This window comes from Rahnella sp. CJA17(1/100) (assembly GCF_963881615.1).
GTDB lineage: Bacteria > Pseudomonadota > Gammaproteobacteria > Enterobacterales > Enterobacteriaceae > Rahnella > Rahnella aceris.
The window spans coordinates 57,672-115,342 of sequence record NZ_CAWOJA010000006.1 but is presented as its reverse complement, the minus strand read 5'-3'; the positions used below and the strand labels follow the sequence as shown (position 1 = coordinate 115,342).

Below are 57,671 nucleotides of genomic sequence, written 5' to 3'. Positions count from 1 at the left end.
TTACAAAACAACCCGCCGCAAGAAGCAAAGAATAAAAATGTCACCAGGCGTAAGGGTGCGTGCAAAACCGTGCTTGTGCACCAGCGCGGTGCGATGTGATCCCGTCGTTGTTTCTGTCAGTTGCCCGTAACGCTCTCCCGTCGCTATCTATACTCACATAACCCGTCACATTCTCAGAGGTTGAGTAACAATGGCAGATATTTTGCTTATGTTTTTTTACCTTTGATGTTTTCACCCCCGGAGATAAGCGGGAAACCCTCAGTCTTAAGGCTTAAGCGTTAAATTTCAGATTTTCTGATTACGACTTCGTGTTGGTGTTTTTGCTACATGCGTTTTCCATAACCCGTTTTGCATAAACTCTGTCCTAAGGATCATGATGATGTCGATGAAATTTATTAAAAGTCCTCTTTCTTTGTTGCTGGCAGGCTGTCTGGTCACTGCGTTTACCGCGCGTGCGGATATCGTGATTGGCGTTGCTGGCCCGTTCACTGGCCCGAATGCCACCTATGGCGATCAGTACTGGCATGGTGCCACACAGGCCGCTGAAGACATTAATGCCGCTGGCGGAATCAACGGCGAGAAAATCAAACTGGTGCAGGGCGATGATGCCTGCGAACCGAAACAGGCCGTTGCGGTCGCTAACCGTCTTGTTGATCAGGATAAAGTGCAGGCGGTGGTCGGGCATTTTTGTTCATCTTCTACCATGCCCGCATCTGAGGTTTACAACGATGCCGGCATTATCGCCATCACGCCGGGATCCACTAACCCGCAAATCACCGAACGCGGCATGAGTGATATGTTCCGCATGTGCGGACGTGATGACCAGCAGGGGCAGGTTGCCAGTGATTACATCATCGACAAGCTGAAAGCCAAAAAAGTGGTCATTATCCACGACAAAGACACTTACGGGCAGGGGCTGGCGGATGCCACCAAAGCGGCGCTTAACAAGCGTGGCGTGAAAGAAGTGATGTATGAAGGGTTATCGCGCGGCGAAAAAGACTTCAACGCGCTGGTCACCAAAATCAGTGCGCAGAAACCGGACGTGGTGTTCTTCGGCGGTTGCCATCCTGAAGCCGGTCCGCTGGTACGCCAGATGCGTGAGCAGGGCGTGCAGGCCACGTTCTTCTCCGGCGACTGTATCGTCAACGAAGAAATGGTCACCGCCGCAGGCGGCCCGCAATATACCAACGGGATTCTGATGACCTTCGGCAAAGACCCGCGTCTGATCCCGGAAGGCAAAGTCGTTATCGATAAATTCCGCGCCAGCAAGTTCGAGCCGGAAGGCTACACCCTTTACTCCTATGCCTCCGTGCAGGCTATTGCCGCGGCATTCAAAGCCACCGGCGGCAGTGATTCCGCCAAAGCCAGCGCCTGGCTTAAAGCCAACAGCGTCGATACTGTCATGGGCAAAAAAGCCTGGGACAGTAAAGGCGACCTGAAAGTCTCTGATTACGTGGTTTATAAATGGGACGACAAAGGCAAATATCAGGAAGTTAAGGAATAAAGCACTCTTATTTGCCATTTTGAACCCGGGCAGTGCTCACTCTTTATGAAAGAACTGGCTCACGTACTTAATGTACGCTCCGGCTCTTGTGCGCTGGCCGGGTCCAAACTGGCTGCAACGATAACGCTTTATTAGCTTTAATGAATGCGCCCTTAGCCAGGCGCGGTCACAAAAAGAGACTGCGTATTTATGGATTCATTCTTCCTGCAACAACTGTTTAATGGCATTACGCTCGGTGCTGTCTACGGTCTCATTGCCATCGGCTACACCATGGTTTACGGCATTATCGGCATGATCAACTTTGCGCACGGCGAAGTGTATATGATTTCGGCTTACCTCTGTGCCATCGCGCTGGCGCTGCTTTCCTTCTTCGGGCTTCACTCTTTTCCGCTACTGATCCTGGGCACGCTGGTGTTCACCATCGTGGTCACCGGCGTGTACGGCTGGGCGATTGAACGCATTGCCTATAAGCCGCTGCGTAATTCGACCCGTCTTGCACCGCTGATTTCTGCTATCGGCATGTCACTCATCTTACAAAATTATGCGCAAATCAGTCAGGGGCCGCGACAGCAGGGCATTCCGACCATGCTGGATGGCGCATTCCGTTTTCATATCGGCGAAAGTTTTGTCCAGATGACCTACACCAAAATTTTCATTCTGGTGGCGTCGCTGGCTGGCATGCTGGTTTTATCGTGGATTATCAGTAATACCAAACTTGGTCGTATGTGTCGTGCGGTGCAGCAGGACAGAAAAATGGCCTCCATTTTGGGTATTAATACTGACCGCATTATCTCGCTGGTCTTCATGATTGGCGCAGCGATGGCCGGACTGGCCGGGGTTCTGGTGACCATGAACTACGGCACGTTTGATTTCTACGCCGGTTTCATCATCGGCATCAAAGCTTTTACTGCGGCGGTGCTCGGCGGCATTGGTTCATTACCCGGCGCGATGCTGGGCGGGCTGATCCTGGGGATTGCCGAAGCGCAGTTCTCAGGCATGGTGAATTCCGATTACAAAGATGTGTTCTCCTTTGGATTGCTGGTGGTGATCCTCATTTTCCGCCCTCAGGGCCTGCTGGGCCGTCCGGTCGTGACGAAAGTGTGAGGGAAATAAAATGATGTCACAAACTGCTGTGAACAGCGGATTTTCATTTAAACGCTGTCTGCTGGATGCCATTTTTGCCGGGCTGGTGGCGCTGATTATTTTCGGGCCGGTGGTCGGCGTGGTGCTCGATGGTTACAGCTTTAACTTTCATAGCCAGAGGCTGGTCTGGATCATTGCTGCGGTGATGACGGGCCGCTTCCTGCTCAGTGCATTTTTAGAAACCACGGCCGGGCAGAAAATGCGTGCGCGTTTCGAATCCGACAGCGCGGGCGTCTATGTCCGGTCGCCGGATTATAAAAGTCATCTGCGCTGGGTTATTCCGCTGCTGATTGTGCTGGCCATTTTCTTCCCGTTCGTCGCCACCAAATACATTCTGACGGTCGCCATTCTGGGACTGATTTATGTGTTGCTCGGCCTCGGGCTGAATATCGTGGTCGGACTGGCCGGTTTGCTCGATCTGGGGTATGTGGCGTTTTACGCCATCGGGGCTTACGGGCTGGCGCTGGGGTATCAGTATCTCGGCCTCGGTTTCTGGTCGATGCTGCCGCTGGCGGCGGTGATGGCCGCGCTGGCGGGTGCGTTGCTGGGTTTCCCGGTGCTGCGTATGCACGGCGACTATCTGGCGATCGTGACGTTAGGTTTCGGTGAAATCATCCGGCTGGTGCTGACCAACTGGTTGTCGTTTACCGGCGGCCCGAACGGTGTTTCCGCGCCTCCGCCCACCTTTTTCGGGCTGGAATTTGGCCGGCGGGCGAAAGAGGGCGGCGTGCCGTTCCACGAGTTTTTCCATCTGACCTATAACCCGAATATGAAATTTATCTTCATCTATGCCGTGCTGGTTCTGGTGGTGTTGCTGGTGCTGTTTATCAAACACCGGCTGACCCGCATGCCGATTGGCCGCGCGTGGGAAGCGCTGCGTGAGGATGAGATTGCCTGCCGCGCGATGGGGCTGAATCATGTGCTGGTCAAGCTGTCTGCCTTTACCCTCGGGGCTTCCACGGCCGGAATTGCTGGCGTGTTTTTCGCCACGTATCAGGGCTTCGTTAATCCGACGTCTTTCACCTTTTTCGAATCTGCACTGATTCTCGCTATTGTGGTTTTGGGCGGTATGGGCTCAACCATCGGCGTGGTGCTGGCGGCATTTGTGCTGACCGTCGCGCCGGAACTGTTGCGCAGCTTTGCCGAATATCGCGTATTGCTGTTCGGCGTTTTAATGGTGGTGATGATGATCTGGCGGCCACGCGGGTTGATCCGCATCAGCCGCAGCGGGTTTGCCGTGCGTAAAGGAGTCGCGCCATGAGCGAAGCGTTAGCGGATAACAACATCCTGAGTGTCGAGCATTTGCGCATGCATTTCGGCGGCATTAAGGCGCTGAACGATGTGAATCTTGCGGTGAAACGCGGATCGATTACCGCGCTGATCGGCCCGAACGGCGCAGGAAAAACCACGGTATTTAATTGCCTGACAGGTTTTTATAAAGCGTCCGGCGGCAATATTTTGCTCAATACGCGCCGCCGGACGACCAATGTAATCCAGGTGCTCGGGCAGAAATTTCAGCCTGATGACTGGATAAAACCGGCGCAACTGGGCAAACGCATTTTCTACAAAATGTTCGGCGGTACACACCTGGTTAACCGCGCCGGGCTGGCGCGTACCTTTCAGAATATCCGGCTGTTTCGTGAAATGTCGGTGGTTGAAAATCTGCTGGTCGCTCAGCACATGCAAACCAACCGCAACCTGATTGCCGGTGTGCTCAATACGCCGGGTTATCGCCGTGCGGAAAATCAGGCGCTGGACCGCGCATTTTACTGGCTGGAAGTGGTGGAACTGGTGGATTGTGCCAACCGGCTGGCAGGGGAAATGTCTTACGGTCAGCAGCGCCGGCTGGAAATCGCCCGTGCGATGTGTACCGCGCCGGAAATGATTTGCCTGGACGAACCGGCAGCCGGTCTGAATCCGGTTGAAACACGTACGCTGAGCAAAATTATCCGCTTCCTGCGCGATCATCACGACATCACCGTGCTGCTGATCGAACATGATATGGGCATGGTGATGGACATTTCCGACCACATTATCGTGCTCGACCACGGCGACGTGATTGCCGAAGGAATACCGCAGGCTATTCAGAACGATGAGAAAGTCATTGCCGCGTATCTGGGTGCTGATGAAGACGACGAGGTCAGCTTATGAGCGACGCGATGCTGGAATTTCGTGATGTGAATGTGTATTACGGGGCGATTCAGGCATTACAGCAGGTCTCTTTGCAGGTGCATGAGGGGGAAACGGTGGCGTTGATTGGTGCCAACGGTGCCGGGAAATCAACGCTGCTGATGTCGATATTCGGCCAGCCACGTATACAGAGCGGGCAGATCCTGTTTCGCGGGGAAGATATCAGCCGCAAATCGACACACTTTGTGGCTTCGGCTGGCATAGCGCAATCGCCGGAAGGGCGACGTGTTTTTCCGGATATGACCGTGGAAGAAAACCTGCTGATGGGCACCATTCCCGTCGGGAATAAACACGCGGCAGAAGATCTGCACACCATGTTTGAGTTATTCCCGCGCCTGAAGGAACGCCGTAAACAACGGGCGATGACCATGTCCGGTGGTGAACAGCAAATGCTGGCCATTGCTCGTGCGCTGATGAGTCGCCCGAAGCTGTTACTGCTCGATGAACCGAGTCTTGGGCTGGCGCCTATTATCGTTAAACAGATTTTCCAGACCTTACGCGAACTGGCAAAAAACGGCATGACTATCTTTCTGGTGGAGCAAAATGCGCATCATGCGCTCAGGCTTTCTGACCGGGGTTATGTGATGGTCAACGGACAAATTCGTCTTAGCGGTTCAGGCGAGGAACTTTTACATAATCAGGAGGTGCGGAAAGCTTATCTCGGAGGAATCTGATTTTTCATCTTCAATGCCCGCGATACCCCGTATTGCGGGCGTTCCCGCCAACTTTTTTCCGCATTTTCAACCTGCCTCCACATTTCGCCCACAGTATTCCGCTATCATGCAATTCTTACAGAAAGGTGACCGGAAAGTTAATTTTCTGAGGTATCATGCGGAATTAGCTGTCATGAATTTGTAAAACGTCAGTTTTTTTGGGCACATCAGTGGCCTGAAGCCGTGTTAAGGCGTTGACCCACCAGGATCAACAGGCTATATAGCGCTATCCGTTTTTGGCATGAATTTTCCTGTCTCAGGGATGAAGTAAGTGAATGACAAACGGGTCATTCGCTCGATGAGTTGAACCGTCGGCGCTGCTCGCAAAACAGCAGAAATGGGTCGTAGAGTTTATTGTTTAAATCAGACAGGGTGCTGAAATGGCTTCTGAGATAATTTCCTTCGTATTATTTCTTTCTTCTATTTTTCTCTACGTCACGCGGGCGTCGGCCAGCCGTGTCTGGTTTTCACTGGTGCTGTTTTTCCTCGGGCTTTACGTCATTCTTAACGTCATCCTGATCGGCAGCAATTATTTCACCGGTGAAGGCATCACGGACGCGGTGTTATATACCGTCACCAGTAGCCTGAAAGGGGCGGGGCTCAATAAATATATCCTGCCGTTTATCGGTTTACTGGCAGGGCTTGTCAGCGTATTTGCTTTGCTGGCGTGGGGGCTGAAGCAGCGTCGTGCCAAAAACAGCAGCGCGGTCTACAGTGCGCTGGCCGTGGTGCTGGCGGTCTTTTCTGTCGGTTCCACACAGGCATTCCAGAACATCTCCCGTCTGGTCAAAACGCAAATCTCAGGCAGTGGTGCAGATTTTAGTACCTATTACAAAGTGCCCGAAAAAGCCATTAAAGGCGCGAAAAAGCCTAACCTGGTTTATATCTACGGCGAGAGCCTGGAACGCACGTATTTTGATGACAAAGTCTTCCCCGGCCTGACCACCGAATTAAATCGCCATAAAGCGCAGAGTACCGATTTCACAAACACCAAACAGTTGCCGGGCACTGGCTATACCATTGCAGGTATGGTGGCTTCTCAGTGTGGGATCCCGCTGTTTGCGCCGTTTGATGGTAATGCCTCCAGCGCACTGGCGACTTTCTACCCTGAAAACGTCTGTCTTGGCGATGTGCTCAAAGGTGCAGGTTATACCAACTATTTCTATCAGGGCGCTGAACTGGCTTTCGCAGGCAAAGGGACCTTCCTGAAATCCCATGGTTTCGACCATCTTTATGGTTACAACGAATTGCGTCCGACTGTGGCGGACCCGTCTTATAAAAATGACTGGGGCTGGTATGACGACACCTTGCTGGATGAGGTGTACAAAAAATTCGTGACGCTGAGTCAGGAAGGTAAGCCGTTCTCACTGTTCACGCTGACCGTTGATACGCATCATCCGGACGGCTTTATTTCCCGCGGCTGTACCCGCAAGGAATATAAAGTGAACGGTAAAGCCAACCAGTCACTGAGCGCCGTGTCCTGTAGTCAGGAACTGATTGCCGCATTTATCGATAAGATTAAAAAGTCCGGTTATTTCGATAACACCATCATTGTGGTGTCTTCCGATCATCTGGCGATGAACAACACGGCTTACAACATTCTGACCAAACAGAACCGTAAAGACCTGTTCTTCGTACTCGACGGCCGTCATCCGGCAGGGGAGCTGAACGGTGCGAAACGCAGCACCCTGGATAATGGCGCGACCGTACTGGATATGATGGGCGGCGACAACTACATCGGTCTTGGACGCAGCGGTGTTTCTGCGACATCGATGACTGCGCAGTTCCTCAATATTGATGACAAAGTGAATGCCTGGAAACCGGCGGTCATCAAACAGTGGGGCTTCCCGAACAGCATCAAAGACTATGCGGTGAATACCAAAGACAGCACTTTCACCTTCTCCGGCATGACCATCAAAACGCCGTTTATTCTGAAGGTCACGGCAGACAAAATTGAGCCGATGTTTGATGTCTATCTGTCCACGCCGCTGAAAAAACAACTGGCCGGACTGGCGACCAGCGATAACTTTGTCTGGGTTGATAAATGCTACGAAATGGGACGCGTCTGGGCACCAGAGTTGTCGCTCAATACCGGCCTGTGCGTTGCATCGGGGAACCTCGGGGCGAAGCCGACGATCGTGCAGGTCACCGGCGATACCTTCAAAGGTAAAGTGGACTTCGTGAAAGACACCTCGGGCAGCAATGCGATTTATCAGCAAACCCTGAAGACGCTGAATATTGATGATTCCGCCACCACTTATCAGTCGAAAGCCATCGCTTTTATGGTGCCGGGATTGCCGGAGCAGGTAAAAGCGATTACCGGTGTTTCAGCCGTTGAAAACTGGGGACGCTGGTCAGATGCCAATCTGGCACCGTCGGTGAAAATTGATTACGTTAAACCGCTGCCCGCCACCTTTGATGTGGTGATCCGCGCACGGGCTTACGGCAATAACATCGATAAGCCGGTTTCCGTCCGTGTCGGGGATCAGGAGCAGTTTGTCACCTTCGGCGATAAAGACGGTATCGTGAAAGTACAGTTCACCAATCCGGGAGCGGAGCAAAGTATCGTCATCACGCCGCCGGAACCGACCGAACCTACTGAAGGCACCAGCGGCGGCTTCCAGCCTCGTAAACTGGGCATCGGCATGGTCTCTCTTGAAGTTCAGCCGGTGGATCCGCAGTCTTAATCCGCTGTTTACCCTAAACGCTAAAACCCGCTCCGGCGGGTTTTTTATTGGAAGCAAATTGGGGAAATGGCAATTGAAAAAACACTTAGCATTTTTATCGCTTTACTATCCTATTTCGGTTATTCATTTCAAGAATAACTATCATTAAAACAATATTATAAAGAAATAAGCCGATCGGTATACTCGCCAAATTCCTGCACGGAAACACAGCCCGGAGCAGGCATCTCATCACACTTTTGGGGATAGCGTATGCGCAAGACATTCAACAAAACAAAGACCCGTATTCACCGTGCTGTTTTACTGGCCGCGGCCTCGGCAGTGATCATTTCCGGCAGCGTGCTGGCAACGCTGAGTGCGGCACAGGCCGCCGATAAAACCACGGTTAAGGTCGGAATTATCAGCGGGGAAGACGAAGATGTCTGGCGTGAAGTGGTCAGACAGGCCGCAGCAAAAGGTCTGACGGTAAAACCGGTGATTTTCAACGATTACAACCAGCCAAATGAAGCCCTGCAAAACGGCGAAGTGGATGCCAATGCCTTCCAGCATCAGCCTTTCCTCGATAACCAGATCAAAGTGAATCACTACAACATCGTGCGCGTGGGTGATACCGCTGTGTGGCCAATCGGGTTGTACTCTAAAAAAGTAAAATCTGCCGACCAGCTGAAAGAAGGGGCGGTGATTGGCGTGCCGAATGACCCGGCGAACGAAGCGCGCGGGCTGATCCTGCTTCAGCAATCTGGCGTGATCAAACTCAAACCGGGCGCCGGTATTTCCGCCACTACGGCGGATATCACTGAGAACCCGCGCCACGTCACCATTAAAGAGCTGGATTCCGGCATTATCGGCCGCTCCGTGCCGGATCTGGATGCTGCGATTGTGAACACCGACTGGGCGCTGAAAAGTGGCCTGACGCCTGCGGATCGTATCGCGCAGGAACCGGTAAAGAATAATCCTTACAACAACTTCATCGCGGTGAAAACTGAAAATGTGAATGCGCCGTGGGTGAAAACGCTGGTCAGTTCTTACCAGAACGAGGCTGTCAAACAGGTGTTTGATAAGGTCTATAAAGGCACCGGCGTGACGGCCTGGTAAGGATGTAAAGCATGACGATCATCTCTGAAACCGGTGCGCAGTTCACGGCGACGCCTTCAGAAAAAGCCCCTCCACGCCCGGCTAACGCCGGGCAGTTTGCCGGTGGCACTCTGAAAACGCATCAGGATGAGGTGCATGACGTCGTGCGCCTTGACCATGTAAGCCGTCAGTTCGGCACAATTCAGGCGCTGAAAGATGTCTCGCTGACGGTCCGGCGGGGCGAAATCCTGGGCATTATTGGCCGCAGCGGTGCGGGGAAATCCACCCTGATCCGCTGCCTGAACGGACTGGAACAGCCGGACAGCGGCGTGATTGAAATCGAAGGCCATGCCATCACCGGCCTGAGCGAGAAAGCCTTGCAGTCAGTGCGCAGCCGCGTGGGGATGGTGTTCCAGCATTTCAATTTGCTGTCGGCCAAAACGGTTGAGCAGAATGTCGCGCTGCCATTGAAAATCGCCGGATACAACAAGGCACGGCGTCAGGCGCGTGTCGCCGAACTGCTGGCGCTGGTCGGGCTGGAAGATAAGGCAAAGAACTATCCGGCGGCGTTGTCCGGCGGTCAGAAACAGCGCGTCGGTATTGCCCGTGCGCTGGCAGCCAGTCCGGCACTTTTACTTTGCGATGAAGCGACATCGGCGCTCGATCCTGAAACCACGCGTTCGATTCTGGCACTGCTGCAATCCCTCAATCAGAAACTCGGCATCACCATTTTGCTGATCACCCATGAGATGGAGGTGATTAAAAAAATCGCGCATCGCGTGGCGGTGATTAATGGCGGTGAAATTATCGAAGAGGGGCCGGTGTGGCAGGTGTTTGCGCATCCGCAGTCCGCGCTGACCCGTACGCTGTTACAGGGATTATTGCCGCAACTGCCGGAAGCGCTGGCTGAACGGTTGTCGCCGGTACGTCAGGGCGAGGCCATTTACAGCGTCCAGTATGCGGAGCAGGGGCGGCAGGGCGAAATACTCACTCAAATGGCGACGGCATTACCGGGCAAATTCCGGCTGATCCAGGGCGGCGTGGATCATATTCAGCATTATGCCGTTGTGCGTTTCTTCTTCTCAGTGCCGGTAAACGATACGGCATCTGAGCAGGTTGTTTTAGACTGGCTGCGACAGCACCAGGCCACCGTGGAGCTGACAGGTTATGTCTCCGGTAATGATTGATTTACTGATTAACGCCGTCGAAGAAACGTTGCTGATGACGGCAATTTCCGGCCTGTTCTCGCTGATCGCGGGTTTGCCGCTGGGCCTGATTCTGGTGATGAGCAGTCCTGGCGGCATTGCCGAAAATCGCTGGGTTAACCGCTCGCTCGGACTGGTCATCAACGGTTTCCGTTCTCTGCCATTTATCATTTTGCTGGTGGCGCTGATCCCGGTAACCCGTTTTCTGGTGGGCACATCGCTCGGCACCTGGGCGGCGATTGTTCCGCTGTCGATTACCGCCACGCCGTATTTCGCCCGCGTGGCAGAAGTCTCGCTGCGCGACGTGGATCGCGGACTGACTGACGCCGTTCGCGCGATGGGTGCCAGTAAACTGCGTATTGTCTGGGACGTGCTGATCCCGGAAGCGCTGCCCGGTATTTTGTCCGGATTTGTGGTCACGCTGGTGGCGCTGATTGGCGCATCGGCGATGGCGGGCGCTATCGGCGCAGGCGGACTGGGTGATCTGGCAATCCGTTACGGTTATCAGCGTTTCGAAACGGTGGTGATGATAGAAGTGATCGTCGTGCTGATTGTGATGGTTTGCGGCATTCAGTGGCTGGGGGATCGTATCGTGGCACGCGTCGATAAACGTCATTAAAAAGCCGGTTGTGCGGCGACCGGCTATGTTCAGTCTCTACAACTCGCTGCGTGAACGCCAGCGTTCACGGGCCATAAATCCTTTCACACCGACATCCAGGAACGGGCGCGGCGGCAGATAACTGGCGCGTCCGATGCCCTGCATATCGGCCAGCAACGGATTGTCCTCTCCCAGCGCATGTTCCGCCAGCAACCGCCCGAACGCACTCTGCTTGGAACTGCCGGAACCATTACATCCCGCTGACGAATACACGTTCGGCGCAATATTCCCCCATACCGGCGCGCCGTTGCGCGTAATGCTGATCAGCCCCGACCAGGTGTACGCCATATTGACGTCCTGTAACTGCGGATAAATACGGGCAAATAATGCCTGATGGCGGCGGGCATGACGGCCGGTTTCTACCGCACGGGTCACCAGACCTGGCGTAAAGTTGACGTGCTCACGGATCAGGAAGCGATGGTCAGAGGTATAGCGCAACGTCGCACCCGCCAGTGCATTCACCGGCGTCGAACCCCACGGCGCAATATCACCGATCAGCTGACGTTGTGCGGGTGACAGCGGTTCAGTCAGTGTTGCAAACGTCGACATCGCGAAGACGTTGCCTTTGAACAGCGGTAACCCGCGTGCTGCTCCATTGATCGCCAGCATCAGTTTACCGGCATGCACTTCGCCGTGCGGCGTTTCTGCATGAATAGTGCCCTGAGTGTCAATCTGCAACGCAGGTGAGTTGGCATAAACCGTGACGTTTGCCGGCAACGTGGCCACCAGCCCGCTGATCAGCGCCGCCGGATTCACCAGAATACAGTTGGGTGTATACACCGCGCTGCGGTAAAAACCGGTGCCCAAACGCTGACGGAGTGCGGCTCTGTCCAGCAGCTCAAAGCTTTCGCCGAGCGTGGTGAGTTCCTGCTGATAATGCGCGATTTCACCGTCAAACTGCGCACTCACGGCGCAATGGTATTTGCCTGAATTCAGCCAGTCGCACGCAATATCATGTTTATCGACGGTCTCTTTCAGATGATGCAATCCGTACTGTAAAAGACGCCGGTACGCATTGGCGTGTTCCAGCTCAGCCGATGTGCTGCCGACGGTATGCGGTAAATCAATCACAAAACCCGAATTACGGGCCGAAGCGTTATCGGCCACGTCGAGCGCCTCGAGTACCACAACATGCTCATGCGGGCGAAGCTCGGCAATACGACGGGCAAATGCCAGCCCGGCAAAGCCTGCACCAATCACCAGCCAGTCTGCCGTGACTTTTCCACGTAAAGCCGGATGGCGGGGAGTATCACCCCGCAGCGCCGCCCAGCCGTTAATATTTTGATCAAGAGGTAAATGTTTAATTTTCATTGTCTGTCAGGTGGTTATCCCGGGTGCAATGATCCTAAGGGATAGACGTATAGATGTCTAATGCGGATTAATGCTATCAAAAGAAGGTGAGCTGAATACTGCACAGGTAGCGGCTGAATCTGGTCTGTCTGCCACCCCCTGAGAATTTTGCCGGTGTCCGTTCGCCTGTCTCCGGAAGTTGGCTATGAAATCCTCCTGTTGCGCGAAAGAAAAAATTGAGAGCGCTATCCGTTGAGAACCAGAGACATGTCCGGGTATCGGGCGCACAGGAAATCGACGAATGCGCGAACTTTTGGCGCAGCAAGCCGCCTGGAAGTATGCAAAACCCAAAGTTCCCGCTCTGCCCCCGACACGATGCCCCACTGAACTAAATCGCCGCGGGCAAGCTGGTTCCATGCGATGGATTGCGGAATGAGGGCAGCCCCACCGCCGGCGATTGCCGCATCGCGGACCATCAGTAACGAAGAAAAGCGCAATTTTGGGATCGGCTCCAGGACCAGTTGCCCGCCATCGAGACTCCAGTGGGCAGGCTGGAAACTCGACGTTACGATGCCGGGCACTGGCCTGATTGCGCCGGGTAGTGGCCTGATTATTTCAGGAGCGGCCACGACAACCAGCCTGTCTTTGGCGAAACACCGTCCGACTAAATTGCTGTCGGGGCTTGGGTTGATGCGGATTGCGACGTCAAATTGTTCCTCGACGAGATCTACCATGCGATCTTCCGCCACGATTTCAATTTCAATTTCCGGGTAGGCCGCACAGAATTCGGCACCAATGCGCCCCATCGCAAGCTGGGAAAACAGGACCGGAGCGGCGACACGCAAACGTCCGCGAGGCGTCGAAACACCATCACCGACCGCCGTCATGGCTTCGGTCACCTCACTCAGCAGGCCTTCAGTCCGGGAGATCAGCGTCGCCCCGGCTTCGGTGAGCTTCAAACCGCGAGCGCTTCGCTCGATCAGCCTCACACCCAGTTGCTCCTCAAGATCTGCGATGCGTCGCGATAGCGTGGCTTTGGAAATGCCGCTTGCGCGGCTTGCCTTCCCCAGCCCTTCATTTGTGGCGACGAGTATAAAATCAGACAGCGCGTTCAGGTTCATGGTGTTCCATTTATGAGACAAGGTGTCTAAGTTTTAGGATCTTTGTTTTTTAATTGCAACGGAATATTGTCTCGTTATCAGAACTTGCTACGAGGAACCGCAATGAACAACTTACAACGCGCCGTACTGATCCGGCACTACGGCGGGGCAGATGCCGCGCAAGTGGCCGCGATTGAAAAGCCAGCACCGGGACAAGGTCAGGTTCTGGTCAGGGTTCTCGCCGCTGGCGTGAACGGTATTGACTGGAAAGTCCGTGAAGGTCAGGTACGTAATGCCTTTCCGGTTCCTTTACCCATCGTCCTGGGTGCCGAGATGGCCGGGGTCATCGACGCTGTAGGCCCCGGTGCCTCTCGTTTTCGTGTCGGTGACCGCGTCATGGGGGCAATCGGCGGGCTGGGCGCGTACGCCGAGTTCGTGACGATCAATGAAGCAAACCTTTCACCGACACCTGAGGGTCTGGACGATATCCATGCCGCCGCCATTCCCGTCGCCGCCGTCTCGGCCTGGAACAGCTTACACCACGCAGGGCCGCTCTATCCGGGCCAGCGGATCCTCATTCATGGCGCAGCCGGTGGACTGGGAGCTTACGCCGTGCAGTTTGCTAAACGGGCCGGTGCCGAGGTCTTCGCCACGGCGGGCACGGCTGATCAGGATTTCGTACGCAGCCTGGGCGCCGATTATGTCATTGACTATCAGTCCCAACGTTTTGAAGACATCGCCCGAAACATACATCTGGTGCTCGATTACGTCGGAGGTGAAGTGCTGGACCGTTCCTGGCAGGTACTGGCAGAGGACGGCGTTGTGGTCGGAACATCGTCGCCGGACATTCTGGCCCGCACGCCGGCAAACCGCCGGGGTCTCTGGTTTATGAATAAGCCCGATCCGGTATTACTCGGGAAGCTGGCCAACGACGTCGCCAGCGGCACGCTACAGTCCAGAATTGGCGGCGTAGTGGGCTTCGCTGATATTCCCAACGCAATCGAACGTAATCGTACCGTTTCACGGACCGGTAAGGTCGTTGCGGATTTCTCACGTTAACCATTATCACTATCTTGCAGGAGTTAAATATGAGCATTCTCGTTACCGGTGCCACGGGCACCATTGGTTCACTTATCATTCAGGGTCTGGCTGACGCTGGCGCCGGGGTCAAAGCCCTGGTACGCCAGGCGGGTAAGCGCGAGTTTCCGGCAGGGGTTACGGAAGTCGTTGCAGACCTGACCGACGTCGCGTCGATGCGTGCCGCGCTGTCATCGGTACGAACGCTGTTTCTGCTGAATGCAGTTACGCCCGATGAGGTTACTCAGGCCCTGATCGCCCTGAACCTCGCCCGCGAGGCGGGCATTGAGCGTATCGTTTATTTGTCGGTGATCCATGCTGATAAATTCACCAACGTTCCGCACTTTACCGGCAAGCATACGGTTGAACGCATGATCAAAAGTCATGACATTCCCGCCACCATTCTGCGTCCGGCTTATTTCATGCAAAACGACCTGATGGTTCAACAGACGATTCAGAACTACGCGGTGTACCCGATGCCTGTCGGCTCGGCGGGCGTCTCAATGATTGATGCGCGCGATATCGCGGATGTCGCCGTGGCTGAGTTGCTGCGACGCGACAAGGCATCGTCTGCGCTGGATCCTGTCACGCTGGAGTTGATTGGGCCGCAACCGCTGACCGGTGCGTCCGTGGCGAAGATCTGGAGTTCAGCCCTGGGTCGCGAGATTACTTACGGGGGAGATGACGTCACCGCGTTTGAAGGGCAACTCGCCTCGTACGGTCCCAACTGGCTGGCTTATGACATGAGCCTGATGATGGCTGGTATTCAGACGTTCGGCATGCAAGCTGCTGAAGGAACCGCAGAACAGCTACAGGCTCTCATTGGACACCCGCTGCGCACTTATGAAGATTTCGTTCGCGAGTCTGTTGCCGGGAGCTAAACCGCGAGGCAAAGGGGCGGTTTACTGTCAGGCAGTACGCCGCCGAACAACCGGTAAACGTAACCCAGTCAGGCACTTGTTATCTTGCAGGCATCTTCTCAGGAGGATACGGTATGTACTGGGTTCGGCAGTTCCTCATCCGCACAGGCTTCACCCCGGATACGACTCTGTGCATACCCGCGCAGGCGCTGGAACGGGCTGGTCAGAACGGTATAAACCGACGATACGGGAGTGATTATGAAAAGAGAGTCGTTATTCAGGTACGCGCGGGAACACTATAATTCGGAGCCGGAATATCTGTGGCGTAACCTGCCGGATTATGCCGTGCTTCGTCATCACAATGGTGATAAATGGTTTGGTCTCGTGATGAATGTACCCGGTACCAAGCTGGGGCTGAAAACGGAAGATAAAGTCGACATACTTGAGGTTAAGGTCCGGCCGGAGCACATCGGCTCATTACGTCAGAAAGACGGCATTTTGCCTGCTTATCATATGAATAAAGAGCACTGGGTCAGTGTGATCCTTTCCGGACCGCTGTCGGCAGATGAAATACACGAGCTGCTTGCCGACAGTCATGAATTGACATGCTGATAATATATTCAAAGACAGAGATACCTATGCAGGCGTTATTTCTTAAGCCCCCTTTGATGGATAAGCTCTGAGCGGCAAGGCGCTGCAAAGGAATACGCCACGTGCATAATTAATGGTGCAACAGATCACTTAAAAACTTCCTGGCACGCGGGTGTTGCGGATGATTGAAGAAGTTTTCCGGTTTGGATTTTTCCAGAATTTTCCCCTGATCCATAAACCAGATTGTGTCCGCCACGTCGCGGGCAAAATTCATTTCGTGTGTGACGCACATCATGGTCATACCTTCACGTGCCAGACTGCGCATCACATTCAGGACTTCACCGACCATTTCCGGATCAAGCGCCGACGTCGGTTCATCAAACAACATCACCGGCGGTTTCATGGCTAATGCCCGGGCGATGGCAACACGTTGCTGCTGCCCGCCGGAAAGCTGTGCCGGATAGGCATTGGCTTTGTGTGATAATCCGACACGTTCCAGCAGTTCACCCGCGTGCTTGCGCGCTTCCTGACGTTTCACGCCGAGTACCTTTACCGGCGACATCATGATGTTTTCCAGCACCGAAACGTGCGGGAAAAGATTAAAGTTCTGGAAGACAAAACCGATACGCGTGCGCAACTGATTCAGGCGGGTGCTGGTGCCATGAATATCCATGCCATCGAACAGGATCTGGCCCTCTTCAATAGGTTCCAGCCGGTTCACGGTGCGGATCAGCGTTGATTTGCCCGAGCCGGACGGTCCGCAAACCACCACGACTTCACCACTTCTAATTTCTGCACTCAGGTCGGTCAGCGCCTGATATTCGCCATACCATTTATTAACCTGATTAAATAAGATCATCGGTCGCATCGTCGTTCCTTATTATGATTGAGTCTTCAGCAGTGGAGCCTTCGTCATTTTCTCCGCTTCCGGCATCCGGTTCTGCCGTTTGCGCGTGATACGGGCTTCAAGCTTATTGGCCAGCCACGTCAGGCTGAAACAGATGATGTAATAGCCAATCGCGACAATCGCGAAGACTTGAAAAGGTTTGGTCAGCAGTTGGTTATTCACCTGATTAGCGGCAAAGGTCAGCTCCGGCACATTAATGACGTAACCCAGCGTGCTGTCTTTAATGATAGAAACCAGCTGGCTGACCAGACTTGGCAGCGTGTTGTATAACGCCTGCGGCAGAATAATCAGACGCAGCGTTTTGAAATAACTCATCCCTAAAGCGCGCGCCGCTTCGTACTGGCCGCCCGGCAGCGCCTGAATACCGCCGCGCACGATCTCGGCGATATACGCACTTTCATAAATCACCAGCGTACACAGCATGGTGCTGAAGCCGCTGATGTTGTGACCGATTAACAGCGGAACACAGAAATACGTCCAGAACACCACCATCAGCAGCGGAATGCCGCGTAAGCCGTAGACCCAGCAGGCAGCGGGCCAGCTCAGCCAGCGGAAAGGCGATAAACGCGCCAGCCCGAGCAGAATACCCACCGGCAGTGCAAACAAAACGGCCAGCAGGGAAATCAGTAACGTACAAAGTATCCCGCCAAGCGGTCCCTGCGGATATTGCCCCATCAGGAACAGCATCCCGTTGTCGTGCAAAATCGTGAACATCTCGAGCATGTGATTACCTCGCGTAGGCCCGCTGGAACCGGCGGGCCAGCAACGCGCCAGCACCCATCAGCAGCAGAGAGAAGAACAGATAACCGGCAGAGGCCACCAGATACGATTCGAAAGTCCGGAACGTCTGGTTTTCAATATCACGGGTCACGTAAGTCAGTTCAGCTACGCCAATGACCATAGCCAGACTGGTGTTTTTGAACAGTAAAACGGTGTGGTTGAGCAGCGAGGGCAGCGCGTTGCGGATGCCCTGCGGTAAAATAACCGAACGCAGCGATCGGGTGTAACTCATGCCCAGCGCGCGTGATGCTTCGGTTTGCCCTTCAGGAATAGCGCGTAATCCGCTGCGGATGTCTTCGGAGAAATACGCCGCCTGACACAATCCGAGCGCAAACATCGAGAACAGAAACTCGGCGTTGAAATCGTTAATCCACATCTGCACAGATTCCGGCAGCAGCGTCGGAATGGCGAAATACCACATCATCAGCTGAATAAGCGTCGGCACATTGCGGTGATACGACACATAGGCGCGGACGAAATATTCGGCGGCGCGTTTGTGCGTCAGCCGGATGACGACCAGCAGCAGGGCAATACACATCGCGAGCAGCCAGGACCCCAGCGCCAGCTTGAGGGTGACAACCATGCCATCGACGATCATCTGCCCGAACTGACCGGTCAGGACTTTGCTGAAATCGAGCGTCATCGTATTTTCACCCTCCTGAATGGTTGAACTGTGGGTTTATAGGAAAAAGATCACAGACCTTCGCCGGGGCGCATGGTGGAAAGGCCACCGGGAACCTGCAACGTCGGGGTGATTTCGATGTTGCCGATGTTGACGGCAATCGGCGCAGAAACGGCAAACGCCACGCAATCGGCGATGTCTTTGGCTTCGGGCAGTTCAAAACCGTCAATGAAACGGCGGCGGGCTTCTTCGTGATCGCCGGAAACATTGCCGAAAATGTCAGTCGCCACGCGGCCCGGGCAAATTTCAGTGATGCGCACACGCTTGCCGTAGCAGTCAACGCGCAACTGGCGCGACAGGGCGTGAACCCCGGCTTTGGTGGCGTGATAAATCGAGTTGCCGCCGAAGTTATAAATCGCGGCAATTGAGGTGATGTTGATGACGTGGCCGCGATCGCGTTCCATCATGCCCGGCACCAGCAGGCGGCAAAGATGCAAAACGGCGCGCAGATTCACATCCACCTGCGTATCCACGGATTCTTCATCGGCGCTCAGGATAGAGCCGGGACGGGAAACCCCGGCGTTGTTCACCAGAATATCCACGCTGATCTCGCTGCACAGGCGCGTCACCGCGTCGAGGTCGCTGACGTCGAGCGCATGCGGAATACAACCGGTGCGGGCGGCGAGGGCGGCCAGCTGATCGGCGCGGCGCGCGACGGCATGAACGGTGATCCCTTCCTGACAAAGGCGTTCGACAATGGCTTCACCCATTCCGGCCGATGCGCCGGTCACCAGCGCGGTTTTGTAATCTGAAAATGGCATTGCGACTCTCCTGTTAAACCTCCGGCTCCATCATGTTCTGCCGGTGGGTGTTTTCTGACTGTATCCAGTAATTCTCAGACGGTATAAGACATAAACCGTGTGAGGCGATAAGAGGGGCTTATAACAGCGTGTTTTACCCTGCCATCTGGCGGCGTTGCCGGGCTGGCGGCATCAGCGCGATGTCCATTTCGGCAATAATTTCCCGTAGCGTATGCACCATTTCGAGGGATTCCGGCGTATCGCCGTGAACCAGAATCGATGTCGCATCCGCCGGCAACGTCACGCCGTCGATGCTTTGCACCGTGCCTTCGCGCAGCAACTGGCGGATGCGCGCGCGTACCTTCTCTTTGTCATGAATAACCGCGTCCGGTTTCGTCCGGCTGACCAGCAGGCCGTTGCTTTCATAGGCGCGGTCGGCGAGAAACGTACAAATCACCGGCAAATCCAGCGCCCGCGCCATGCGCTCGACGGCGTTGCCGGGCATCGTGCTGATGATCATTTGTGCATCGAAATTCTTCACCGCCTGCAATAACACCTGCGCCAGCCGGGCGTCTTCGGACACCATATTGCCCAGCGCACCGTGGAAACTCATGTGCGTCAGCGGGTAATCCGCCGCTTTCGCAAAAGCAGAAAGCGCGCCAAGCTGATAGGTGACGTAATGCGCCATCACCTCTGGTTCGATGTGCATCCGGCGGCGGCCAAACCCGGACAAATCGGGGAATCCGACGTGCGCGCCGAGATCTACCTGATACTTTTTCGCCAGCGCGACGGTTTTCGCCATAATCACCGCATCCCCCGCGTGAAACCCGCAGGCCACGTTGGCGGAGGTGATCAGCGGCATCAGCGCGGCGTCGTCGGCGATGGTGTAATCGCCAAAGCCTTCGCCGATATCGGCGTTTAAATCGATGTATTTCATGCGGCCAGCTCCTCGCGGCGTAAAGTGAAAATCTCCGCGCCGTATTCCACGCACTCACCGTCTTCCACGGACAGGGATGCCACCACGCCCTGCACCGGGCTGCGCAGTGGCAGGTAAATCACGCCGACTTTCAGCAGCCCGAGCAGCGCATCTTTCCCGACTTTTTCACCCGGTTGTGTGAACGGAATTTTGTTGAGCGGATGCTGTAACAACACGATGCCGGGGAAAGGTGCACATACCGCGTCGGGGGCGGTCAGCGCGGGAAGCGCAGGCGTTTCGTCCGGCCTGCGGCATGGCAAAATGGCGGGGGAGACTGGCGCGTATTTCATGCTGACCCGAAAGCCGTTTCCGCTGAGTTCAATCTGGCTCAGGCCGGACTTACGCATCTTTCGTGCGATATCTCGCAACTCGCTGAGTGCTGGTGCTTTTTTTTCCATATCCTTCCCGTCGAAGAGAGAGTGTCCCCGCGCAATAACGACGACAAAACGACCCGCTTTGCGGGCGGTAAAAGCACTCTATCGTGTCACTGCCGACGTCAGGAAAGAGGATTTCGCTTTGCGGTAATAAGGTGCGCTTATTACCCCACCAGCGTCAGTGGCCGGTTATCCACCGTGCGGCTGGCCATCAGCGACAGTAAAATCGCTTTGACCGCTTCGGCGGGCTGGGACAGCGGCAGATGGTCGGACATACAAAATGACAGCGCCGCCTGAATATTCGGTTTATCAATTTTCGCCATCCACGAATCCGAGGCTTTGAGCATCGCGCGGGCGGCGGATTCCGGCATGATCGTGCAGCCTAACCCCGCCGCCAGCGCGGCATTGAGGGTGGTTTGCGATTCGATTTCGCACTTCACGCGGTACGTCACAGCTTCATGGATAAACGCGTCGTCGATGACTTTACGCATGATGTTATAAATGCGCGGCAGGAACAGGTCATACTTTGCCACCTGCGCCAGACTGACGGATTTCAGCGGTTTGCTCAGCGCGTGCGGGCAGACGAAATACAACTCTTCTTTCATCAGCGGCATAAACCGTAATCCGTGAATTTCCCGGTTGCCGTAAATCACCGCCATATCCATCCGGCCATTCATGATCAGCTCGCTGAGCGTGGTGCCGAAGTTTTCATTGAAATACAATACGATGCCCGGATATTGCCGGTGGACTTCTTCCATCAGCGGCAATGCCAGTTGCTGTGCGGCGGTGCCCGGCGCAAGCCCGACAGAAACGCTGCCCGAAAGCGCCAGCGCCGAGCCGTCAATCGCGCTCTGGGCCTGATCGCACTGGCGCAAAATGGCCTGCGCGTGGATATACAAAATCTTGCCCGCTTCGGTCGGCGTCACCCCGCGTTTGGTGCGGATCAGCAGTTGCTGATTCACTTCGCCTTCCAGCGTCGCGAGTTGCTGACTGAGCGCAGGCTGCGCAATGTGCAGGATATCTGCGGCCTGAGTGAGGCTACCCACATCGACAATCTTGATAAAATATTTAAGGCGGCGGAGATTCACGATGGCATCCTCATCACGGAAACAAGTGGTGTTATAAGTAATGTGTATGAAGCAAGATGAGTGCCAACACGCACTAACAGGCTGATTTATGTCCGATATCCGGTTTTCCTTCTGATTTACCCGCCGATTTATTCACTGTATAGCCGGATGTTTTCTGCCTTTGCGCAGCCTCCCGAATAATGAAAATCCCTGCCTGCACTGCGCCGGTGCAAATTGCCTGATTTGCGCGTTCAGCCATTGTTTTGTGTTATGTCACCACAACAAAGCGCTATTGGTCGGCGCGGTCCGTTCCTCATTACTCTTTCCCCTGAAGTGCCTCATCGCTGTCCGTCTTTTTACGTTCGATAAAAACAATGGAACCCCAGGACCATGCCTGATATCGCCGATCGCTTAAAAAATGTCTCTGTTTCTGCCTCCGTCGCCATGACGCAAAAGGCCCGTGACCTCGCAGCCGCAGGCGTGAATGTCATTGCGCTTTCTACCGGTGAACCGGATTTTCCGACGCCCCCTCATGCCACGGAAGCCGCCTACGCCGCCGCGCTCGGCGGTGATACCCGTTATCCGCCAACTGACGGAACCCCGGCGCTGCGGGCGGCCATTGCGCGTAAATTTCAGCGCGATAACAACCTGAATTACGACGTGAGCCAGATCCTCACCGCAGGCGGCGCGAAGCAAATTATTTTTAACGCGATGCTGGCGACGATTAATCCGGGCGATGAAGTGGTGATCCCGACGCCGTCGTGGATTAGCTATGCGGATATCGTCAAATTCGCGGGCGGTATTCCGGTGCCGGTGGCCTGCCCGGAGGAGAACAATTTCAAGCCGTATCCGCAGGACATCGACGCGGCGATTACGCCGAAAACCAAGTGGCTGCTGCTGAATTACCCGAGCAATCCGACCGGTTCCGTGGCAACCCGCCAGGAATTGCAGGCGATGGGCGAGGTGATGCTGCGCCATCCGGGCGTGTGGATCCTGACCGATGACATTTACGAACATCTGATTTATGACGACGTGACGTTTTATACGCTGGCCGAAGTGGAACCGCGTTTGCTCGATCGCGTGCTGACGGTCAACGGCGTGTCGAAAGCCTATTCCATGACCGGCTGGCGTTTAGGTTTTTGCGGTGGCCCGCAAGATCTGATTAAAGCCATGAGTAACGTGAACACGCAAAACAGCGGCGGCGTCACCACGCTCACGCAGGCAGCGGCGGTCGCGGTGCTTAACGGCCCGCAGGATTTACTGAAAGAGCGCGCCGAAATCTACCGCCAGCGCCGCGATTACGTGCTGGAGCGGTTAACGTCCGTGCATGAACTGCGCTGTCATAAACCACAGGGCGCGTTCTATCTGTTCGTGAACATTGAAGGCTGCATCGGGAAAACCACCGCAGGCGGGCGTCACATCAATAGCGATGCCGATTTCGTGATGGCGCTGATCGAAGAAAAACACGTCGTCACCGTGCAGGGTGCGGCCTACGGCATGAGTCCGTATTTCCGCATTTCGTATGCGACCAGCATGGAAGTTTTGCAAGACGGCTGCGACCGGATAGCAGCGTTTTGTGCGGAGCTGAAGTCATAACGTCTGAGTCAGAAGCATAAAAAAACGGGCCTTTTCTGGCCCGTTTTCTGTTTCATCCATAGGGCGTTTTAAACCCCCATGATCTTCTTCACCGGCATAATGCTATCGCGCAGGCGGGTGAGCCACTGGCTGATCTGCGCCGCAACAGCAATGGCTTCGCGTGCATCGCTTTTGATCAACTGAATACTCTGACCGGGCTGAACCTGCGCCAGGCGCCATAAGTCTTCTTCAATAATTCCGGCAATTTTCGGATAGCCTCCGGCGGTATTGGCGTCAGCCAGCTGAATGATCGGCTCGCCGGCAGGCGGAACCTGAACGATGCCGGGGACTAAACCGTATGAACGCATTTCGATGACTTTCGAGGGCGTGACCGGCGCGCCGGATAAGCGGTAACCGGTGCGGTTGCTGTGCAGGGACACTTTCCACGGCTGCGACCAGAAGCGGGGAAGATCGGCTTCAAACAGCGAATATTCTCCGGCGGGAATAGCCCGCAGTTGCACGCATCCCTCAGTGCTGGTCGGGAATACGTTTGCCAGCGCGATCTCCGGCGGCTCGATGCCCATACCTTGCGCAGGCAGGGGAGATGCGGTGGTTTTACCCGCCGCGAGGCGATCGTTTTTCTCCAGCGGTCGTCCGTCTAAACCCCCAAAACCACCACGCAGCGCGGTGCTGCGCGAGCCCATAACGACCGGCACGTCAATGCCTCCGGCGACGCACAAATAGCTGCGGGCACCGTAACGCGGGAACTGCATTTCCAGCTCCTGCCCTGCGCGGACGGAACAGGCCCACCAGGGCGGAAGATCTGCACCGTCGAGCTTCGTGCGGCAATCTGCGCCGGTGATGGCAATGCTGGTATCGGCGAGAAACCGGACCTTAAACGGAAACATCTGCACTTCAATGCAGGCGGCGTTTTCGTCATTGCCCAACATGATGTTGCCCGCGTGAAACGCCAGCGGATCCATCACGCCGCTGACAGACACGCCGATATCCCGGAATTCGTTGCGGCCCGCGTCCTGAACGGTATTCAGCGGGCCGGTTTTCACTATTTCAATCACGGCTGGTTCAGTCACAATTCAATCCTTTCTGGCAGAAAGCGCACACTGTCCCCCGGTGCCATCAGCGCAGGATTTTCTGCATGCGGGTCAAACAGCGTCAGTTCGGCGAATCCGATGGCGTTCCAGCCGTTTGGCCCGGTCAGGGCGGAAATCCCGGTCTGTGCGCCGCCGATGGTCACGGTGCCTTTGAGCATATTCAGCGAGGGGACTTTTTTACGCGGCGTGGCCAGAGACGGATCCAGCCCGTGGAGATAGCCAAAACCCGGCGCGCTGCCCAGTGAAAACACCGTGTAGCAACCCTCAGAATGGCGGCGGATGACCTCGCGCGGCGAAAGCCCGGTATGCTGGCAAACCGCGTCCAGATCGGTGGCATGTTCACCGCCGTAAATCACCGGAATTTCAATCAGTTTGCCTTGCGGATGTACGGCCTGTGCCTGTTCCCAGGCGGCCACCAGCAGGGCAAAGGTGGCGTCGTAATCTGCCGGTGTCTGGCGAAACAGCACCAGCAAATTGGTCACGCCGGGGATCAGTGATTCGATATCATCACGCGCGCGCAATGCGACCGCCAGTGACCAGATGCGGCGCTGGGCGGGCAGGTCGAAATCTCCCGGTGCTTCAATCAGCCATGCACGGCTGCCGATGGTGGAGATTTTGATGTTGTCGCCCTGACTGGCAAGAATAAAAGAGGCGCGGGAAGGCGCCTCGTGCGACGCAGTGATCATCGGTTATTCCAGAGGTTCGAATTTAAGGCTGGAGAGCGGCTGAACTTTGTCTTCGCGCACCATTTTGTATTCGGTATTTGGCCCGATCCAGGTATCCCAGATTTTATCGATGGTGCCGTCGTCATCCATCGCTTTCAGGCTGCTGTTAACCTTCGCCAGCAATGCCGGTTCGTCCTTTTTCATGCCGACGCCGATCGGCTCCAGCGCCATCGGCTCTTTGATCATCCCCAGTTCAATGCCGTCTTTTCCGGCCTGAGAAATCATTTTGATGGCGGTCATGGTGTTGGTCACAAAGCCCACCGCTTTATTCTGTTCCAGCGCCAGAAAGGCCGACGCAGCATCCTGGAAGGTCACGGCTTTTGCGCCTGCCAGATAAATCGATTGTTCAGACGTCGTGCCTTTGGTGGCGCTGATGCGTTTGCCTTTAAAATCCGCACGAGTTTTATCGACGTTGGGCTTTTTCACCACCAGTACTTCTTTCGCCACATAATACGGATCGCTGAACTGAATCTGTTGGCCGCGCGTTTTGGTATACGCCAGATTGGCAATCAGCACGTCGGCGCGGCCAGTGGCGATCACCGCAATACGCGCTTCAATAGACGTCGGCATCAGATTGAGTTTTACGCCCATCTGTTTGGCTAATGCCGTGCATAAATCGACGTCCATTCCCGCAAGCTGGCGCGTTTTCGGATCCGGCGACGAGAACGGCGGCACATCGGAATACACGGCACAATTGAGTGAACCGCGTGCCTGAATATCAGAAAGAACATCCGCTTTCGCAGAGGAAAAGGCCGCCATCAGTGGCAACGCCAGCAAGGAACAAGACAGTAACTTCAGTTTCATCATTCATTCTCCGGGATTTTTTAATTAGCAGTGTGTGACGACAACTTCCCCTGGCTCACTGTGAGCAAAACTGGCTGCGGTTTCTTTATGAGTCAGCCCGACTATATAAGCTCACCCTGGCGTTGTATAAGAAGTAAACCCTGTATGGCGATACGCTTTTTGTATGACCGGGAAAAAGGCGGCTCTGCCAGAATAGCGGACAGATTCATCCCGCTGCTCACCAGGAACGAAGGTTAATAATGAACGCCAGAATGGGTATTTCGCTAAAAATATTATCAGCCCTGTGTGCCACATTAATGCTGGCCTGCGTGAAAGGGCTGGGCGGAAATATACCTACCGGAGAAGTGATATTTTTTCGCTCTTTCGTTGCCTTATTCCCGCTGCTGATCTGGCTCAAATTGCAGGGCCCTGTTTTCCCCCAAATTAAAACGAAGAATATATCCGGCCATTTAATTCGCGGCTTTTCCGGCACGGGGGGAATGTATTTTAACTATCTGGCGTTAGTGTATATCTCGCTGGCGGATGCCACGGCGATAAGCTATGCCGCGCCGCTATTTACGGTGGTCATGGCCGCGGTTTTGCTGCGTGAAAATGTTCACGCAGCCCGCTGGCTGGCGGTGGGTATCGGTTTCACCGGCATTATCGTCATGCTGTGGGCGCATCTGACAGACAGCGGTTCGCTGCTCTCGGGCAGTTTTAAGCAGGTTTCGGCGGGGCTGGGCGTGATTCTGGCGCTGCTGGCGGCGATGTGTACGGCGGTATCTTCGGTGCAAATCCGTTTTTTAAATGGCATCGAAAGACCGGGCGCGATCGTTTTCTACTTCTCGCTGATGACCATGCTGATTGGTCTGGCGACGATTTTCTTCGGCTGGAAAATCCCGACTAGCTTGCAGCTTTTACTGCTCATCGGTTGCGGATTTTTTGGCGGAATGGCACAGATCCTGATTACGCTGAGCCTGCGTTACGCCGATGCGTCGCTGCTGGCGCCTTTTGATTACACCACGATGGTCTGGTCGATGATGCTTGGTTTTCTGTTCCTCGACAGTTTTCCGTCATCTTCCACGCTGGCCGGTGCGTCAATCGTGGCCGCAGCCGGGATTTTCGCCTTATTGAGTGAGAGGCGTATAAACAGAACGGCTATTATCAAATCAGCAAAGTAGGGGAGTAAGGGGGCGGTAAGCATCCTGATCTCCTCCCGGATATCTCAAACGTGCGTGGAACTAAAACGGGTGTGCTTACAGAGCACCTACTGGTTCGAAAGAAAAGCGGCGATCATCACATGATTCTCGCTCAATATTCGTAACCAGTAAGCGCATACCCTGAATCACTTAAAAGTGTAATTCTCAGGGTGCGAATGACTATATCTCGCCCATAGCTGCCGGTGGTCTTTCTAGGGCTGCAGAGCAATTTTACTAAAGCTGAGAATATATCAAAGGGTTGGAAAAGGTGTGCTCGACTCTTTTTCAGAAGCGGACAGAGTAAATCAAAAGTTATCAGCCATAGGATTAAGTCTATGATGAATAATAGTTTAGGATTTATGTTAAAAGGTAGTGAATGACTGACCATAAAATATACAGAGTGAATGCAATCTGTAGCACCTTAAATGGATATCTTATATAGCGCCATTCGTGGCGTTCTCTGGCGTTGGCTTTTGAGATTGAAGCTTCTAAATTTGGTTTTTTTTTCCTTCTTTTCCGCAGCTCAGCACAACCCCAAACTAAAAGAAGTACTACCACCACAATTTTAAGAAGTACTGAGCTGTCTATATTGAAATGTGTTTCCCAAGTCCAATTAGTATTGTTCATCCTTTCTGACCTTTTACATTTTAGCCTGATCTCAAAGAGTTATAACAAGTAATGACTTGCATATCCACTCAAACAAAATGGTTAATCAAAATTCTTAGCAATGATCATGTCCTTAACAAGTTGCATAGTGAAGTCAGATTCGTGTTGGGTAAATGACTGTCCTACCTTTTTGGGCACGATATCAGGCCCCCGCTCATAGCAGACCTTCAGCGTCACGTGTTTGTCTGCTGCGTGCCAACAGTGGACATTATTTACATCACGATATTTTAATTGATGAGAGCAGATTCAACGGATATTTTAGAAAATTCATGTTGCCAGCATGAGTCTATTCAATAATGGAGATGCATATATGGATAAACACTTTTTTGTGTGTATTTTCGCGCTTGTCGCTTTTTCTGTGGGTGCTGCAGATGGTGGTGCGGGAGGTAAGGGGGCGGATGGTGGAAACGGTGGGTCTATGTCACAACCTGGTAAACCAGGTGCAGACGGAGGGAGGGGGTCTGACGGCGGCAGTTCAGATAATTCACCAGGTAGGGCAGGATGCCCAGGAGGAACGAATCCTGCTGAGAATGGCACTTTTTATCTCCCAGGAACAAAAGAACAATGCAATCCAGGTCCACAGGACTCAACGAAAAGTGCAAATTTGCTGTAATGCATCCTCGTCGTAACTGATTTTATAATTAATCCGACTGGCTGACAGACTCGGTCGAGGATCCTCATTGGAGATAAAAAATTTGGATATGGAACTCAGTATCCGAGAAGCAATACGTTCTGATCTTGCGATCATTAGTGATTTGGCTCGCGAGCTTAAACCCTTTGAACACCTGATTGTCATTTACACTGTGTAAACGAGTGAAATAGGACACGGTCATTCCCGGCTACATGCTTTGATGCTTAATGCCTGTTTATCTTTTGGATACGACGCATGCACTCCTCCGGTTAAAACGTCGACCACTTTATTTTCGTGAATGGGAATTTATCAGGAAGAAATAATCTTCGCATCAGGACCCTTTATGGGATTTGGTGTTCGATAAACTTCTCATCACAACAACATAAAAAACAGGTACGAAGAAGATGGCCAATAGTGTGCCACTTATCATGCCGCCAAAAACGCCTGTACCAATGGCGTGCTGCGTCTGAGCACTGGCACCGCTTGCTAACATCAATGGTACCACCCCAAGAGTAAACGCAAGCGACGTCATAATAATGGGGCGCAACCTCTGCCGTGCTGCCTGCAGCGTTGCCTCGTAAATATCCATTCCCTCGGTGTAAAGCTGGCGGGCAAATTCTACAATCAGGATCGCATTTTTAGTAGATAACCCAATTAAAGTGATCATGCCTACCCGGAAGAAAATATCGTTAGGCATACCCGCTATATAGACGGCCGCAACCGCACCGGCAAGGCCAAGGGGGACAACCAGCATCACCGATAAGGGAATGGCCCAGCTCTCATACAGGGCTGCCAGTACCATAAACACCACGAGCACAGAAAGCACCATCAGCACAGGCATTTGTGACGCGGAGGAACGCTCCTGCAGTGAAGTGCCGGTCCATTCAATCATGAAGCCAGCGGGAAGCATGGCTCCCAGCCTTTCCACTTCGGCCATAGCTGCCCCGCTGGAATAGCCGGGTGAGGCGCTGCCGGTGATTCTGACGGCAGGAAAGCCCTGATATCGGTTTAGTTGCTGCGCTGTAAGACTCCAGTTGATTTTTACAAATGAAGCCAGTGGTACCATTTCATCCTTACTATTTTTGACATACAGCTTCAATACATCGTGGGTGTACATTCTGTAAGGCGCATCAGCCTGAACGATGACCTGCTGCACGCGTCCTTTATACGTATAATCATTGACGTAATTTGAGCCAAAAGCGGACGAGAGCGTCTGATTAATCTCTTCAAAAGAAACGCCCATAGCCTGTGCTTTTTCACGGTCAATATCCAGTGTGGCCCTGGCGCCTTCAGCAAGCCCATCAGGGTAAACATCCGTGACCACCTGACTTTTAGCCGCCAGATCCAGAAGTTTTTTCTGCGCGGAGATGAGCGCTGCATAACCGAGCCCCGCACGGTCCTCCAGATAAAAAGTGAAGCCGGAAGACGTGCCCATATCCGATATGGCGGGCGGCATAATGCTCATCACAGAAGCTGCCGGTTCCGCGCTCATGGCGGCCTGCGCGTAATTTGCTTCCCTGGCTGCATCTGTACCCTGGCGCTCGTTCCATCCTTTGAGGGTGGTAAATGCCAGCGCCGTATTAGGTCCTGATCCAGAAAAACCGAAACCAAATATCGTAAGATTGCTCTGAATGCCTTCCCGGGCAGCAACGAGCGATTCATAACGATGCATGACTTCCCGGGTACGCTCTTGTGTGGCATCCGCAGGAAGCTGTACTGAAGTCATAAAATATCCCTGATCTTCATCGGGAATAAAGGAGGACGGAAGCGCACCTAGCGCGGCAAACAGGACCCCACAAAGGAGAATGTAAAGCACCATAATTCGGCCGGTTCGCTTTAACACAAAACGCAAACCGGATTCATACCTGATAGAAAGTTGGCTAAAATGACGATTAAACCAGCCCGCAAACCCCCGTTTCATGGTGCTATGCTTATCAACCGGCTTCAAAAGAGAGGCGCAAAGTGCCGGCGTCAGCGTCATGGCAAGAAAAGCAGAGAGTAATATCGACACTGCCATTGAGAGTACGAACTGCCTGTAGATAACCCCAACCGACCCCGATGCAAAACCGATAGGAATGAACACGGCGGTAAGAACCAAAGTTATGCCGATAATGGCCGGAGTGATTTCAAGCATAGCCTTTTGCGTTGCTTCCCGCGGCGATAGCCCTTTTTCTGCCATCAGACGCTCGACATTTTCAACCACCACAATGGCATCATCCACGATGATCCCAATAGCCAGTACCATGCCAAACATCGTCAGCACATTGATTGAAAAACCACTTAGAAGCATGACGGTGAAGGTGCCCAGGAGTGCAACAGGTGCCACGATGGCCGGAATGAAGGTATAGCGCAGGTTCTGCAAAAAAAGCAACATTACCAGGAACACCAGCAGCATAGCCTCAAAAAAAGTCTGTATTACCTTTTCTATCGACAGCTTAACGAAGGGGGCGGTATCAAATGATACCGAGAACTCCATCCCCTCTGGCAGTACGCTCGACAAAGTCGTAAGACGTGTTCTGACCCCCTTGGCTGTAGAGACGGCGTTGGCACCGGTTTCCAGCTGGATCGCCGCAGCCGTGGCCGGTTTGCCATTTTCCTGTATGGCAAAGGCATAGCTTTGCAACCCTTGCTCAACGCGGGCAACATCGTTCAGCCGGACGCGTGAGCCATCGGTATTTTCCCGTAGCATGATGTTTCTGAAGGCCTCAACGGAAGAGAGCTGCCCATGCACCATCAGCGGGTAGGTAACCCGTTGTCCGGATATCGCAGGTTCATCACCCACCCGGCCTGGAGCTATGAGTGCATTTTGCTGGAGGATTGCCGTCGAGATATCATTGAAAGAGAGTCGGTAACTGTACAGCTTCATCGGATCGACCCAAATACGCATCGCTTTTTCGGAACCAAAAAGTTGCACTTTTCCAACGCCGGAAACACGGCGAAGTTCTTCCGAGACGTTACGAGCAAAATAGTCACTCAGGTCTTCTGCACTGTAGCGGCCGGAAGGTGACTTAAGACCGACTATCATCAAGAATGCAGAGTTGGCCGCTTCCACCTGAACTCCGTTTTGGCGGACGGCTTGTGGCAACCTTGGTTCCACCGCCTTAAGCTGGTTCTGCACCTCTGCCTGCGCCAACTGAATATTGGTTCCGGGTTGGAATGTCACCGTAATAGAGGCATTACCGGAAGAGTCAGTGGCCGACTCAAAGTAGAGCAGATTGTCCACTGAGGAAATTTCACGTTCCAGAAGTGAGATAACCGAGGCATTCATTGTCTCCGGCGTGGCGCCGGGATAAGAGGCCGATAGGGTCAGGGCCGGTGGCGCAACAGACGGGTACTGGGCTACCGGTAATTGCGGGATGGCAATAAGGCCGGAAAGTACGATGAAAAGAGCAACAACCCAGGCGAAGATCGGGCGCTCAATGAAAAACTGTGGCATAACTATAATCCATATAAAGGTACTGCAACTGAACAAGCTAAAGCAGCTATCCTTATGATCTAAAACGGGTAAGTTATACCTGTCCGGTGTTAACCCTTTTCCCGATATCCCTCAGCTGAGAATACTTTTCAAGTAGCTGAGGTCCGTCATCCAGACTCATCGCGAACATCCACATGTAGGTCATTACAGCGTAGATATGCCCTGCATCCTGCCCACCGCTAAGCGTCATCGTAAGGATAGTCATGCCAAATAACAGGGTAGCCGCCGCACCGATAGCCAGATATCCCAGCGCTTCCCTGTCGGACAAGGCGATCCGCAATCTGGCCAGCACGTGATAATGGCGGGTCAGCGGTGAGAAGGAAGCACCGCTGATCAGACTGACCTCCTTTTCCAGACGGTTATTAAGACGTTCGAAAAGGACTTCATTTCGCTGTGTAAACCGGCGCAGACACACTCCAAATAAAATAAGAATGAGCAGGCAGGCAATGCCGGTTCTGGGCTCTATAACCAGAAGCATTAACGTTGCTCCCGTAATAGAAGAGATTGCCGTGATCAACACCGGCAGATGTATTTCAAAGAAATCAACAAACTCCCGCGACAATGCGACTCTCGCCGCCACGGTGGTAGGGCGTTCATTATCCCGGCGCTGCGCCATGATTACCGGCACCGCCAGCTCTGCATATATCCGGGCAAATGTGCGCGTATCCACGCTGCGGCGAGCTGCCCCGAGAGCCCACATGAATAGAACCATGGCTGCATATAGCACCGCATGCATTGCCTTGCCGGCCAGTATGGCGTTAATGGCAAAGCTCGCCAGCAGCGGATAAAGTAGCCATGCTACGTTTTCTGCAATAACCAATAGCAGCGTGATAAACAATTTTCTGTAATGGCGGCGGCCAAGAGATTTGAGAGTTGCCAGTGCACTGTGTTCAACAATATTTTTAAGTGTATTCATGACGGATATTTATATTTTTCTAAAAGTAAAACAGGTGTAATTATTTCGCGGGCACAGTAAGGCGAACCCAGCATTCAGGAGTAAATTCACACGCGCTCAAAAAAAGTATTCTTTTTTCTATATGATGATTAATAGTATAAAAAGCATCTTTAACCGGGGAGATTATATCTTGAGGTTTTACGTCGAACTGGGTATTAACATGAGCGATGACCCTGATTTTCCCTGACTCAAGAATAAGTGCCTGATGACTTTGTTGTAAAATCTGCACATTCAACACCAGCCACTCCATAACCAATCCCATTCTTCCTTTCAAGGTGTGATATTGCTTCTTAACTCTCTTAAGGCATTAATAGTATAGGTTGCTTATGTTTTTTTGATGACTTCTTTATGGAGGGAGTATGGAGGAAAATAAAATAATGACATTTAGTGATGACTTCGCTTTGACTTAAAACCGCTCTGGAGTTTTTATCACGAGCACTATAAAGTAAGGCAGCATTAGCTTAAATCAAAATGGAAGAAGAGCATGAACGGTCATAACCTGATAATGGTGGTTGAAGACGAACCAGAAATAGCTGATATATTAGTTAGTTACATAAGAAAATCAGCAATGGAGGCAATACATGCAAAGGATGGCACCACCGCTATGGCATTGTTCAGATTGAAAAAACCAGACCTTATCTTGCTGGATATACAATTACCCGATATCACCGGCTGGAATTTTCTATCGTCGTTAAGAAAAGAAAGTAACGTGCCCGTTATTATGGTTACTGCTTTTGACCAGGATATTGATAAGCTGATGGGATTACGACTGGGAGCTGATGATTACATCATCAAACCTTTTAATCCACTCGAAGTTCTCGCCAGGATAGAAGCTGTTTTGCGAAGGGTAAAATCTCCGGAGCCACAGGGGAAAAGTCCAATTAGAACGAGGTTCATCACTATTTACCCTGAGGAGTTCTGTGTGGAAGTACTCATTGATGGGGCTGTCTACAGTCCGGTTTTAACCACCTCGGAGTTCAGGTTATTGACATATATGGCCAGACACCCAAGAAGAGTATTTTCCCGGGAAGAATTAATGGATGCTTGCCTGCCTGAAGGGGATAAACTTGACAGAACCATTGATAGCCATATAAGCAAATTAAGAAAGAAACTGGAAAGGATTGGATTGGATAATGTTCCGGAAAGTATACGCGGCATCGGATACCGGATTGGAAGTGAAAAATGAAAAGAAAAAATGACCTGAGCAGGCAGATCCTTTTTTTTATGCTGGGACTCACACTATGTATCATTCTTATCTCAGTATTGGGGACCTATATTTTCTACGCGGTTGTCTATAGCCTGCCGAGCTATGCCTCATCTGCCAATGATGAGGCCATGACATTCATTGACTGGGTATGGATTGCTATAGCTTCACTCCTGAGTTTTACCATTGCTGTATTCTTCGCATTAAAATTATCAACGCGCATTCTTTCGCCCTTAAATACCGTTGCCCTGAGCCTGCAACGAATCACGCATGGCGATTTGAGTGCACGCGCGATCACCAAAAGAAGTCATCTTTTAGAGATAAATAATCTTGTCAGTGATTTCAACCTGATGGCTGAAAGATTGCAAGTCATGGACGCTGACAGAAAATCATGGAATGCGGCTATCGCTCATGAACTGAGAACGCCGGTAACGATATTAAGAGGTCGGTTGCATGGTTTAGTGGATGGTATTTTTAACCCAGAACCTAACCTCTTCAAAAATTTACTCCTTCAGACGGAAGGACTCTCCAGGCTGATTGAGGATCTCCGGCTGATAGGCTCTGCTGATAAGCATTCTTTTACCATACAAATTAAGCCGGAAAAATTTGAGAATATAGTTTCAAAATCTTTAGAAAATTTTCAGGACAAAATTGATAAATTAGGATTCTTTATCACCAAACCGAATATTGATGAATGCATTATGTGTGATTCGATGAGAATAACGCAGTGCCTGAACATTATACTAGATAATATCATCAATTATGCAACTCCTGGAGAAATAGTAATTAGTTATCGGGTGAGTGAAAACAACTACTGTATCTCAATTACGGATAGTGGACCTGGTATTGATAAAGATTTTCAACCTTATATGTTTGAACCTTTCCAGAGAGGGGAGAATATGCGTGCAATTAATCCTCAGGGATGTGGGTTGGGACTTTCGGTAGCCAGAGCAATAATGCAGGCACACAGTGGGGACGTTTTTTATGAAATGTCGGTATATTGTCACTCCACATTTTTATTACAGTGGCCCTTATCTGATATCCAAAAATAACGATAAAGGCTCTTCCGAGCCTTCTTTAGTAAACGTCTAACTCCCACATCTCTCCCAGTCTGCGATCCCATTTCTCTGGCGTTATTTTTAACTTGCCACGGCAGGGAGTGAGTGTTATTTCACTAAAATATAGCTTATCATTATTTAACATCAGATCCACGCGACAGTAGTCAATCCCTGATGATATCTCCTGAGCGGCCGTCAAAGCCTTATAAAAAGAATCAGGTTCAACGATATCTCCATGATAGTTTGGATATTCCATCTGGAATGGCTGTAATTTCCACTTCCTATCATAAACATTGATAAATTCGTTACCATTGGAGTCAGTAAAATCAGCTTCAATGAAGCAGGCAATCCCGTTAAAGCAATGGATCCTCAGCATTTCTGGCCGTGGGTCTTTATCTCTTACTTTCTCTAAGATCACATATTCCTCACAAATGATCTTCTTTTCTATATTTTTATAGTGCCATTCCCTGGTGCTGTAATACATATTTTTAAATAAAGCCAGCTCAAGTTTTTTTAAGCATAACTTCTTATTTAAAGTTTTTTTGTTTGTGCAAATTATCGAACTCCCACTGTCATGGTTACATTTTAATACAAACGTTTCAGGGAGTTCATCGAAATTTATTTGTTTTGTATTATTATAGACTTTGATTATAGGGATAATCGCTACAAGATCTGTCCTTTTTTTCACATATTCTCTAACTTTTATTTTGTCCGCGAGAATCGTGTGCAGTGGATTCCTTTGGTGGATCATTCTATAACAGATTTTCTCATTCAAAGTGGATGGTTTTGTTAAATTAGGTTGCGATCCCTGCATTTCCTTTAGCCGTTGGCTTAGAAAATCTTCATCATTCACTATAAAACTTCGCAAAACCTTAGCTATATATTCAGTTTTTTTAGCCAAAAATAATAGTTTTTTCATTTTCCCTCCTGATAGAAGGGAATGATTCTGGGCGTTCTTCATTGTGCTAGTTTGTCGTCTATGTGTATTTAATATGGAGATGAATAGAACTGCTTATTAAAATCAGGGTGTCCGGCGTGTGATAAAGCCTATGACGAAGATTGATACACATAACTCTCACAAGTCGAGCCATAAGTAATTCATCTACAACTGCACTACGCCAGAATCTCAATAGAAAAGATTGTTCATTGCACTCTTTAGATTCGATATTTCCCTTATCTACATCTTACCTCCATATAACTACAACGCGCTATCCATGATTATTGTGCACAATTTAAATGAAGAGAGGATTTTTCGTCTTTATGCAAAGGTGATCAAAACATGAGTACTTTCAGCCTGCGTTTGTTTTATTTCATTTTAGTAATCACGATGTTATTTTTTAAAGGCAGTGAGGTGAAGAAAACATTTTTTAGCCGATTTGATGTAAAAATAAATACAGGGAATTATCGTGTGATATCTGACGTAACGTCCGAACCCAACCTTAATAGCAGCATCTCACCAGACCATGCATTAAAAGCTCCCAATACTTGGAAATACAATATAATCCAAAAAACTTCCAGTAAAATTTTAAAAAACCTCAGGCATGCTGTATATAAAATGAAGCGATTCCTGTTTGGTTCAACTAAATCTTCCTTTGAGAATATATAACTATGAATATAAATAAATTGGGATCAATACTTGGCATAAACGTCTTGCCGCTATACTGATTAACGAATGTGCTTAATAGTAGCATAAACCCGATAAGAACAGCTAAAATCAGACCGCTGGTGGGGGAGGAATCTGATACGATATTTTCACTATGCCAAAAGAACCAATAATCATGCATGCTGAAAGGTGACGTGGAACACTATACTACATCATTGGTATTGGAAGCTTTACCGACGCCAGGTTTGATAGGTGGGAGCGCCCCTTGAATGCCAGAAGGATTATTAACATCAGGATAAGTACAGATATAGAGTATAGGAAAACTTGGTTTCACATTAGAGTTCGATATTAATTAGAATGCATAAACACCTGCCAGATAATATGTGGTCTTAATGATTTTAACTACCACACCGCGACTCATTATTCGCGCATTCAAACAGAAAGACGCATCGGCACTTTTCGATTACCTGTCTTCACCCCGCACACCTTATTTTCAGGACGAGAAACTCAATTCACTGGAAGATTGAGGTTGACAGGAGAGCCCGTGATACCAGCCAGTTCGCTGTATGCCTAAAAGAGACTGATGGCATCATCCAGCCTGTTTAATTCAATTCGACGCATTTCTCCCAGCCCATCTGGCCAGCGAACTCAGGCCAGAAAGCGATAAAAGATTCTCATCTTGTTGGATTTTCGCCAAACGAAAACGATCTTCGTGCTAACCCCTGCTGTTCAGCAAAATCGCAAGGCATCGACCGTTTTGTGATCTACATTGCAGTACATGATTAATGCTTTGTACTACAATTTTCATCAAGGTTAAGAACAATAATTGTGAATTGTGCGGTGATCTTGCGACGCATAGGCTCGATACAGGTAAAGTACCCGGCAACTTTTCCTTTTAGTCTTTTGTGGAGCATCTATGAGTAGCCAGGAGTTGAGCAAAACCGATCGCATTATTCTCGAGATAGGGCAGCAAATCGTCAGTGGCAAATATGCCCCGGGGTCTGCGCTGCCAGCGGAAACCGAGTTGTGCGAAGAGTTCCAGACGTCACGGAACATCATTCGTGAAGTGCTTCGCTCGTTGATGTCGAAGCGGCTGGTGGAGATAAAGCGTTATCGCGGTGCTTTTGTGGCTTTACGCAACCAGTGGAATTATCTGGATACCGATGTTTTGCAGTGGTCGTTGGCGAATGATTATGACCCGCGGCTGATCCCGGCGATGAGCGAGGTGCGTAATCTGGTTGAACCGGTCATTGCCCGTTGGGCTGCGGAAAGGGCGACCTCCAGCGAATTAGCGGTTATTGAAAAAGCGCTTAACGATATGATCGCCGATCACCAAAATCGTGACGCCTTCAATGAGGCTGATATCCGTTTTCACGAAGCGGTACTGGCGTCGGTGCATAACCCGGTGCTGCAACAACTCAGTGTGGCGATAAGTTCCTTACAGCGTGCCGTATTTGAACGGACCTATATGGCCGATGAAGCCAACATGCCGCGCACATTGAAGGAGCATCAGGATCTGTACGATGCGATACGGCATCAGAACGCAGATGCAGCAGAACAGGCGGCACTGACAATGATCGCCAGCTCGACCAAAAGGCTGAAGGATATTACATGAGAGAAAGTTATATCGCCATTGACTGGGGTTCGACCAACTTGCGCGCCTGGCTCTACCTGAACGGTGAATGTACCGATCACCGGGAGTCAGAAGCGGGGGTTACCCGGCTCAATGGCCGTACGCCTGAACAGGTTTTCCGCGACACACTTTTACCCTGGCAAGCTCATCAGGTACCGGTTCTGATGGCGGGAATGGTTGGCAGCAACGCAGGATGGATGACGGTACCTTATCTGCCTTGCCCGACGCGGCTGACTGATTTCTCCAGACAGTTAACGCGGGTGGAGCAGGCCACACCGCTCAACGCGTGGATTATTCCCGGTCTGAGTGTGGTCAGCGAGGGGAATTGCAATGTCATTCGCGGTGAAGAAACACAGTTAATCGGTGCTTATACAGAATGTCCGGCTTCGCTTTATCTGATGCCGGGAACGCACAGTAAATGGGTACAGATGGACGGTAGCGAGATTGTTGATTTCCGTACCGTCATAACCGGCGAACTCCACCATTTGCTGATGCACCATTCGCTGATTGGTATCGGGCTGACCGGGCAACAGGCAAATCCGGCGGTATTCCAGCAGGGGCTGGAGAGTGGTTTCAAAGAAACCAACATTATTCGCAGTCTTTTTGAGACCCGCGCGGCGCATGTGTTAGGGCAATTAGATAAAAGCGCCGTCAGTGAATGGCTGTCGGGGTTGTTGATCGGCAATGAAGTGTCGCAAATGCAGCGGCAATACGGCATCAATGGCGATCAGCCCATTACCTTAATTGGGAGTCCCAAACTGACCGCACGTTACCAGCAGGCATTGAAGTTTGCCGGACTGACCTGGCAAACACTGGAAGGCGATCGCGCTTTCCAGGCAGGTATAAGGAGTATTATCAATGAGTTGGAATACTGAACTTCCGTTAATCGCCATTCTGCGCGGTATCACGCCACAAGACGTTCAGGCGCATGTGACAGCATTGCTGGAGGCAGGTTTTGATGCCGTGGAGATCCCACTCAACTCGCCTGACTGGCAGCGCAGCATCAGTGAAACGGTGAAAGAGTTCGGGCATCGGGCGCTGATTGGTGCCGGGACGGTTTTACAACCTGCGCAAGTTGATGAACTGAATACGATGGGCAGCCGTCTGGTGGTCACCCCTAATATTCAGGCGGAAGTGATTCGCCGGGCTGTGGGGTATGGCATGACCGTCTGCTCTGGTTGCGCGACCGCGACGGAAGCCTTCAATGCACTGGATGCGGGCGCTCAGGCGCTGAAAATCTTCCCTTCCAACGCCTTTGGACCGGATTACATCAAAGCGTTGAAAGCGGTGCTACCGCCAGAAATTCCGGTCTTTGCCGTGGGGGGTATCACTCCTGAAAATTTACATCTCTATCTTAATGCCGGTTGTATCGGTGCAGGGCTGGGAAGTGATCTCTACCGTGCCGGACAGTCTGTTGAACGTACGACACAACAAGCTAACGCCTTTGTTAAAGCTTATAAGGAATCAACCCGATGAAAGTGACCAAACTAACCACCTACCGGCTGCCGCCGCGCTGGATGTTCCTGAAAATAGAAACTGATGAAGGCATTGTCGGTTGGGGAGAGCAGGTTGTTGAAGGCCGTGCCCGCAGTGTTGAGGCTGCTGTGCATGAGCTGTCTGAATATGTGATCGGACAGGATCCGGCGCGCATCAATGACATTTGGCAGACCCTCTATCGCGGTGGATTTTATCGCGGTGGTCCGATTCTGATGAGCGCGATTTCCGGCATCGATCAGGCACTGTGGGACATTAAGGGCAAAGCCCTGGGCGTTCCTGTTTATCAACTGCTCGGTGGTCTGGTTCGCGATAAGATTAAAGCCTACAGTTGGGTTGGCGGCGACCGCCCGGCAGATGTGATTGAAGGCATTAAAAAGTTGAAAGGCATTGGTTTTGATACCTTTAAACTCAATGGCTGCGAAGAAATGGGCATGATAGACAATTCACGTAAAGTTGACGATGCCGTCGCCGTCGTGGCGCAAATACGTGAAGCATTCGGTAACAGCATTGAGTTCGGTCTCGACTTTCATGGCCGCGTCAATGCACCTATGGCGAAGATTCTGATCAAAGAGCTCGAACCTTACCGTCCGCTATTTATCGAAGAACCGGTACTCGCCGAACAGGCAGAATACTATCCTCGTCTGGCTGCTCAGACACATATTCCCATTGCAGCCGGTGAACGCATGTTCTCGCGCTTTGAGTTCAAACGTGTATTGGCCGACGGTGGTTTAGCCATTATCCAGCCGGATTTGTCGCACGCGGGTGGGATCACGGAATGCTTCAAAATTGCGGCGATGGCAGAGTCTTACGATATTTCGCTGGCACCGCATTGTCCGTTGGGGCCGATCGCACTGGCTTCTTGCCTGCATCTGGATTTTGTGGCGCGTAATGCGGTATTCCAGGAGCAGAGTATGGGTATCCATTATAATAAGGGAGCCGAATTATTGGATTATGTCATTAATAAAGAAGACTTTATCATGACGGATGGTTATTTCTATCCGCTGAATAAACCCGGACTGGGCGTTGAAATTAATGAGGAGTTGGTGATTGAGCGCAGTAAGAATGCCCCTGACTGGCGCAATCCAATTTGGCGTTATGAAGATGGCGCTGTCGCCGAATGGTAACCTGCTTTATATATTTAAAATAACAGAAGCATCTGGTAAAACTATATCAATAAAGCAATTAATAATAATATCGATATATCCGTATTTTTTTTCAATCCACATTACGTGGAATGGCCATCTTATGCCCTGACACCAGAGCAGACTCATTAAGGTGATAATAATGAACATCGATCTGTGCTCTACAACACTAAAAAAATTAAACGCAAAAATAATACCTTTTATTATTATTTGCTACTTTGTTGCCAATCTGGATAAAACCAATATATCCGTTGCGGCACTGCAAATGAATGCCGATTTAGGCCTGTCTGCCAGTATGTATGGCCTGGGTGTCGGTATGTTCTATATCTCCTACATCATTTTTGAAATACCCAGTAACGTCATTATGACGCGGGTTGGTGCACGCATCTGGATTGCGCGCATCATGATTACCTGGGGGGTTGTCAGCGCCGGGATGTCACTGGTCCATACGCCGACACAACTGTACGTGATGCGCTTTTTGCTGGGTATGGCAGAAGCCGGGTTTACACCGGGGATTATCTACTATATCTCCTGCTGGTTTCCCAAGAGCAACCGCGCCCGTGCCATGTCGTTCTTCTATATGGGATCGGTGCTGGCGTCAGTGATTGGATTACCGATTTCCGGCAGTATTCTCAATATGCACGGCATTGCCGATATCGCAGGCTGGCGCTGGCTGTTTGCGATGGAAGGCATCCCGGCCATCATTCTCGGCTGTCTGGTACTGTTACGTCTGCCGGATACGCCAAATCATGCCACCTGGTTGAGTGCGGACGAGAAAAAATGGCTGAACACCCGGTTACAACAAGAGAATGGTGACGTAGAAGTAGGGAAACATCATTCATGGGCCAGTGCGCTCAGGAATAAAGTGGTATTGATGTTGAGTCTGGTGTGGTTCCTGCAAGCATTTTGCTCAATTGGTATTACACTCTTCCTGCCGCTCATTATTAAAAGTGTGGCTACAGAACAGAGTAATTTCGTTATTAGCGTTTTGTCGGCCATTCCTTTTGCCTTTGCAGCGATATTTATGTACGTGAATGGACGTCATTCGGATCTCACCAAAGAGCGATCGCTACATCTGGGGGTGCCGTTAATTATTTCCGGCTTACTGCTGGCTGCCTCGATATATACCAGTAACCTCTTCATTGCCTATATTATGCTGGTATTGACCGTCGGCTTTAACTTCGCGCTGACCCCGATATTCTGGGCGGTAACGACCGAAAAATTAGCAGGTGTTGCTGCTGCGGCGTCTATTGCTTTTATTAATGCCATTGCCAACTTTGCCGGTCTGGGATTGCCGCCATTGCTGGGAAAAATAAAGGACGTCACCGGCAGTTTCCATTATGGCTTATTGATCATTGCTACGGCACTGGTTATCGGCGGCATCGTCGGTATCTATGTCGGCCGTCCGGCTAAAGTAATAGCGACAAAATCGTCAGCCTCATCATTATCGCAACACTAAGGTCTTGTTATGAAGAATATCGCGGTTAAACAGAAAATATTGAAGCAGGCATCGCTGCCAGATCAGTTGAATGCACAACTGAACGCGCTATACGATGTGTATGAATACAACGACATGGCCGCCGGGGAGTTTGACCGGTTAGCCGCCGAGTTTCGTGTAGTACTCACTAACGGCGAAGCCGTGGTCAGTCGCGAATTTATGGGACGGCTACCTAACCTTGAACTCATCAGCGACTTTGGTGTTGGCTATGACGGTATTGATGTTGCCGCAGCAAGAGAGCGTGAGATCGCTGTGACCCATACCCCCGGCGTATTGACGGATGACGTCGCCGACCTGGCCATGGGGTTGATACTGGCAACGTCACGCCAGATCCCCGCAGCACAACGCTTTATCGAACAGGGAGCATGGCAGAAGGGCGGTTATCCCTGGACCCGTAAAGTCTCAGGGGCGCGGTTAGGCATTATTGGCATGGGGCGTATTGGGCGTGCTATCGCCAAACGCGCTGCGGCATTTAATATGTCGATCGCCTATACGGATCGCGCTGCACTTGCCGACACGGATTACACCTTCCATGCAACATTACTATCGCTGGCCGGGGCGAGTGATTTTCTGGTGGTCTGTACCAACGGTGGTGCCGAAACCCGCGGCCTCGTTAACCGCAATGTATTGAATGCTCTGGGCGCGGAAGGCATTCTGATCAATATTTCCCGTGGTTCGGTAGTCGATGAGCGGGCGCTGACTGAAGCCATCGAAGAGGGGACACTCGGGGGAGCCGGTCTTGATGTTTTCACCGACGAACCGCACGTCCCGCACGCATTGTTACACCGGGCAAATGTGGTGGTCACGCCGCATATGGCCAGTGCTACCTGGGCGACGCGCAAAGAGATGTCGCGTCTGGTGCTGGAAAATGTCAACGCCTATTTTGCTGGCGAGCCGTTGGTGACACCTGTTCCGCAGTAAGCGAGTGAAAACGTATTCTGCATGTAAATCAAAGCGCGGCGTTACGTCGCGCTTATTGATTGCCAGCGTTAAACCCCCATCCGGGAGGGGATAATTGTCCCGGAGCGGAGGGAAGACTGGAAATGCCTGAGGTATTCAATGGCAGAGGCCTTGCCGTAAAGATATAGACAATGTCTATATCGCTTGCGAATAAATCGATTTCACTTTGTTGAACGTCAGACTTATGCTGCTGCGGAAACATTAAGGGCTATCAGGAGAGAATATGGAAACCCAACAACTGGCAGCGTTAGTTGTTCACTCAATTGGCGGCGCGGATAACCTCACTAAAATGACCTACTGTGCCAGTAGGATCCGGATGCAGGTTCGCGATGCTTCCCGGCTCGACAGGCAGGCATTAGAAGCACCGGAGGCCATTCGGGCTGTACTTGAAGTAGAAACACCACAATGCGACACGGAGTATCACCTGGTGGTCGGACCGGGCAATACCCGGTCGCTGTATCAGGCGCTGACGGCGTTAACTCAAAAATAGTCAGACCAGCAGGTGGCTGACCCGCGCCAGATGCTCTTGCATCAATGCCTGCATCTGCACCACGTGCGCCGCATCCATCTTCTCCCGCATCATATAAAAGCCCACGTTATAGCGCGGGCTTTGTTGCGTGGTTTGCAGCGGTATAATGCCGTAAGGCGCAAAGTAGTCCGCCATGCACGTCGGATAACTCAGCATGATGGCGTCGGAATCATTGACCATGTCTATCGCCGCCATCATCGAGTTAGTTGACCAGATCACCCTATCTTCAAGATGCATCTGGTTGCGCGCCAGCCTTTTGGGTTGCATATCTTCGACCATGTGTTGAAAACGCCCTTCATCCGGCGTCAGTTCAACGCAAGGATAGTCTTGCAGCTGGAAGGGGTCGATGACGTTGTTGCCTAACGGATGCCCGCGTCGGACAAACAGGCTGTCGGTGACGCTGAACAGCGGCACAAAGGTGATGCCTGCCCTGGAATTCAGCCCCTGAATCTCATGCCCGATAAAGAGATCGATATCACCGCCAAGCAGTAAGTCCATCAGTCGCAGGTGATTTCCCTGATCGATATGGATATTTACCGTGGGATGCAGCGTGCGGTAAGTGTTGAAACTGTCGCGTACAAACATGTGCCACCAGGCATGCCCGGTGCCCATCCGCAAACTCTGCACCTGACGCGCTTTGATAAGCGCCAGTTTACTCAGCGTATTTTCATAAATACGCTGCATCATCTGCGCCTGCTCCAGCAAAAGATCGCCGTACTCGGTCGTTTTCACGCCCGTTGAGGTGCGCACAAGCAGCTGCACGCCCAGATTCTCCTCCAGCTTCTTCATATTATGCGTAAGTGTCGGCTGACTAAGGCAAAGTTTGTTTGCTGCATGACTCACATTTTTGAACATCGCCACTTCGATAAACTGCCGCAGAATTTTATCCAAGATCACACATTCCTCTAGTGGTATAGATAATTTTTATACCTTAGCAGTGAAAATCAATTTCCACCAATGTCTCCGCTTCGCTATTTTCCTCCTATGACGGTATTCCCGCCACGACCTGAGAGTAAGCCATGAGACGAGTAATCCCGGGACTGGTTGCAGCCACGCTGACCCTGACATCGAGTCTGGTTCATGCCGACACCCTGCGTATGGAATGTCCGCCTGGCAAGGAAAGTCGTCAGTTCTGTAACGACATTAAACAGCAGTTCGAAGCGCAGACCGGTCACACGCTGGAATTTATCGATCTTCCACCGGCCTCGAATGAAAAATTGTCGTTGTTTCAACAGATATTCGCTGCCAAAGATTCGGGCGCGATCGATCTCTTCCAGGCCGACACCGTCTGGATCGGTGTGCTGGATAAACATCTGCTGGATTTAACAGATAGCGTCAGTGATATCCGCAATGATTTTTTCCCGAACGCGTTCCAAAACGACATCGTTAACGGTCGTGTCAAAGCCATTCCCGCTTACATGGATGCAGGCGCGCTGTTTTATCGCAAAGATTTATTGGCGAAATACGGCCAAAAGCCGCCTGTGACCTGGCGCGAGCTGACGCGTGTTGCCACGCTGGTTCAACAAGGTGAGCGTGAAGCGGGACATCAAAACTTCTGGGGGCTGGTGTTTCAGGGCAAAGCCTATGAGGGGCTGACCTGCAATGCGCTGGAGTGGGTGGAGTCGCAGAAGGGCGGCAGTTTTATTGATACTAACGGCAATATCACCATCAACAATCAACGCGCCGCACAGGCGCTGGATATGGCCGCGGCATGGATCGGGAAAATCGTTCCACCGGGAGCATTAGGTTACATGGAAGAGGAGTCCCGTCCGGTCTTCCAGAACGGTGATGCCCTGTTTATGCGCAACTGGCCTTATGCCTACACGCTGGCGCAAGACCGCAGCAGCCCGATCCGTGGCAAAGTCGGCGTCATTCCGTTACCCCGGAGCGAGGACGGCACCTCTGTTAGCACCATGGGCGGCTGGCACTGGGCGATCAGCGCTTACACCAAAAATCCGAAAGCCGCGCTGGCGCTGTTAAAAATTGTCAGCAGTGCCGAATCACAGAAGAAAGGGCTGACGCTGATGGGCAGGGCGCCGTCGCGCACTGCGCTGTATGACGATCCTGACGTCCTGGCGCAGGCACCCTATCTCGCCGAGTTTAAAGAGATCTTCCTGCTGGCCAGGCCTCGCCCTGCATCGCAGACCAAACGCCAGTACGCGCAGGTCTCCAAAGCGATTTATAACGCAACTTACAACGTGCTGCGTGGCGACAGCGACGGGGCGACCGCAGTGGCAGAGTTGCAGCAGCGGCTGGAGAGAATTAAAGCCAGAGGATGGCGCTGAGTTCAGCGTCCCCATTAACGGTCCGGAGTTTGACGCATGAAGCCAGAAACACCCTCACTATCACTTCCTGACGATAACGTTGGCAGCCGCGCGGTGAAGCGCAGCAAGCCCGGTTATCAGCTACGCCGCAGCCGTATCGCCTGGCTGCTGGTGGCGCCATCTCTTCTGTTACTGGCCGCCGTTGCAGGCTGGCCGCTGTTCCGCACACTGTTTTACAGCTTCACCGATGCCATGCTGGATTCGCCCGATGATTACCGTTTTGTCGGCTTCACCAACTACATTGACCTGGCCGACGGTGCCCATTATTACGGCGTCCTGGCCGATCCGCTGTGGTGGAAGGCCGTTGGTAACACGCTGCGTTTCAGCGTGATGTCGGTGTCGCTTGAACTGGTGTTCGGCATGCTGCTTGCCTTGCTGATGAACCAGAAGTTTCGCGGTCAGGGGCTGGTGCGAACCGCCATTCTGGTGCCGTGGGCGATCCCGACGATTGTGTCCGCCAGAATGTGGAGCTGGATGTTCCATGACCAGTATGGGGTGGTGAACAATCTGTTGCTCAGGCTTGGGGTTATTTACTCCCCGCTGGCGTGGGTAGCAGACCCGGGGTTATCCATGTGGGCGGTGGTCATCGTCGATGTCTGGAAAACCACACCGTTTATGGCGCTGATGCTGCTGGCCGCCTTGCAGTTGATCCCGCGCAATCTGTATGAAGCGGCGCGGATTGACGGGGCCAATACCTGGCAGCGTTTTCGTCGAATCACACTGCCGTTGATTATGCCGGCAATGATCGTCGCGCTGATTTTCCGCGTCATGGATGCGCTACGGGTGTTTGATCTGATTTATATCCTGACCTCCAACAGTGAAGCCACTGTGTCGGTGTCGGGTTATGCACGAGATTTGCTGGTGAGTTATCAGGAAATGGGATCCGGTTCCGCCGCGTCGGTACTGGTATTCATGATGGTGGCAGGGATTGCAGCCTGCTTCCTGATGCTGGGTCGCCGCCGCAATGGAGAGGAATAATCATGAAACTGAATCGTCAGCAGCAAAAACTCGCACAGCGTTCACTGATTTTTGCAGGATCTGCATTTGCCTGTTTGATCTGTCTGTTCCCGTTCTACTACGCGATTATCACCTCGCTACGTTCGGGGGCAAATCTGTTCACCGTGATCTGGTTGCCCGATGAAATGAACTGGGGGAATTACGTGACCGCGCTGATGGATAACGGCATTGCCCGCAGCCTCTTTAACTCGGCGGTGGTGGCAACGCTCACTGTTGGTCTGTGTCTGCTGGTGTCAATCACGGCTGCTTTTGCGCTGTCGCGCATTCGTTTTACAGGGCGAAAGTATCTGCTGTTCACCATTCTCTGTGTGTCCATGTTCCCGCAGGTGGCTGTGCTGTCAGGTATGTTTGAGCTGGTGCGGTTTATGGGATTGTATGACTCGCTTGGCGCGCTGGTCCTGTCCTACACCACCTTTTCATTACCCTTCACTATCTGGGTGCTGACCACCTTTATGAAGGCGATTCCCGTCGAGCTGGAAGAGGCGGCAATCGTCGATGGTGCCAGCACCTGGACCATTATCAGCCGTATCTTTGTGCCCATCATGGGGCCATCGCTGGTGACGACCGGACTGCTGGCGTTCATCGGCGCCTGGAATGAATTTATGTTTGCTCTGACGTTTGTGATTTCCGGCGACAAGCGAACCGTTCCCGTGGCGATCAGTATGTTGCAAGGATCTTCCCAATTCGAACTTCCATGGGGCGCCATCATGGCTTCCTCAGTCATCGTCACGCTTCCCATTGTGGTGCTGGTGCTTATTTTCCAGCGACGCATTGTCAGTGGATTAACCAACGGCGCAGTCAAAGGCTGATGCCTCAATCAGTATCGTCAGGAGACCCGAATAATATGGCTACAAAAATTGTTTTAGTGGGCGCAGGCAGTGCGCAGTTTGGTTACGGTACGCTGGGTGACATTTTCCAGAGCACCGCGCTGTACGGCAGTGAAATCGTACTCCATGACATCAATCCGGCCTCGCTGGCGGTAACGGAAAAGACGGCCCGTGATTTCCTGGCAAAAGAAGATCTCCCCTTTATCGTCAGTGCGACCACTGACCGTGCCACGGCGTTGCGCGGTGCCGGGTTTGTGATTATCTCGATTGAGGTGGGCGATCGTTTTGCCCTGTGGGATCTTGACTGGCAGATCCCGCAGCAGTATGGCATTCAGCAGGTCTACGGAGAAAACGGCGGCCCGGGGGGATTGTTCCATGCGCTGCGTATTATTCCCCCTATTTTGGACATCTGCGCCGACGTGGCCAACATTTGCCCTGATGCCTGGATATTTAATTATTCCAATCCGATGAGCCGCATTTGTACCACCGTGCATCGTGCTTTCCCTGAGCTGAATTTTGTCGGCATGTGTCACGAAATAGCGTCCCTTGAGCGCTATCTGCCTGAAATACTGGGAACCTCCTTCGATAATCTGAATCTGCGTTCGGGTGGCCTCAACCACTTCAGCGTGCTGTTAGAAGCCCGGTATAAAGACAGTGGTAAAGACGCGTATGCCGACGTCAGGGCCAAAGCCCCGGACTATTTCGCAACTTTGCCGGGTTACAGCGACATCCTGGCGTATACCCGCTCCCACGGTAAGTGGGTGGAAACTGAAGGCAGCACCGAACGTCATGCGCTCGGCGGCAAAGACAGCTCGTATCCCTGGGCAGACCGTACGTTATTCAAAGAGATCCTTGAGAAGTTTCATCACCTGCCTATCACCGGCGACAGCCATTTTGGCGAATACATCAGCTGGGCGGGCGAGGTCAGCGATCATCGCGGCATTCTCGACTTTTATACTTTCTATCGTAACTACCTCGGTGAGGTGCAGCCGAAGATTGAGCTTAAGTTGAAGGAGCGCGTGGTGCCCGTCATCGAAGGGATTCTGACCGACTCAGGCTATGAGGAGGCCGCCGTCAACATTCCGAACCGCGGATTTATCAAACAACTGCCAGCGTTTATCGCCGTGGAAGTGCCTGCGATTATTGACCGGAAAGGTGTACATGGGATCCAGATCGATGTCCCGGCCGGTATCGGCGGGTTACTCAGTAATCAGGTTGCCATCCACGACCTGACGGCGGAGGCCATCCTTGAAGGATCCCGCGATCTGGTGATTCAGGCACTGCTGGTTGACCCGGTGAACAACAAATGCCGTGCTATTCCAGAACTGGTGGATGTGATGATTTCTCGTCAGAGCCCATGGCTTAACTATCTGAAATAAAGACAGACTCTATTGATGCCGGGAGCTTCCGGCATAACAACATCATGGATTCGGAGGGGAATATGGCGCAACTGACCTTGGACAAGATTCAAAAACGCTATGGTGCAAAGACAGAGGTCATCAAATCGCTGGATCTGCACATTAAAAGCGGAGAGTTTGTGGTGATCGTCGGGCCTTCCGGCTGCGGCAAGTCAACACTACTGCGGATGATTGCCGGGCTTGAGGAGATAAGTGGCGGGGGCATGTATATCGACGGGAACTATGTGAACGATGACACGCCGGCAGAACGCGGCATTGGCATGGTATTTCAGTCATATGCCCTCTATCCGCACATGAGCGTCTATCAGAATATGGCGTTTGGGCTGGAGCTTGCGCGCCATCCGGCATCCGAAATCGACCAGCGCGTGCGTGAGTGCGCACGTATTTTACAGCTCGAACCCCTGCTGGCGCGACGGCCAAAAGACTTGTCCGGCGGCCAGCGCCAGCGTGTAGCGATTGGCCGTGCCATCGTGCGTGAACCCCGCCTGTTCCTGTTCGACGAACCGCTTTCAAACCTTGACGCTTCCCTGCGCGTGCAGATGCGCATGGAGGTGTCGGCCCTGCACAAACGTCTGGGCGTCACCATTATTTATGTCACCCACGATCAGGTCGAGGCGATGACGCTTGCCGACCGTATTGTGGTGCTCAATCAGGGCAACATCGAGCAAGTGGGCACGCCGCTGGAGCTGTACGACCAACCTGCCAATGAGTTTGTGGCGCAGTTTATCGGTTCGCCGAAGATGAATCTGCTTCCTGCCACGCTGCGCCAGGCGGGTGAACAACACAGCGTGGTCGAGCTGGATAACGGCAAGGCGCTGGTTCTGCCTGTTGCCACGCCGGCAGCGGCACAGGGCCGCAGCGTCAACTTGGGTATTCGCCCGGAACATATTCGCAGCGGCAATCGGGAAGAGTGTGAATATCAGGGAGAGGTGATGTTTGTTGAGCAGATGGGCAACGAAACCCTGTTGTATCTGGATAACGGCAATGCCAGTGAACCCTGGGTGGTCCGTCACGCAGAACGTTCAGCCATTCAGGTTGGCGAGATCGTTGGCGTGCGGCTGCCGGTGGAGCGCTGTTACCTGTTCGACAGTCACGGTCGGGCGTTCCATCGCCATCTGACCATGAATCATTAATCCGTTTAGGGAAGAGAAAGTCATGAGTGATATGCACAGCGCACAGCAGTGGAAGGATGCCGTGGTTTATCAGGTCTATCCGCGCAGCTTTATGGACAGTAACGGTGACGGTATCGGTGATCTCAACGGCATCATCAGTAAACTCGACTATTTGCAGCAGCTCGGCATCAACATGCTGTGGCTGTCGCCGGTTTATCGTTCGCCGATGGACGATAACGGCTATGACATCTCCGATTACGAGAATATTGCCGATATTTTTGGCTCGATGGCTGAAATGGAGCATCTGATCGCGGAAGCAAAAGCACGGGATATCGGCATTCTGATGGATCTGGTTGTCAATCACACCTCCGATGAGCATCCGTGGTTTATTGATGCGCTGACATCAAAAAACAGTGCTTACCGTGATTTCTACATCTGGCGCAAACCGGCGGCCGACGGCGGACCGCCCAATGATCAACGTTCCCATTTTGGCGGCAGCGCCTGGACACTGGATAAGGCCAGTGGGGAATATTATCTGCACCAGTTTTCAACGCGCCAGCCGGATCTCAACTGGGAAAATCCCGACGTACGTGCCGCCATCCACGCGATGATGAACCGCTGGCTGGCGCGTGGTATCGGCGGGTTCAGAATGGACGTTATTGACCTGATCGGCAAAGACGTCGATCAACAGATCATGGCGAACGGTAAAAATCTGCATCTTTATCTTCATCAGATGAACCGCGCCACCTTTGGCCCGTACGGCAGCATAACCGTTGGTGAGACGTGGAGTGCAACGCCGGAAGATGCACTGCTTTACAGCGCCGAAGCGCGGCAGGAACTGACGATGGTCTTTCAGTTTGAGCACATCAGGCTTTTCTGGGATGAACATCATGGAAAATGGCGCAACAAGCCCTTTGATCTGCTGCGTTTCAAGGCTGTTATCGACAAATGGCAGACCGCATTAGCACACCGCGGCTGGAACTCGCTGTTTTGGAGTAATCACGATTTGCCACGCGCCGTTTCCAAATTTGGCGATGACGGTCAGTATCGCGTCGAGTCGGCAAAAATGCTGGCCACAGCGCTCCATTGCCTTAAAGGCACGCCTTACATTTATCAGGGCGAAGAGATTGGCATGACCAACGTGCGTTTTCCGCGTATTGACGACTATCGGGATATTGAAAGTCTGAATTTGTATCAGGAACGGGTGGCCGAAGGCGTCAGTCACGAAGAGATGATGAGGGGGATCCACGCCAACGGTCGCGATAACGCCCGAACGCCGATGCAGTGGGACAGCAGTCAGCATGCTGGTTTTACAACATCACTGCCCTGGATTGACGTGAATCCCAATTATAAACAGATAAACGTGGCGGCGGCGCTTGACGATCCCAACTCTGTTTTTTACCACTACCAGAAACTTGTGGCGCTGCGTAAGCAACAACCGCTGCTGGTTCACGGCGACTTCAGGCAGATTTTCAACAGCCATCCGCAGGTTTTTGCCTGGTTACGCACGTCGGTCGACCAGACGCTGGTGGTGATCAATAATTTCACCCGTGAACCTCTGACGCTTGACGTGCCGGACAACCTGCAGTCGTTGCAGGGCCATTGCCTGATCAGTAACTATGCGCCACGTGAGCAACTGGGTGCGCGTTTACAACTGCAACCCTATGAATCTTTTGCTTTATTAATCGGGAGTCTCTGATGGCAAACTGGTGGAAAGAGGCCGTGGCGTATCAGATCTATCCACGCAGCTTCAAAGACAGCAACCGCGACGGTATTGGCGATATTAACGGCATAACTGAAAAACTCGATTATCTTAAAGATCTGGGGATTGATCTGATCTGGATCTGTCCGATATATCAGTCACCCAACGACGACAACGGCTACGACATCAGCGATTACCAGCAAATCATGGCAGAATTTGGCACGATGGCCGATTTTGACCACCTGCTGAAGCAGGTTCATCTGCGCGGGATGCGGTTGATTATTGATTTGGTCGTTAATCATACTTCTGATGAACATCCCTGGTTTGTGGAGTCGGGTTCCTCCCTCGATAATCCGAAACGCGACTGGTACATCTGGCGCGACGGTAAACAGGGTGGGGAGCCGAATAACTGGGAGAGCATTTTTAACGGATCCGCCTGGAAATATAGCGCGGCCACCGGGCAGTACTTCTTACATTTGTTTTCTGAAAGGCAGCCGGATCTCAACTGGGAGAACCCCGGGGTGCGCTCGGCCATTTACACCATGATGCGCTGGTGGCTTGATAAAGGCGTGGACGGCTTCCGAATTGATGCTATCTGCCATATGAAAAAAGAGCCAGCATTCAGCGACATGCCTAATCCGCAGGGACTCCCTTATGTGCCGTCGTTCGAACGCCATCTGAATTATGACGGATTGCTCGATTACGTCGATGACATGTGTGAACAGGTACTCAGCCGCTACGACATTGTTACCGTCGGTGAGATGAACGGCGTCACCGCTGAACAGGGCGAGGAGTGGGTTGGTGAGCAGCGCGGCAGACTGAACATGATCTTTCAGTTTGAGCACGTAAAGCTGTGGCAGGACGGTCAACACACTAAACCGCTGTCTGGCCTCGATCTGATGGGCTTAAAAGATATTTTCACGCGCTGGCAGACGCTGCTGGAAAATAAAGGCTGGAATGCGTTATACGTCGAGAACCATGATCTTCCCCGCGTGGTGTCAGGATGGGGCGACGCGGAAAACTATCATCGTGAGAGTGCGACTGCCATTGCGGCTATGTACTTCCTGATGAAAGGAACGCCGTTTATCTATCAGGGACAAGAGCTCGGCATGACCAATACGCATTTCGCCAGCCTGGATGATTTTGACGATGTTGCCGCAAGAAAACGTGCGAATGAAATGCGCAGACAGGGCATGGAGGAGTCAGACATTCTGGCAATTCTTAGCCGTACCGGGCGCGATAACTCACGCACACCGATGCAGTGGGATCATAGCATTCATGGCGGTTTCAGCTCCGTGACGCCCTGGTTTCCTGCAAACAGCAATTACCGCGAAATCAACGTCGCGCAGCAGCGCGAAGATAAGCATTCCGTTCTGAATTTTTATCGTGCGCTGATCCGCCTGCGGCGGCAGATGCCAGCGCTGATTGAGGGGAACTATCAACTCCTGTTGCCTTCCCATCCCCATATTTACGCCTATCTGCGTACGCTGGAAAATCAGCAGATCCTGGTGATCGGTAATTTCAGCGCCTGTCCACAAGAGGTTGATTCACAACAGTTGGCGCTGGAAGGTGCGCAATTGCTACTGGGTAACTATCAGGAGGAGGGAGCGCTGCACATTTTACGGCCCTATGAGACACGGATTTATCAACGTTAAGCTCTGTCTGCGGGAATATTCTGCGCATAAATAGCCAGAATGCAGGGTTTACCTCCGGTAAGCCCTGGTTCCGTATCAACCCGAATCGAACTCACCTGACCCCAAATCTGACCACCAAATTTTCCCGGTGCGGAGGGGAAACTGAAAATGCAGCGGGAAGATTTTCACACTCACTGAGCGCCTCAACGCCATACAGGCCCGGGCTCCGGGCATAAAAAGCAAAAATCCCGCTTAAGTTTCCTTAAGCGGGATTTTCTAATTTGGCTCCTCTGACTGGGATCGCCTTTGCCAATAAGTGGCTAATAAATAGGCTAAAGCAGAAAATGACGGCTGTCAAGACCACCATAATGACCACCACATCTAACCGTTGCTACGGCGCTTAAAACCCTGTCCATTTTCACTCTTTGACATCACTCTTCTAAAAATGCTTTCAACCTTTCCAGAAGAACATCAGTCTCTTTAAGTTCGCACTCTCATACGGCAAATACCCGCCAGCCCATTTCATGTAGTTTTGAAAAGTTCAGCGAATCCCTCGCTCTATTTCTTTCCAGTTTTGCAGACCAATATTCCTGATTTGACTGTAGTCTGCGATTCCGTTGACATCCTTCATGACCGTGCCAAAAGCAGCCGTGAACGAAAATAACTTTGCGTTTTCCCCAAAAGACTAGATCAGGTTTGCTCGGCAATCGCGGATCGCATAAACGATAACGAAAACCGGCATGATAGACGAGACGTCTGACGATTAGTTCAGGATGGGTATCTTTTCCCTTAACTCGGGACATAACATAGCTTCGTTTAGCCGGAGTTAATGTATCCATGAGAAAACCTCGCGATGTCGCTGCTCAAAGGCGCTTCAGATACAAAGCGCTCTCAGGCGGCAATGACTTTAACTTCGTTTAAGGTTAAGCTGCGCCAGCGCGCGCAACGGTCTTCTTTCCAGTTCAAAGGTGTCGATGAACCGTAATGGCGCTCCTTTCTTATCTAATCCAAAATAATCAATCAGGGTGCCGCGTTCAGCGTCTCGGCATTGCCATAAGGGATGCGTAACAACCGCCCGCCAAAGCTCTTTCCCATCCTTTATTTCAAGAACTGGCAAAGGATGTTCCTTTAACAATTTGATGGTTCCTGGTCGTAACGCTTCGACATCCTCCGCAAGTTCAAATGCTCTTTCTTTCCATCCTTTCATCTCTGGATGGTTCCAGTCTTCAGCATTCAGGCCGCATGCGAATTCCGGCATAACCATGGCGCGTAAATAGGCTATTCCTAAACGCCAGTCCAGTAAGCCGTGATATTGGCGATTTCCGTAGCGTTGTATACATTTGTAACATGCTGTCCGACATTGAATTGGATGATCTTTCTTTAGAAAATCCACCATTGGCCAGTCGCGTTCTTCTTTCAGAATTTCATGCAGTAATTTGATTATTAAGGGAGAACCGTCGGCAACCGCCGGTTCGGCTAGACGTCTGCATAATCCTGAGCCATTGATTAACGCGTCTGCGATTTGCAGTATAGGTTTGCCAAAATGCAATCGAGGTTCAAGCGTTTCGAACTCATCAGGTGAGACGTCCAGATAGAGGGCGGCCTTATGCGTCAATATCTGAATTGCGCTGATGGCCGCCGCTCGAGTAGGCAAATGCATATGTTCGCCGTACCTGGCGACCATATTCAAATTAAGACGAGGATCGAACCTTATTAATTCTAAATGAAGCGACTCAGTCTCTTTACCAGAGACCAGCCCGAAATTTCTGCTCTCGGCTTTACGCCGCCAACGTGAATTATTTTGCTCTCTGAACCAATTAGAATCAATAGCCTGCTCGCCTTTAATCGACGGGCGGTAAGTAGCGAAAGGAATCGGTGCTTTTTGATCAATCGCGAGATCGACAGTAAAACGTTCCCCTTCTTTTTCTCCATTAATAGGACCGTCGTTAAGGCGCAATATAGTGACTTCGCCACGTCGTATGATTAAGGGATCGCAGTGTGTCGGAGTCTCTTCGTTTAATACCGTCGCGGTGGTCTTTAAAGACATACGGGTAAAACTATCCATATCGTCTTTGGGTTCGAAATCCGTACGGAAAGCGGCTGGTGTGATGTAGTGTTTAAATTCGTCAGGTTTGATAGGCTCGCCGCAATCTTTACATTTAATGTCATCGTCCGGTAGATGCAACTCCAGCTTTGCGGAACCGCATGCCGGACAAAATGCGACATGACTGGATGACTCTTGCCACGAGCCCACCGTAGAGAGATCTGACAGGCGATTATCCCGAATCTGTGGTTCTCGATAATTTCCCGTGAAGCCGATCACCTTGTGTTTTTTCTTATCCTTAATTAATACTGAGCCGGGGGCATACTCGAATACCGCAAGGTCAAGATCGCGATCCATTGTTGACCATTCGTATTCAGTCTGGTTGTTCAGACCTTTTTTTTCACGTAACCCCAGATATAGATTGCGTACCCGGGTCGGCATTCCATACATCGGCAGTTTCCCACGTTCAGCTAGGAAACGGGCGAGCCCTACATTGTCGTCGGGCGCGTAAGCGCTCAGTTCAGAGATTTCAGCGATTATTTCTTTCGCATTCAATGCGGAGTGAAGACGCTTACGCTGTTCAGGGTCGAACGTCGCCGCTTCGATAAATCGTTCGCGTATGCTCTGCGTCGCTTCCAGCGCGCCCTGCAATCGTTCAGCCCAGTTTACGTTATCGTCATAATAGTAATCATGCGTCGAAACGTATTCGCCATGAACGTCAGGCGGAACAAGTTTATCGCCAGGATAATCTGTCCCGTTATCGCGATCTTCTTTACGTAATAGATTAAAGGCGCTTCTGAGCCAAACTTTACGCAAAAGCCTTAATGGGATAGCGTCGTGATCTACCGCTAGGAAAGGCGGAGGCGGCGGATCGCCGGTAATGGCGTGAGGATGGGCGAAATAATAGGCGTCGTGCGTGCGTCCGCGGCAAAACGTAATGACAAAAGAAAAAGCCTGACCGCGTCGCCCGGCTCGGCCGACGCGCTGCTGGTAATTGAAGCGCTGAGGCGGCATGTTGGCCTGATAAACCGACTGAAGCGAACCGATATCGATTCCAACCTCCATTGTCGTAGTGACGGCAAGCATATCGATCTCGGCGTCCAGCTTTTCTAGTTCGCTCATCTTATCGACGAAAATCCCCTTGAATTTACGAAGCCGATCAGAAAAGTCATCCGTCTGCCCTGTCAATTCTTCTACGTTTAGCCGGAAGCGCTTAACGCCTTCCCGTTCGCCGCGCGCAATCCGTTTGCCAAGGAAATTCTGTTCCCATAGCGTTTCAACAGAATCTTTGGGAGTTATGTCAAGCGGTTCCGCGCAACGGGTACAACGTTTAAACCCTAAATGTAAGTGGATCCGTCCGCAGTTGCCGCATTCCCAGTAGGGATCGCCTGATTTCGCTACCTTAAGGAACAATTTGCCAATATTGAATAATCCTGCCTTATGTTCTCGAGCAGCGAACTGATTTAAGACTAGCGTCAAATTATCCAGATACTTATCGTCGCCGAATAAGGCTTGGGCGACGCGCTTGACTTTCGCTTTTTTTACATCTTTTCCAACGTGCCAGCCGTTGGATTGTTCAGGATCAACATACTTGTTTTCTTTGACTCGATAAACGCCGGCGAAGACTCTCAACCAAGCGTCGAGTTCGGGCGTATCCTCGTTATCTGAGACGCAGGGATACGCCAGACCCGTTTCCTCTAATGCGAAAAAAGTATTGGCGAAAATAACGTCGT

At 51.9% G+C, this 57,671-nt stretch carries 51 protein-coding genes and 1 pseudogene (1 of these 52 only partly in view); 32 read left to right on the top strand and 20 right to left on the bottom strand.

Translation table 11 applies throughout. The annotated features are described in order from the left end of the window. Positions 1 to 379 precede the first annotated feature (379 nt). The 9 genes from AACU55_RS04315 (at position 380) to AACU55_RS04275 (ending at position 11,132) form a co-directional block, all read left to right on the top strand. On the top strand, positions 380 to 1,504 hold the full coding sequence (locus tag AACU55_RS04315; protein ID WP_112152190.1) for a branched-chain amino acid ABC transporter substrate-binding protein: 1,125 nt from the start codon (positions 380 to 382) through the stop codon (positions 1,502 to 1,504). A 189-nt stretch (positions 1,505 to 1,693) separates the two neighbouring features. Continuing rightward, positions 1,694 to 2,608: an ABC transporter permease subunit gene (locus tag AACU55_RS04310; protein ID WP_013576034.1), complete on the top strand. Its 915-nt coding sequence runs from the start codon at positions 1,694 to 1,696 to the stop codon at positions 2,606 to 2,608. Positions 2,609 to 2,621: 13 nt separating this feature from the next. Beyond that, positions 2,622 to 3,908 (top strand): high-affinity branched-chain amino acid ABC transporter permease LivM, encoded by a 1,287-nt coding sequence (livM, locus tag AACU55_RS04305; protein ID WP_173362108.1) that lies wholly within the window; start codon positions 2,622 to 2,624, stop codon positions 3,906 to 3,908. Next, positions 3,905 to 4,798 carry an ABC transporter ATP-binding protein gene (locus tag AACU55_RS04300; RefSeq protein WP_013576032.1) on the top strand — a complete coding sequence of 298 codons (894 nt, stop codon included), beginning with the start codon at positions 3,905 to 3,907 and terminating at the stop codon, positions 4,796 to 4,798. The genes livM and AACU55_RS04300 overlap by 4 nt, the downstream gene beginning before the upstream one ends. After that, on the top strand, positions 4,795 to 5,511 hold the full coding sequence (locus AACU55_RS04295; protein ID WP_015690111.1) for an ABC transporter ATP-binding protein: 717 nt from the start codon (positions 4,795 to 4,797) through the stop codon (positions 5,509 to 5,511). Before AACU55_RS04300 ends, AACU55_RS04295 begins: the two co-directional genes overlap by 4 nt. Positions 5,512 to 5,930: 419 nt before the next feature. After that, positions 5,931 to 8,237 (top strand): phosphatidylglycerol--membrane-oligosaccharide glycerophosphotransferase, encoded by a 2,307-nt coding sequence (gene opgB / locus AACU55_RS04290; protein WP_037035540.1) that lies wholly within the window; start codon positions 5,931 to 5,933, stop codon positions 8,235 to 8,237. 249 nt (positions 8,238 to 8,486) lie between these two features. After that, on the top strand, positions 8,487 to 9,329 hold the full coding sequence (locus AACU55_RS04285; RefSeq protein WP_134706734.1) for a MetQ/NlpA family ABC transporter substrate-binding protein: 843 nt from the start codon (positions 8,487 to 8,489) through the stop codon (positions 9,327 to 9,329). Between the two features lie 11 nt (positions 9,330 to 9,340). Continuing rightward, positions 9,341 to 10,495, top strand: a complete 1,155-nt coding sequence (locus tag AACU55_RS04280) for a methionine ABC transporter ATP-binding protein (protein WP_134706733.1) — start codon at positions 9,341 to 9,343, stop codon at positions 10,493 to 10,495. Further along, on the top strand, positions 10,476 to 11,132 hold the full coding sequence (locus tag AACU55_RS04275) for a methionine ABC transporter permease (RefSeq protein WP_013576027.1): 657 nt from the start codon (positions 10,476 to 10,478) through the stop codon (positions 11,130 to 11,132). Before AACU55_RS04280 ends, AACU55_RS04275 begins: the two co-directional genes overlap by 20 nt. A gap of 36 nt (positions 11,133 to 11,168) precedes the next feature. Here the strand turns inward: AACU55_RS04275 and AACU55_RS04270 are convergent, their stop codons facing one another. Beyond that, complete coding sequence (locus tag AACU55_RS04270) at positions 11,169 to 12,482, bottom strand: NAD(P)/FAD-dependent oxidoreductase (protein ID WP_134706732.1); 1,314 nt, start codon at positions 12,480 to 12,482, stop codon at positions 11,169 to 11,171. Positions 12,483 to 12,706: 224 nt separating this feature from the next. Beyond that, on the bottom strand, positions 12,707 to 13,582 hold the full coding sequence (locus AACU55_RS04265; protein ID WP_013576025.1) for a LysR family transcriptional regulator: 876 nt from the start codon (positions 13,580 to 13,582) through the stop codon (positions 12,707 to 12,709). Between the two features lie 84 nt (positions 13,583 to 13,666). On the opposite strand from AACU55_RS04265, the gene AACU55_RS04260 reads away from it, so the two are divergent. From AACU55_RS04260 to AACU55_RS04250, 3 genes are all read left to right on the top strand, one after another. After that, positions 13,667 to 14,620 carry an NADP-dependent oxidoreductase gene (locus AACU55_RS04260; protein WP_234300408.1) on the top strand — a complete coding sequence of 318 codons (954 nt, stop codon included), beginning with the start codon at positions 13,667 to 13,669 and terminating at the stop codon, positions 14,618 to 14,620. 29 nt (positions 14,621 to 14,649) lie between these two features. Beyond that, positions 14,650 to 15,519 carry an NmrA/HSCARG family protein gene (locus tag AACU55_RS04255; RefSeq protein WP_013576024.1) on the top strand — a complete coding sequence of 290 codons (870 nt, stop codon included), beginning with the start codon at positions 14,650 to 14,652 and terminating at the stop codon, positions 15,517 to 15,519. Between the two features lie 237 nt (positions 15,520 to 15,756). After that, positions 15,757 to 16,110 (top strand): MmcQ/YjbR family DNA-binding protein, encoded by a 354-nt coding sequence (locus AACU55_RS04250; RefSeq protein ID WP_134706731.1) that lies wholly within the window; start codon positions 15,757 to 15,759, stop codon positions 16,108 to 16,110. 109 nt (positions 16,111 to 16,219) lie between these two features. Here AACU55_RS04250 and AACU55_RS04245 read toward each other — a convergent pair whose 3' ends face one another. The 7 genes from AACU55_RS04245 to nac all read right to left on the bottom strand — a co-directional run bounded on the left by AACU55_RS04245 (position 16,220) and on the right by nac (position 21,636). Next, positions 16,220 to 16,957, bottom strand: coding sequence for an amino acid ABC transporter ATP-binding protein (locus AACU55_RS04245; RefSeq protein WP_037035535.1), 738 nt, complete (start codon positions 16,955 to 16,957; stop codon positions 16,220 to 16,222). 12 nt (positions 16,958 to 16,969) lie between these two features. Then, on the bottom strand, positions 16,970 to 17,719 hold the full coding sequence (locus AACU55_RS04240) for an amino acid ABC transporter permease (RefSeq protein ID WP_013576020.1): 750 nt from the start codon (positions 17,717 to 17,719) through the stop codon (positions 16,970 to 16,972). Between the two features lie 4 nt (positions 17,720 to 17,723). After that, the gene (locus AACU55_RS04235) at positions 17,724 to 18,419 is read right to left on the bottom strand and encodes an amino acid ABC transporter permease (RefSeq protein ID WP_013576019.1); all 696 of its coding nucleotides are present in this window, start codon (positions 18,417 to 18,419) and stop codon (positions 17,724 to 17,726) included. Positions 18,420 to 18,469: 50 nt separating this feature from the next. Then, positions 18,470 to 19,219 (bottom strand): SDR family oxidoreductase, encoded by a 750-nt coding sequence (locus AACU55_RS04230; protein WP_013576018.1) that lies wholly within the window; start codon positions 19,217 to 19,219, stop codon positions 18,470 to 18,472. 133 nt (positions 19,220 to 19,352) lie between these two features. Then, on the bottom strand, positions 19,353 to 20,135 hold the full coding sequence (locus tag AACU55_RS04225; protein WP_134706730.1) for a LamB/YcsF family protein: 783 nt from the start codon (positions 20,133 to 20,135) through the stop codon (positions 19,353 to 19,355). Then, the gene (locus AACU55_RS04220) at positions 20,132 to 20,572 is read right to left on the bottom strand and encodes an acetyl-CoA carboxylase biotin carboxyl carrier protein (protein ID WP_134706729.1); all 441 of its coding nucleotides are present in this window, start codon (positions 20,570 to 20,572) and stop codon (positions 20,132 to 20,134) included. The genes AACU55_RS04225 and AACU55_RS04220 overlap by 4 nt, the downstream gene beginning before the upstream one ends. Before the next feature lie 140 nt (positions 20,573 to 20,712). Beyond that, entirely contained in the window at positions 20,713 to 21,636 is a 924-nt protein-coding gene (nac, locus tag AACU55_RS04215) for a nitrogen assimilation transcriptional regulator NAC (protein ID WP_013576015.1), read from the bottom strand. 369 nt (positions 21,637 to 22,005) lie between these two features. Between nac and AACU55_RS04210 the strand changes: the two genes are divergently transcribed. Further along, positions 22,006 to 23,211 carry a pyridoxal phosphate-dependent aminotransferase gene (locus tag AACU55_RS04210; RefSeq protein ID WP_037035530.1) on the top strand — a complete coding sequence of 402 codons (1,206 nt, stop codon included), beginning with the start codon at positions 22,006 to 22,008 and terminating at the stop codon, positions 23,209 to 23,211. A gap of 68 nt (positions 23,212 to 23,279) precedes the next feature. Here the strand turns inward: AACU55_RS04210 and AACU55_RS04205 are convergent, their stop codons facing one another. Genes AACU55_RS04205 through AACU55_RS04195 form a run of 3 tightly spaced genes read right to left on the bottom strand, consistent with a single transcriptional unit; the run spans position 23,280 to position 25,831 of the window. Beyond that, positions 23,280 to 24,266 carry a 5-oxoprolinase subunit C family protein gene (locus tag AACU55_RS04205; protein ID WP_205960147.1) on the bottom strand — a complete coding sequence of 329 codons (987 nt, stop codon included), beginning with the start codon at positions 24,264 to 24,266 and terminating at the stop codon, positions 23,280 to 23,282. A gap of 11 nt (positions 24,267 to 24,277) precedes the next feature. Next, a complete protein-coding gene (gene pxpB, locus AACU55_RS04200; protein WP_134706727.1) occupies positions 24,278 to 24,988 on the bottom strand; it encodes a 5-oxoprolinase subunit PxpB in 711 nt (236 codons plus the stop codon). Between the two features lie 3 nt (positions 24,989 to 24,991). Next, positions 24,992 to 25,831, bottom strand: coding sequence for a transporter substrate-binding domain-containing protein (locus AACU55_RS04195; RefSeq protein ID WP_041689107.1), 840 nt, complete (start codon positions 25,829 to 25,831; stop codon positions 24,992 to 24,994). Between the two features lie 239 nt (positions 25,832 to 26,070). On the opposite strand from AACU55_RS04195, the gene AACU55_RS04190 reads away from it, so the two are divergent. Further along, positions 26,071 to 26,991: a DMT family transporter gene (locus tag AACU55_RS04190; RefSeq protein ID WP_015690098.1), complete on the top strand. Its 921-nt coding sequence runs from the start codon at positions 26,071 to 26,073 to the stop codon at positions 26,989 to 26,991. Positions 26,992 to 27,366: 375 nt separating this feature from the next. Here AACU55_RS04190 and AACU55_RS04185 read toward each other — a convergent pair whose 3' ends face one another. From AACU55_RS04185 to AACU55_RS25720, 4 genes are all read right to left on the bottom strand, one after another. Then, a complete protein-coding gene (locus AACU55_RS04185) occupies positions 27,367 to 27,636 on the bottom strand; it encodes a hypothetical protein (protein WP_167686165.1) in 270 nt (89 codons plus the stop codon). 1,001 nt (positions 27,637 to 28,637) lie between these two features. Further along, complete coding sequence (locus AACU55_RS04180; RefSeq protein ID WP_134706724.1) at positions 28,638 to 31,742, bottom strand: multidrug efflux RND transporter permease subunit; 3,105 nt, start codon at positions 31,740 to 31,742, stop codon at positions 28,638 to 28,640. A gap of 73 nt (positions 31,743 to 31,815) precedes the next feature. Then, the gene (locus tag AACU55_RS04175) at positions 31,816 to 32,697 is read right to left on the bottom strand and encodes an ABC transporter six-transmembrane domain-containing protein (protein ID WP_119261769.1); all 882 of its coding nucleotides are present in this window, start codon (positions 32,695 to 32,697) and stop codon (positions 31,816 to 31,818) included. Between the two features lie 40 nt (positions 32,698 to 32,737). Beyond that, positions 32,738 to 32,986 carry a hypothetical protein gene (locus AACU55_RS25720; protein ID WP_167686164.1) on the bottom strand — a complete coding sequence of 83 codons (249 nt, stop codon included), beginning with the start codon at positions 32,984 to 32,986 and terminating at the stop codon, positions 32,738 to 32,740. 234 nt (positions 32,987 to 33,220) lie between these two features. On the opposite strand from AACU55_RS25720, the gene AACU55_RS04170 reads away from it, so the two are divergent. Both AACU55_RS04170 and AACU55_RS04165 read left to right on the top strand, forming a co-directional pair. Further along, the gene (locus tag AACU55_RS04170) at positions 33,221 to 33,922 is read left to right on the top strand and encodes a response regulator (RefSeq protein ID WP_119261767.1); all 702 of its coding nucleotides are present in this window, start codon (positions 33,221 to 33,223) and stop codon (positions 33,920 to 33,922) included. Further along, entirely contained in the window at positions 33,919 to 34,992 is a 1,074-nt protein-coding gene (locus AACU55_RS04165; RefSeq protein WP_134706722.1) for an ATP-binding protein, read from the top strand. Before AACU55_RS04170 ends, AACU55_RS04165 begins: the two co-directional genes overlap by 4 nt. Before the next feature lie 25 nt (positions 34,993 to 35,017). Here AACU55_RS04165 and AACU55_RS04160 read toward each other — a convergent pair whose 3' ends face one another. Next, on the bottom strand, positions 35,018 to 35,917 hold the full coding sequence (locus AACU55_RS04160; protein WP_119261765.1) for an ATP-grasp fold amidoligase family protein: 900 nt from the start codon (positions 35,915 to 35,917) through the stop codon (positions 35,018 to 35,020). A 360-nt stretch (positions 35,918 to 36,277) separates the two neighbouring features. Here AACU55_RS04160 and AACU55_RS04155 point away from each other — a divergent pair, with 360 nt between their 5' ends. The 9 genes and pseudogenes from AACU55_RS04155 to AACU55_RS04115 all read left to right on the top strand — a co-directional run bounded on the left by AACU55_RS04155 (position 36,278) and on the right by AACU55_RS04115 (position 43,821). After that, complete coding sequence (locus tag AACU55_RS04155) at positions 36,278 to 36,604, top strand: hypothetical protein (protein ID WP_119261764.1); 327 nt, start codon at positions 36,278 to 36,280, stop codon at positions 36,602 to 36,604. Positions 36,605 to 36,993: 389 nt separating this feature from the next. Beyond that, positions 36,994 to 37,195: pseudogene (locus AACU55_RS04150) on the top strand (GNAT family N-acetyltransferase); the annotation flags it as partial. Positions 37,196 to 37,517: 322 nt separating this feature from the next. Then, positions 37,518 to 38,216, top strand: a complete 699-nt coding sequence (gene dgoR, locus AACU55_RS04145; RefSeq protein WP_013575998.1) for a D-galactonate utilization transcriptional regulator DgoR — start codon at positions 37,518 to 37,520, stop codon at positions 38,214 to 38,216. Continuing rightward, entirely contained in the window at positions 38,213 to 39,109 is an 897-nt protein-coding gene (locus tag AACU55_RS04140; protein WP_134706721.1) for a 2-dehydro-3-deoxygalactonokinase, read from the top strand. The genes dgoR and AACU55_RS04140 overlap by 4 nt, the downstream gene beginning before the upstream one ends. Continuing rightward, positions 39,093 to 39,710, top strand: coding sequence for a 2-dehydro-3-deoxy-6-phosphogalactonate aldolase (locus AACU55_RS04135; protein ID WP_119261762.1), 618 nt, complete (start codon positions 39,093 to 39,095; stop codon positions 39,708 to 39,710). Before AACU55_RS04140 ends, AACU55_RS04135 begins: the two co-directional genes overlap by 17 nt. Further along, positions 39,707 to 40,855: a galactonate dehydratase gene (gene dgoD / locus AACU55_RS04130; RefSeq protein ID WP_134706720.1), complete on the top strand. Its 1,149-nt coding sequence runs from the start codon at positions 39,707 to 39,709 to the stop codon at positions 40,853 to 40,855. The genes AACU55_RS04135 and dgoD overlap by 4 nt, the downstream gene beginning before the upstream one ends. A 160-nt stretch (positions 40,856 to 41,015) precedes the next feature. Next, entirely contained in the window at positions 41,016 to 42,332 is a 1,317-nt protein-coding gene (locus AACU55_RS04125; RefSeq protein WP_013575994.1) for an MFS transporter, read from the top strand. A 9-nt stretch (positions 42,333 to 42,341) separates the two neighbouring features. Beyond that, entirely contained in the window at positions 42,342 to 43,292 is a 951-nt protein-coding gene (locus tag AACU55_RS04120) for a 2-hydroxyacid dehydrogenase (protein ID WP_134706719.1), read from the top strand. A gap of 262 nt (positions 43,293 to 43,554) precedes the next feature. Continuing rightward, positions 43,555 to 43,821 carry a PTS transporter subunit EIIB gene (locus AACU55_RS04115; protein WP_037034559.1) on the top strand — a complete coding sequence of 89 codons (267 nt, stop codon included), beginning with the start codon at positions 43,555 to 43,557 and terminating at the stop codon, positions 43,819 to 43,821. Here the strand turns inward: AACU55_RS04115 and AACU55_RS04110 are convergent, their stop codons facing one another. Beyond that, positions 43,822 to 44,757 (bottom strand): LysR family transcriptional regulator, encoded by a 936-nt coding sequence (locus tag AACU55_RS04110; protein WP_037034556.1) that lies wholly within the window; start codon positions 44,755 to 44,757, stop codon positions 43,822 to 43,824. Between the two features lie 122 nt (positions 44,758 to 44,879). On the opposite strand from AACU55_RS04110, the gene AACU55_RS04105 reads away from it, so the two are divergent. The 7 genes from AACU55_RS04105 to AACU55_RS04075 all read left to right on the top strand — a co-directional run bounded on the left by AACU55_RS04105 (position 44,880) and on the right by AACU55_RS04075 (position 53,915). Next, positions 44,880 to 46,145: an ABC transporter substrate-binding protein gene (locus AACU55_RS04105; protein WP_134706718.1), complete on the top strand. Its 1,266-nt coding sequence runs from the start codon at positions 44,880 to 44,882 to the stop codon at positions 46,143 to 46,145. Positions 46,146 to 46,181: 36 nt separating this feature from the next. Next, a complete protein-coding gene (locus AACU55_RS04100; RefSeq protein WP_134706717.1) occupies positions 46,182 to 47,162 on the top strand; it encodes a carbohydrate ABC transporter permease in 981 nt (326 codons plus the stop codon). A 2-nt stretch (positions 47,163 to 47,164) separates the two neighbouring features. Then, positions 47,165 to 48,010, top strand: coding sequence for a carbohydrate ABC transporter permease (locus AACU55_RS04095; protein WP_037034548.1), 846 nt, complete (start codon positions 47,165 to 47,167; stop codon positions 48,008 to 48,010). A 35-nt stretch (positions 48,011 to 48,045) separates the two neighbouring features. Next, the gene (locus AACU55_RS04090; protein WP_037034547.1) at positions 48,046 to 49,407 is read left to right on the top strand and encodes a family 4 glycosyl hydrolase; all 1,362 of its coding nucleotides are present in this window, start codon (positions 48,046 to 48,048) and stop codon (positions 49,405 to 49,407) included. 62 nt (positions 49,408 to 49,469) lie between these two features. Continuing rightward, on the top strand, positions 49,470 to 50,579 hold the full coding sequence (locus AACU55_RS04085; RefSeq protein WP_121019201.1) for an ABC transporter ATP-binding protein: 1,110 nt from the start codon (positions 49,470 to 49,472) through the stop codon (positions 50,577 to 50,579). A gap of 22 nt (positions 50,580 to 50,601) precedes the next feature. Beyond that, a complete protein-coding gene (locus tag AACU55_RS04080; RefSeq protein WP_134706716.1) occupies positions 50,602 to 52,257 on the top strand; it encodes a glycoside hydrolase family 13 protein in 1,656 nt (551 codons plus the stop codon). Next, on the top strand, positions 52,257 to 53,915 hold the full coding sequence (locus AACU55_RS04075) for a glycoside hydrolase family 13 protein (RefSeq protein WP_134706715.1): 1,659 nt from the start codon (positions 52,257 to 52,259) through the stop codon (positions 53,913 to 53,915). The genes AACU55_RS04080 and AACU55_RS04075 overlap by 1 nt, the downstream gene beginning before the upstream one ends. 473 nt (positions 53,916 to 54,388) lie before the next feature. On the opposite strand, the gene AACU55_RS25715 is transcribed toward AACU55_RS04075, so the two are convergent. Both AACU55_RS25715 and AACU55_RS04070 read right to left on the bottom strand, forming a co-directional pair. Beyond that, a complete protein-coding gene (locus tag AACU55_RS25715) occupies positions 54,389 to 54,733 on the bottom strand; it encodes a very short patch repair endonuclease (protein ID WP_205960146.1) in 345 nt (114 codons plus the stop codon). Between the two features lie 68 nt (positions 54,734 to 54,801). Then, positions 54,802 to 57,671, bottom strand: the 3' end of a protein-coding gene (locus AACU55_RS04070; RefSeq protein WP_134706714.1) for a DEAD/DEAH box helicase. The gene runs 2,962 nt beyond the window's last position; the window shows 2,870 of its 5,832 coding nt (coding positions 2,963-5,832); its start codon lies off the right edge, out of view; it ends in the stop codon at positions 54,802 to 54,804.

What these genes read in the sequence shown, in the direction of transcription:
- AACU55_RS04095 (WP_037034548.1), top strand. Translation starts at nt 47,165, where the DNA reads ATGAAACTGAATCGTCAGCAGCAAAAACTCGCACAGCGTTCACTGATT.
- AACU55_RS04175 (WP_119261769.1), bottom strand. Translation starts at nt 32,697, where the DNA reads ATGAATACACTTAAAAATATTGTTGAACACAGTGCACTGGCAACTCTC.
- AACU55_RS04165 (WP_134706722.1), top strand. Translation starts at nt 33,919, where the DNA reads ATGAAAAGAAAAAATGACCTGAGCAGGCAGATCCTTTTTTTTATGCTG.
- AACU55_RS04125 (WP_013575994.1), top strand. Translation starts at nt 41,016, where the DNA reads ATGAACATCGATCTGTGCTCTACAACACTAAAAAAATTAAACGCAAAA.
- livM (WP_173362108.1), top strand. Translation starts at nt 2,622, where the DNA reads ATGTCACAAACTGCTGTGAACAGCGGATTTTCATTTAAACGCTGTCTG.
- AACU55_RS04115 (WP_037034559.1), top strand. Translation starts at nt 43,555, where the DNA reads ATGGAAACCCAACAACTGGCAGCGTTAGTTGTTCACTCAATTGGCGGC.
- AACU55_RS04155 (WP_119261764.1), top strand. Translation starts at nt 36,278, where the DNA reads ATGAGTACTTTCAGCCTGCGTTTGTTTTATTTCATTTTAGTAATCACG.
- AACU55_RS04270 (WP_134706732.1), bottom strand. Translation starts at nt 12,482, where the DNA reads ATGAAAATTAAACATTTACCTCTTGATCAAAATATTAACGGCTGGGCG.
- AACU55_RS04190 (WP_015690098.1), top strand. Translation starts at nt 26,071, where the DNA reads ATGAACGCCAGAATGGGTATTTCGCTAAAAATATTATCAGCCCTGTGT.
- pxpB (WP_134706727.1), bottom strand. Translation starts at nt 24,988, where the DNA reads ATGATCACTGCGTCGCACGAGGCGCCTTCCCGCGCCTCTTTTATTCTT.
- AACU55_RS04230 (WP_013576018.1), bottom strand. Translation starts at nt 19,219, where the DNA reads ATGCCATTTTCAGATTACAAAACCGCGCTGGTGACCGGCGCATCGGCC.
- AACU55_RS04245 (WP_037035535.1), bottom strand. Translation starts at nt 16,957, where the DNA reads ATGCGACCGATGATCTTATTTAATCAGGTTAATAAATGGTATGGCGAA.
- AACU55_RS25715 (WP_205960146.1), bottom strand. Translation starts at nt 54,733, where the DNA reads ATGGATACATTAACTCCGGCTAAACGAAGCTATGTTATGTCCCGAGTT.
- AACU55_RS04170 (WP_119261767.1), top strand. Translation starts at nt 33,221, where the DNA reads ATGAACGGTCATAACCTGATAATGGTGGTTGAAGACGAACCAGAAATA.
- AACU55_RS04160 (WP_119261765.1), bottom strand. Translation starts at nt 35,917, where the DNA reads ATGAAAAAACTATTATTTTTGGCTAAAAAAACTGAATATATAGCTAAG.
- AACU55_RS04180 (WP_134706724.1), bottom strand. Translation starts at nt 31,742, where the DNA reads ATGCCACAGTTTTTCATTGAGCGCCCGATCTTCGCCTGGGTTGTTGCT.
- AACU55_RS04120 (WP_134706719.1), top strand. Translation starts at nt 42,342, where the DNA reads ATGAAGAATATCGCGGTTAAACAGAAAATATTGAAGCAGGCATCGCTG.
- AACU55_RS04210 (WP_037035530.1), top strand. Translation starts at nt 22,006, where the DNA reads ATGCCTGATATCGCCGATCGCTTAAAAAATGTCTCTGTTTCTGCCTCC.
- AACU55_RS04195 (WP_041689107.1), bottom strand. Translation starts at nt 25,831, where the DNA reads ATGAAACTGAAGTTACTGTCTTGTTCCTTGCTGGCGTTGCCACTGATG.
- dgoR (WP_013575998.1), top strand. Translation starts at nt 37,518, where the DNA reads ATGAGTAGCCAGGAGTTGAGCAAAACCGATCGCATTATTCTCGAGATA.
- AACU55_RS04315 (WP_112152190.1), top strand. Translation starts at nt 380, where the DNA reads ATGTCGATGAAATTTATTAAAAGTCCTCTTTCTTTGTTGCTGGCAGGC.
- AACU55_RS04265 (WP_013576025.1), bottom strand. Translation starts at nt 13,582, where the DNA reads ATGAACCTGAACGCGCTGTCTGATTTTATACTCGTCGCCACAAATGAA.
- AACU55_RS04080 (WP_134706716.1), top strand. Translation starts at nt 50,602, where the DNA reads ATGAGTGATATGCACAGCGCACAGCAGTGGAAGGATGCCGTGGTTTAT.
- AACU55_RS04135 (WP_119261762.1), top strand. Translation starts at nt 39,093, where the DNA reads ATGAGTTGGAATACTGAACTTCCGTTAATCGCCATTCTGCGCGGTATC.
- AACU55_RS04225 (WP_134706730.1), bottom strand. Translation starts at nt 20,135, where the DNA reads ATGAAATACATCGATTTAAACGCCGATATCGGCGAAGGCTTTGGCGAT.
- AACU55_RS04140 (WP_134706721.1), top strand. Translation starts at nt 38,213, where the DNA reads ATGAGAGAAAGTTATATCGCCATTGACTGGGGTTCGACCAACTTGCGC.
- AACU55_RS04295 (WP_015690111.1), top strand. Translation starts at nt 4,795, where the DNA reads ATGAGCGACGCGATGCTGGAATTTCGTGATGTGAATGTGTATTACGGG.
- AACU55_RS04250 (WP_134706731.1), top strand. Translation starts at nt 15,757, where the DNA reads ATGAAAAGAGAGTCGTTATTCAGGTACGCGCGGGAACACTATAATTCG.
- AACU55_RS04085 (WP_121019201.1), top strand. Translation starts at nt 49,470, where the DNA reads ATGGCGCAACTGACCTTGGACAAGATTCAAAAACGCTATGGTGCAAAG.
- AACU55_RS04310 (WP_013576034.1), top strand. Translation starts at nt 1,694, where the DNA reads ATGGATTCATTCTTCCTGCAACAACTGTTTAATGGCATTACGCTCGGT.
- AACU55_RS04255 (WP_013576024.1), top strand. Translation starts at nt 14,650, where the DNA reads ATGAGCATTCTCGTTACCGGTGCCACGGGCACCATTGGTTCACTTATC.
- AACU55_RS04300 (WP_013576032.1), top strand. Translation starts at nt 3,905, where the DNA reads ATGAGCGAAGCGTTAGCGGATAACAACATCCTGAGTGTCGAGCATTTG.
- AACU55_RS04275 (WP_013576027.1), top strand. Translation starts at nt 10,476, where the DNA reads ATGTCTCCGGTAATGATTGATTTACTGATTAACGCCGTCGAAGAAACG.
- opgB (WP_037035540.1), top strand. Translation starts at nt 5,931, where the DNA reads ATGGCTTCTGAGATAATTTCCTTCGTATTATTTCTTTCTTCTATTTTT.
- AACU55_RS04240 (WP_013576020.1), bottom strand. Translation starts at nt 17,719, where the DNA reads ATGCTCGAGATGTTCACGATTTTGCACGACAACGGGATGCTGTTCCTG.
- AACU55_RS04220 (WP_134706729.1), bottom strand. Translation starts at nt 20,572, where the DNA reads ATGGAAAAAAAAGCACCAGCACTCAGCGAGTTGCGAGATATCGCACGA.
- AACU55_RS04285 (WP_134706734.1), top strand. Translation starts at nt 8,487, where the DNA reads ATGCGCAAGACATTCAACAAAACAAAGACCCGTATTCACCGTGCTGTT.
- AACU55_RS25720 (WP_167686164.1), bottom strand. Translation starts at nt 32,986, where the DNA reads ATGGAGTGGCTGGTGTTGAATGTGCAGATTTTACAACAAAGTCATCAG.
- AACU55_RS04090 (WP_037034547.1), top strand. Translation starts at nt 48,046, where the DNA reads ATGGCTACAAAAATTGTTTTAGTGGGCGCAGGCAGTGCGCAGTTTGGT.
- AACU55_RS04280 (WP_134706733.1), top strand. Translation starts at nt 9,341, where the DNA reads ATGACGATCATCTCTGAAACCGGTGCGCAGTTCACGGCGACGCCTTCA.
- AACU55_RS04185 (WP_167686165.1), bottom strand. Translation starts at nt 27,636, where the DNA reads ATGAACAATACTAATTGGACTTGGGAAACACATTTCAATATAGACAGC.
- AACU55_RS04105 (WP_134706718.1), top strand. Translation starts at nt 44,880, where the DNA reads ATGAGACGAGTAATCCCGGGACTGGTTGCAGCCACGCTGACCCTGACA.
- AACU55_RS04100 (WP_134706717.1), top strand. Translation starts at nt 46,182, where the DNA reads ATGAAGCCAGAAACACCCTCACTATCACTTCCTGACGATAACGTTGGC.
- dgoD (WP_134706720.1), top strand. Translation starts at nt 39,707, where the DNA reads ATGAAAGTGACCAAACTAACCACCTACCGGCTGCCGCCGCGCTGGATG.
- AACU55_RS04235 (WP_013576019.1), bottom strand. Translation starts at nt 18,419, where the DNA reads ATGACGCTCGATTTCAGCAAAGTCCTGACCGGTCAGTTCGGGCAGATG.
- AACU55_RS04075 (WP_134706715.1), top strand. Translation starts at nt 52,257, where the DNA reads ATGGCAAACTGGTGGAAAGAGGCCGTGGCGTATCAGATCTATCCACGC.